At 64.1% G+C, this 56,829-nt stretch carries 48 protein-coding genes (1 of these 48 only partly in view); 20 read left to right on the top strand and 28 right to left on the bottom strand.

The annotated features are described in order from the left end of the window. Positions 1-304: 304 nt before the first annotated feature. Entirely contained in the window at positions 305-1,510 is a 1,206-nt protein-coding gene (locus tag ACHWUQ_RS13440) for a M20 aminoacylase family protein (RefSeq protein WP_394681441.1), read from the bottom strand. A gap of 259 nt (positions 1,511-1,769) precedes the next feature. On the opposite strand from ACHWUQ_RS13440, the gene ACHWUQ_RS13435 reads away from it, so the two are divergent. Further along, a complete protein-coding gene (locus ACHWUQ_RS13435) occupies positions 1,770-3,863 on the top strand; it encodes a molybdopterin-dependent oxidoreductase (protein WP_394681440.1) in 2,094 nt (697 codons plus the stop codon). After that, complete coding sequence (locus ACHWUQ_RS13430) at positions 3,860-4,969, top strand: M14 family metallopeptidase (protein ID WP_394681439.1); 1,110 nt, start codon at positions 3,860-3,862, stop codon at positions 4,967-4,969. The genes ACHWUQ_RS13435 and ACHWUQ_RS13430 overlap by 4 nt, the downstream gene beginning before the upstream one ends. Positions 4,970-4,972: 3 nt before the next feature. Here the strand turns inward: ACHWUQ_RS13430 and ACHWUQ_RS13425 are convergent, their stop codons facing one another. Together ACHWUQ_RS13425 and ACHWUQ_RS13420 are read right to left on the bottom strand one after the other, a co-directional pair. Next, positions 4,973-5,395: a hypothetical protein gene (locus tag ACHWUQ_RS13425; RefSeq protein WP_394681438.1), complete on the bottom strand. Its 423-nt coding sequence runs from the start codon at positions 5,393-5,395 to the stop codon at positions 4,973-4,975. Positions 5,396-5,398: 3 nt separating this feature from the next. Beyond that, positions 5,399-5,536, bottom strand: coding sequence for a hypothetical protein (locus ACHWUQ_RS13420; protein WP_394681437.1), 138 nt, complete (start codon positions 5,534-5,536; stop codon positions 5,399-5,401). Between the two features lie 125 nt (positions 5,537-5,661). Here ACHWUQ_RS13420 and ACHWUQ_RS13415 point away from each other — a divergent pair, with 125 nt between their 5' ends. Beyond that, entirely contained in the window at positions 5,662-6,927 is a 1,266-nt protein-coding gene (locus ACHWUQ_RS13415) for a class I SAM-dependent methyltransferase (RefSeq protein ID WP_312411582.1), read from the top strand. Positions 6,928-6,937: 10 nt separating this feature from the next. After that, positions 6,938-7,273, top strand: coding sequence for a DUF1840 domain-containing protein (locus ACHWUQ_RS13410; protein ID WP_116926167.1), 336 nt, complete (start codon positions 6,938-6,940; stop codon positions 7,271-7,273). 71 nt (positions 7,274-7,344) lie between these two features. On the opposite strand, the gene ACHWUQ_RS13405 is transcribed toward ACHWUQ_RS13410, so the two are convergent. The 3 genes from ACHWUQ_RS13405 to ACHWUQ_RS13395 form a co-directional block, all read right to left on the bottom strand. Continuing rightward, positions 7,345-8,331 (bottom strand): tripartite tricarboxylate transporter substrate-binding protein, encoded by a 987-nt coding sequence (locus ACHWUQ_RS13405; protein ID WP_312528145.1) that lies wholly within the window; start codon positions 8,329-8,331, stop codon positions 7,345-7,347. A gap of 335 nt (positions 8,332-8,666) precedes the next feature. After that, positions 8,667-9,551: a response regulator gene (locus ACHWUQ_RS13400; protein WP_394681436.1), complete on the bottom strand. Its 885-nt coding sequence runs from the start codon at positions 9,549-9,551 to the stop codon at positions 8,667-8,669. 2 nt (positions 9,552-9,553) lie between these two features. Further along, positions 9,554-12,934, bottom strand: coding sequence for an ATP-binding protein (locus ACHWUQ_RS13395; protein ID WP_394681435.1), 3,381 nt, complete (start codon positions 12,932-12,934; stop codon positions 9,554-9,556). A 260-nt stretch (positions 12,935-13,194) separates the two neighbouring features. Here ACHWUQ_RS13395 and urtA point away from each other — a divergent pair, with 260 nt between their 5' ends. The 7 genes from urtA (at position 13,195) to ACHWUQ_RS13360 (ending at position 19,976) form a co-directional block, all read left to right on the top strand. Further along, the gene (urtA, locus tag ACHWUQ_RS13390) at positions 13,195-14,442 is read left to right on the top strand and encodes an urea ABC transporter substrate-binding protein (RefSeq protein WP_239809710.1); all 1,248 of its coding nucleotides are present in this window, start codon (positions 13,195-13,197) and stop codon (positions 14,440-14,442) included. 199 nt (positions 14,443-14,641) lie between these two features. Beyond that, on the top strand, positions 14,642-15,556 hold the full coding sequence (gene urtB / locus ACHWUQ_RS13385) for an urea ABC transporter permease subunit UrtB (protein ID WP_239809709.1): 915 nt from the start codon (positions 14,642-14,644) through the stop codon (positions 15,554-15,556). A gap of 23 nt (positions 15,557-15,579) precedes the next feature. Next, positions 15,580-16,788 carry an urea ABC transporter permease subunit UrtC gene (urtC, locus tag ACHWUQ_RS13380; protein WP_394681434.1) on the top strand — a complete coding sequence of 403 codons (1,209 nt, stop codon included), beginning with the start codon at positions 15,580-15,582 and terminating at the stop codon, positions 16,786-16,788. A 14-nt stretch (positions 16,789-16,802) separates the two neighbouring features. After that, positions 16,803-17,546 (top strand): urea ABC transporter ATP-binding protein UrtD, encoded by a 744-nt coding sequence (urtD, locus tag ACHWUQ_RS13375; protein WP_394681433.1) that lies wholly within the window; start codon positions 16,803-16,805, stop codon positions 17,544-17,546. Positions 17,547-17,556: 10 nt separating this feature from the next. Continuing rightward, the gene (urtE, locus tag ACHWUQ_RS13370) at positions 17,557-18,246 is read left to right on the top strand and encodes an urea ABC transporter ATP-binding subunit UrtE (RefSeq protein ID WP_133855172.1); all 690 of its coding nucleotides are present in this window, start codon (positions 17,557-17,559) and stop codon (positions 18,244-18,246) included. Between the two features lie 75 nt (positions 18,247-18,321). Then, positions 18,322-19,545: a formamidase gene (gene fmdA, locus ACHWUQ_RS13365; RefSeq protein WP_133855171.1), complete on the top strand. Its 1,224-nt coding sequence runs from the start codon at positions 18,322-18,324 to the stop codon at positions 19,543-19,545. A 62-nt stretch (positions 19,546-19,607) separates the two neighbouring features. Next, positions 19,608-19,976 carry a zinc ribbon domain-containing protein gene (locus tag ACHWUQ_RS13360; protein ID WP_394681432.1) on the top strand — a complete coding sequence of 123 codons (369 nt, stop codon included), beginning with the start codon at positions 19,608-19,610 and terminating at the stop codon, positions 19,974-19,976. Between the two features lie 439 nt (positions 19,977-20,415). On the opposite strand, the gene ACHWUQ_RS13355 is transcribed toward ACHWUQ_RS13360, so the two are convergent. The 8 genes from ACHWUQ_RS13355 to ACHWUQ_RS13320 all read right to left on the bottom strand — a co-directional run bounded on the left by ACHWUQ_RS13355 (position 20,416) and on the right by ACHWUQ_RS13320 (position 31,433). Further along, complete coding sequence (locus ACHWUQ_RS13355) at positions 20,416-22,566, bottom strand: SEC-C domain-containing protein (RefSeq protein WP_394681431.1); 2,151 nt, start codon at positions 22,564-22,566, stop codon at positions 20,416-20,418. A gap of 351 nt (positions 22,567-22,917) precedes the next feature. Then, positions 22,918-24,177 (bottom strand): phenylacetate--CoA ligase family protein, encoded by a 1,260-nt coding sequence (locus tag ACHWUQ_RS13350; RefSeq protein ID WP_394681430.1) that lies wholly within the window; start codon positions 24,175-24,177, stop codon positions 22,918-22,920. A 109-nt stretch (positions 24,178-24,286) separates the two neighbouring features. Continuing rightward, complete coding sequence (locus tag ACHWUQ_RS13345) at positions 24,287-25,126, bottom strand: ABC transporter ATP-binding protein (RefSeq protein WP_021028666.1); 840 nt, start codon at positions 25,124-25,126, stop codon at positions 24,287-24,289. A 129-nt stretch (positions 25,127-25,255) separates the two neighbouring features. Further along, positions 25,256-26,569 carry an ABC transporter substrate-binding protein gene (locus ACHWUQ_RS13340; protein WP_239809696.1) on the bottom strand — a complete coding sequence of 438 codons (1,314 nt, stop codon included), beginning with the start codon at positions 26,567-26,569 and terminating at the stop codon, positions 25,256-25,258. A 77-nt stretch (positions 26,570-26,646) separates the two neighbouring features. Then, positions 26,647-27,711, bottom strand: a complete 1,065-nt coding sequence (locus ACHWUQ_RS13335; RefSeq protein WP_239809695.1) for a branched-chain amino acid ABC transporter permease — start codon at positions 27,709-27,711, stop codon at positions 26,647-26,649. Between the two features lie 15 nt (positions 27,712-27,726). Next, positions 27,727-28,656 carry a branched-chain amino acid ABC transporter permease gene (locus tag ACHWUQ_RS13330; protein WP_312528173.1) on the bottom strand — a complete coding sequence of 310 codons (930 nt, stop codon included), beginning with the start codon at positions 28,654-28,656 and terminating at the stop codon, positions 27,727-27,729. A 22-nt stretch (positions 28,657-28,678) separates the two neighbouring features. Continuing rightward, a complete protein-coding gene (locus tag ACHWUQ_RS13325) occupies positions 28,679-29,461 on the bottom strand; it encodes an ABC transporter ATP-binding protein (RefSeq protein ID WP_394681429.1) in 783 nt (260 codons plus the stop codon). Between the two features lie 25 nt (positions 29,462-29,486). Then, on the bottom strand, positions 29,487-31,433 hold the full coding sequence (locus tag ACHWUQ_RS13320) for an AMP-binding protein (RefSeq protein ID WP_312411540.1): 1,947 nt from the start codon (positions 31,431-31,433) through the stop codon (positions 29,487-29,489). A gap of 186 nt (positions 31,434-31,619) precedes the next feature. Between ACHWUQ_RS13320 and ACHWUQ_RS13315 the strand changes: the two genes are divergently transcribed. Further along, a complete protein-coding gene (locus tag ACHWUQ_RS13315) occupies positions 31,620-32,588 on the top strand; it encodes an alpha/beta hydrolase family protein (protein WP_394681428.1) in 969 nt (322 codons plus the stop codon). A gap of 159 nt (positions 32,589-32,747) precedes the next feature. On the opposite strand, the gene ACHWUQ_RS13310 is transcribed toward ACHWUQ_RS13315, so the two are convergent. Both ACHWUQ_RS13310 and ACHWUQ_RS13305 read right to left on the bottom strand, forming a co-directional pair. After that, the gene (locus tag ACHWUQ_RS13310) at positions 32,748-33,002 is read right to left on the bottom strand and encodes an acyl-CoA-binding protein (RefSeq protein WP_021028674.1); all 255 of its coding nucleotides are present in this window, start codon (positions 33,000-33,002) and stop codon (positions 32,748-32,750) included. A gap of 87 nt (positions 33,003-33,089) precedes the next feature. After that, positions 33,090-33,617, bottom strand: a complete 528-nt coding sequence (locus ACHWUQ_RS13305; RefSeq protein ID WP_394681427.1) for a DUF4822 domain-containing protein — start codon at positions 33,615-33,617, stop codon at positions 33,090-33,092. 152 nt (positions 33,618-33,769) lie between these two features. Here ACHWUQ_RS13305 and ACHWUQ_RS13300 point away from each other — a divergent pair, with 152 nt between their 5' ends. Next, on the top strand, positions 33,770-34,510 hold the full coding sequence (locus tag ACHWUQ_RS13300) for a Crp/Fnr family transcriptional regulator (protein WP_021028675.1): 741 nt from the start codon (positions 33,770-33,772) through the stop codon (positions 34,508-34,510). Between the two features lie 271 nt (positions 34,511-34,781). On the opposite strand, the gene ACHWUQ_RS13295 is transcribed toward ACHWUQ_RS13300, so the two are convergent. Beyond that, complete coding sequence (locus ACHWUQ_RS13295; RefSeq protein ID WP_312528179.1) at positions 34,782-35,009, bottom strand: hypothetical protein; 228 nt, start codon at positions 35,007-35,009, stop codon at positions 34,782-34,784. 332 nt (positions 35,010-35,341) lie between these two features. Between ACHWUQ_RS13295 and ACHWUQ_RS13290 the strand changes: the two genes are divergently transcribed. Then, positions 35,342-36,955, top strand: coding sequence for a pseudouridine synthase (locus ACHWUQ_RS13290; RefSeq protein WP_394681426.1), 1,614 nt, complete (start codon positions 35,342-35,344; stop codon positions 36,953-36,955). Between the two features lie 85 nt (positions 36,956-37,040). Here the strand turns inward: ACHWUQ_RS13290 and ACHWUQ_RS13285 are convergent, their stop codons facing one another. From ACHWUQ_RS13285 to ACHWUQ_RS13250, 8 genes are all read right to left on the bottom strand, one after another. Beyond that, on the bottom strand, positions 37,041-37,499 hold the full coding sequence (locus ACHWUQ_RS13285; RefSeq protein WP_239809688.1) for a hypothetical protein: 459 nt from the start codon (positions 37,497-37,499) through the stop codon (positions 37,041-37,043). Between the two features lie 9 nt (positions 37,500-37,508). Further along, the gene (locus ACHWUQ_RS13280; RefSeq protein ID WP_394681425.1) at positions 37,509-38,813 is read right to left on the bottom strand and encodes an amidase; all 1,305 of its coding nucleotides are present in this window, start codon (positions 38,811-38,813) and stop codon (positions 37,509-37,511) included. A gap of 103 nt (positions 38,814-38,916) precedes the next feature. Further along, positions 38,917-39,579: a hypothetical protein gene (locus tag ACHWUQ_RS13275; protein ID WP_394681424.1), complete on the bottom strand. Its 663-nt coding sequence runs from the start codon at positions 39,577-39,579 to the stop codon at positions 38,917-38,919. Then, positions 39,576-40,391 carry a hypothetical protein gene (locus ACHWUQ_RS13270; RefSeq protein WP_394681423.1) on the bottom strand — a complete coding sequence of 272 codons (816 nt, stop codon included), beginning with the start codon at positions 40,389-40,391 and terminating at the stop codon, positions 39,576-39,578. The genes ACHWUQ_RS13275 and ACHWUQ_RS13270 overlap by 4 nt, the downstream gene beginning before the upstream one ends. Continuing rightward, the gene (locus ACHWUQ_RS13265; RefSeq protein ID WP_394681422.1) at positions 40,388-40,879 is read right to left on the bottom strand and encodes a hypothetical protein; all 492 of its coding nucleotides are present in this window, start codon (positions 40,877-40,879) and stop codon (positions 40,388-40,390) included. The genes ACHWUQ_RS13270 and ACHWUQ_RS13265 overlap by 4 nt, the downstream gene beginning before the upstream one ends. Positions 40,880-40,891: 12 nt before the next feature. Beyond that, complete coding sequence (locus tag ACHWUQ_RS13260; protein ID WP_239809683.1) at positions 40,892-41,563, bottom strand: hypothetical protein; 672 nt, start codon at positions 41,561-41,563, stop codon at positions 40,892-40,894. Further along, a complete protein-coding gene (locus ACHWUQ_RS13255; RefSeq protein ID WP_239809682.1) occupies positions 41,563-42,183 on the bottom strand; it encodes a hypothetical protein in 621 nt (206 codons plus the stop codon). Before ACHWUQ_RS13255 ends, ACHWUQ_RS13260 begins: the two co-directional genes overlap by 1 nt. Positions 42,184-42,277: 94 nt before the next feature. Continuing rightward, the gene (locus ACHWUQ_RS13250) at positions 42,278-44,530 is read right to left on the bottom strand and encodes a hypothetical protein (protein ID WP_313332767.1); all 2,253 of its coding nucleotides are present in this window, start codon (positions 44,528-44,530) and stop codon (positions 42,278-42,280) included. Positions 44,531-44,835: 305 nt separating this feature from the next. On the opposite strand from ACHWUQ_RS13250, the gene htpG reads away from it, so the two are divergent. The 5 genes from htpG to ACHWUQ_RS13225 all read left to right on the top strand — a co-directional run bounded on the left by htpG (position 44,836) and on the right by ACHWUQ_RS13225 (position 53,458). Continuing rightward, the gene (gene htpG, locus ACHWUQ_RS13245; protein WP_312450635.1) at positions 44,836-46,785 is read left to right on the top strand and encodes a molecular chaperone HtpG; all 1,950 of its coding nucleotides are present in this window, start codon (positions 44,836-44,838) and stop codon (positions 46,783-46,785) included. A 488-nt stretch (positions 46,786-47,273) separates the two neighbouring features. Further along, positions 47,274-47,597: a hypothetical protein gene (locus ACHWUQ_RS13240; protein ID WP_394681421.1), complete on the top strand. Its 324-nt coding sequence runs from the start codon at positions 47,274-47,276 to the stop codon at positions 47,595-47,597. Positions 47,598-47,690: 93 nt separating this feature from the next. Continuing rightward, on the top strand, positions 47,691-51,911 hold the full coding sequence (locus tag ACHWUQ_RS13235) for a hypothetical protein (protein WP_394681459.1): 4,221 nt from the start codon (positions 47,691-47,693) through the stop codon (positions 51,909-51,911). Between the two features lie 173 nt (positions 51,912-52,084). Beyond that, the gene (xrtH, locus tag ACHWUQ_RS13230) at positions 52,085-52,636 is read left to right on the top strand and encodes an exosortase H (RefSeq protein ID WP_239809679.1); all 552 of its coding nucleotides are present in this window, start codon (positions 52,085-52,087) and stop codon (positions 52,634-52,636) included. Between the two features lie 93 nt (positions 52,637-52,729). Continuing rightward, on the top strand, positions 52,730-53,458 hold the full coding sequence (locus ACHWUQ_RS13225) for an exosortase H-associated membrane protein (protein ID WP_239809678.1): 729 nt from the start codon (positions 52,730-52,732) through the stop codon (positions 53,456-53,458). Between the two features lie 8 nt (positions 53,459-53,466). Here ACHWUQ_RS13225 and ACHWUQ_RS13220 read toward each other — a convergent pair whose 3' ends face one another. Then, positions 53,467-54,630 carry an MFS transporter gene (locus ACHWUQ_RS13220; RefSeq protein WP_394681458.1) on the bottom strand — a complete coding sequence of 388 codons (1,164 nt, stop codon included), beginning with the start codon at positions 54,628-54,630 and terminating at the stop codon, positions 53,467-53,469. A 265-nt stretch (positions 54,631-54,895) separates the two neighbouring features. Here ACHWUQ_RS13220 and ACHWUQ_RS13215 point away from each other — a divergent pair, with 265 nt between their 5' ends. Then, positions 54,896-55,402 carry a hypothetical protein gene (locus ACHWUQ_RS13215; RefSeq protein WP_394681420.1) on the top strand — a complete coding sequence of 169 codons (507 nt, stop codon included), beginning with the start codon at positions 54,896-54,898 and terminating at the stop codon, positions 55,400-55,402. Positions 55,403-55,408: 6 nt separating this feature from the next. Here the strand turns inward: ACHWUQ_RS13215 and ACHWUQ_RS13210 are convergent, their stop codons facing one another. Both ACHWUQ_RS13210 and ACHWUQ_RS13205 read right to left on the bottom strand, forming a co-directional pair. Further along, positions 55,409-56,461, bottom strand: coding sequence for a serine/threonine protein kinase (locus tag ACHWUQ_RS13210; protein WP_394681419.1), 1,053 nt, complete (start codon positions 56,459-56,461; stop codon positions 55,409-55,411). Positions 56,462-56,626: 165 nt separating this feature from the next. After that, positions 56,627-56,829 carry the 3' portion of an organic hydroperoxide resistance protein gene (locus ACHWUQ_RS13205; RefSeq protein WP_239809676.1) on the bottom strand. Its footprint extends 217 nt past the window's final position, so the window shows 203 of its 420 coding nt (coding positions 218-420); its start codon lies beyond the right edge, outside the window; it ends in the stop codon at positions 56,627-56,629.

Genomic DNA, 56,829 nt, shown 5'->3' with positions numbered 1-56,829 from the left:
CTGAGTTTTTGAGTTTTGGGCTGTTGGTCTTGCGGGGGCGCCGATATAGGGCCTGATCCTTCGTTGCGCAGGCTTGCCGTACAGGCGTACTGTCTGCGCCTGCGCGCCTCGCCTCAGGCCCTATCTCGGCGTTGGGGTGGTGGGGTGAGTATTGCGCTTGCTTCTTGGGCCCGCTCCGGCAGTCCGGGTGATTTCAGGGCTCGCCTTGGTTGATGGGACGGAGAGGAGTGGTTTCAGCTGCTTTCAATGCAAAAAGCGCCCGGGATGTCCTCGGGCGCTTTGCTTGGGTTGCTGATTTCGCTTCTTATTTCTTCGCTTGGGCGAGCCACTTGGTGGCCAGTTGTACCCAGTACGTTGCGCCCAGGGGGATCAGGTCGTCGTTGAAGTCGTAGCTGGGGTTGTGCAAGGTGCAGGGGCCGCCGCCGTGGCCTATGGCGCGGTGGTCGCCTTCGCCGTTGGCGATGAAGCAGTAGGCGCCGGGCTTGGCTTCGAGCATGAAGGAGAAGTCTTCGGCGCCCATCGTGGGTTCTTGCGCCTTCACTTTATCGGCGCCGATGATGTCGATCATCACCTGGCGGGCGAACTCGGCTTCGGGGACGCTGTTGACGGTGGCGGGGTAGTTGCGGTTGAAGTAGAACTCGCACTGCGCATTGTTCATCGCGCAGCAGCCTTCGGCCACCTGGCGCATGCGGGCTTCGATCAGGTCCAGCACTTCGGTGCGGAAGGTGCGCACCGTGCCTTGCAGCTCCACGCGGTCGGGGATCACGTTGTTGGCTTCGCCGCCGTGGATCATGGTCACGGAAATCACGCCGGTATCGAGCGGCTTCTTGTTGCGGGTGATGATGGTCTGGAACGCCGTCACGATCTGGCAGGCGATGGGCACCGGATCATTGCCCATGTGCGGCATCGCGCCGTGGCCGCCCTTGCCGGTGATGGTGATCTTGAAGTCGTTGCTGGAGGCCATCACCGGGCCGGGGCTGACGGCCATGTTGCCGGCGGCCATGCCGGGCCAGTTGTGCATGCCGAAGATGGCCTGCATCGGGAATTTCTCGAACAGGCCGTCCTTGATCATCTCGCGCGCGCCGCCACCGCCTTCTTCGGCAGGTTGGAAGATCAGGTAGACGGTGCCGTCAAAATCGCGGAACTTGGAGAAGTGCTTGGCTGCGGCCAGCAGCATCGCGGTGTGGCCGTCATGGCCGCAGGCGTGCATCTTGCCGGCATGGCGGCTGGCGTGTTCAAAGGTGTTGGACTCCTGCATCGGCAGCGCATCGATATCGGCGCGCAGGCCCACGGCCTGGCCGCTGGCGCCGCCATCCTTGCCGTGCACGATGCCGACCACGCCGGTGGTGCCCAGGCCGCGGTGGATAGGAATGCCCCATTCCGTCAGCTTGGCTGCCACCAGATCGGCCGTGCGCACTTCTTCGAAGCACAGCTCCGGGTGGGCATGGATGTCTTTGCGGATCTGGGCAATGCTGGCCGCTTCGGCCACGATGGAATCAATCAGCTTCATGGGAAATCCTGTTGGCTACATGGGGATGTATCTGTCTGGCCGGTGCCGCGAGGGGCCAAGGCGTTGGCGCGCGGCGTGCCAAGCCCTCTATGGTGCAGCAAAGCAGGACACCCCTGCGCTGAAATGTCCTGGGAATAACCCTGGGCCTGGGCCCCGCTCGGCCACGTGCTGCAGGAGACCCCGGCCCCTGCCAACTGGCGCTACCATGTGCAGCACTCCATTCCCCCGACTCTGCGCCGGCCTCGGCGCCGCCCTTGCCATGACTACCACTGCTGCCGCCACCACCGTTCTGGGCGCCTGCCCCCATGACTGCCCCGATACCTGCTCACTGGTCACCACCGTGGTCGATGGCGTGGCGACCAAGGTCAGTGGCAATCCGCTGCATGCGCACACCGGCGGCGTGCTCTGCGCCAAGGTCAGCAAATACACCGAGCGCAGCTACCATGCGGACCGGGTGCTGCAGCCGATGAAGCGGGTCGGCCCCAAGGGCAGCGGCCAGTTCCAGCCGGTGAGCTGGGACGAGGCGCTGGCCGATATCAGCCAGCGGCTGCACCGCATTGCGCAGACCGATCCGCAGGCCATCCTGCCCTACAGCTATGCCGGCACGATGGGCCTGGTGCAGGGCGAGAGCATGGACCGGCGCTTTTTCCACCAGCTGGGCGCGTCGCTGCTGGACCGCACCATCTGCGCCAGCGCGGGCTCGGAAGCCTTGCTGCACACCTATGGCGGCAAGCTGGGCATGCGGGTGCAGTTTTTTGCCGAGAGCCAGCTGATCCTCATCTGGGGCAGCAACAGCATTGGCAGCAACCTGCATTTCTGGCGCTATGCGATGGAGGCCAAGCGCAACGGCGCCAAGCTGGTCTGCATCGATCCGCGCAAGAGCGAGACCGCCGACAAATGCCATGAACACCTGCAGCTGCTGCCCGGCACCGATGCGGCGCTGGCGCTGGCCTTGATGCATGAGCTGATCCGCAACGACTGGCTCGACCACGACTACATTGCCCAGCACACCTTGGGCTGGGACGCGTTGAAGGCCCGCGCACTGCAGTGGTCGCCCGAGCGCGCCGCCCAGGTCTGCGGCATCGATGCCGCGCAGATCCGCAGCCTGGCGCGCGATTACGGCACCACCGAGCGGGCGGCGATCCGCCTGAACTACGGCATGCAGCGTGTGCGCGGCGGCGGCAATGCCGTGCGCGCGGTCGCCTGCCTGCCCGCACTCACCGGCGCCTGGCGCCACCGCGCTGGCGGCCTGCTGCTGTCCAGTTCGTCATCGGCACCGGCGCGCCGGGGGGCCCTGCAAATGCCGGCGCTGCTGGGCGCGCGCCAGCCCCGCACCGTCAACATGAGCACGATTGGCGATGCGCTGCTCCAGCCCGCCAGCGCCGGGTTCGGCCCGCAGATTGCTGCCCTGGTCTGCTACAACAGCAACCCGGTCGCGGTAGCCCCCGATTCGGCCAAGGTGGTCAAGGGCTTTGCCCGCGAGGACCTGTTCACCGTGGTGCTGGAGCACTTCATGACCGACACGGCCGACTATGCCGACTATGTGCTGCCCGCCACCAGCCAGCTGGAACACTGGGACATCCACACCAGCTACGGCCACACCGATGTGCTGCTCAACCGCCCGGCCATTGCGCCGCTGGGCCAGGCGCGCAGCAATGCGCAGATCTTCCGCGACCTGGCCGCGCAGATGGCGCGCTACGACAGCGCCTTTGCGGCGCCGCATTTTGCCGACAGCGACGAGGAGCTGTGCCGCCAGGCGGTGGACCCGACCCGCATCCCGTTCGAGCAGCTGCTGGCGCAGGGCTTTGTCGCACAGGACCTGCCCGACGCCCCGTTTGCCAACGGCGGCTTTGCCACGCCCTCGGGCAAGTGCGAGTTCCACAGCGCGGCGCTGGAGGCCATGGGCATCAACCCCTTGCCCGACCACCTGCCCAACCATGAGCTGCCCACCGCCAGCCATCCGCTGGCGATGATCTCGCCACCGGCGCGCAACTTTCTCAACTCCACCTTTGTCAATGTGCGCCAGCTGCGCAGTGCCGAAGAGCGCCCGATGCTGGAGATGCACCCCAGCGATGCGCAAAGCCGCCAGATTGAAGATGGCGATCTGGTGCGCGTCTTCAACGGCCGGGGCGAGCATGTCTGCCATGCCAGCATCAATGGCCGTGCCCGGCCCGGCGTCGTAGTGGGACTGGGGATCTGGTGGCGCAAGGATGGGCCCAATGGCACCAACGTCAACGAGCTGACCCACCAGCAGCTGACCGATATCGGACGCGCGCCGTCCTTTTACGACTGTGCGGTGCAGGTCGAGCGCATGGCCACCGCCGGCATGGGCCACGGAGGTATCGCCGCATGAGCGCTGTAGAACTAGCCTTTTCGCGCAGCTATGCGCAAGCCCGCCAGCAGTTTCTGGAGTCCGCCGCCGCCGCTGGCCTGGCGCTGCAGTCGCAGCCCCATCCGTTGACCGGGGTCGCAGGCGAAGCGCTGGCCATGGATGTGGCCCGGGATGGCGCGGCCGATGCCGACCAGCTGCTGATCCTCAGCAGCGCCTGCCATGGCATCGAGGGCTACTGCGGCAGCGGCGTGCAGGTCTATGCGCTGCGCGATGCCGAGTGGCTGGACAAGGTGCGCAGCGCCGGTGTGGCCGTGCTCTATGTGCATGCGCTCAACCCCCATGGCTTTTCCTACGGCCGGCGCGTGACCCAGGAGAACGTGGACCTGAACCGCAACTTTGTCGATTTCTCCCAACCGCTGCCGGGCAACCCGGCCTATGACCAGTTGCACGAGGTGATTGTGCCGGCCCAGTGGCCGCCGACGGCCCCGGTGCAGCAGGCGATGCAGGACTTCATCGATGCGCACGGCCTCAAGGCCTGGCAGGCGGCGGTGGCCCAGGGCCAGTACCGTTATCCGCAAGGCGTGTTCTTTGGCGGCCAGGCGCCGACCTGGAGCAACCAGACCCTGCGCCAGGTGCTGCGCCAGCACGGCCAGGCCGCGCGCCAGATCGCCTGGATCGATGTGCACACCGGGCTGGGCCCCAATGGCTATGGCGAGCGCATCTTCACCGGCCCGCCCGGTGATGCGGCCATGCTGGCGCGGGCGCGCCGCTGGTGGGATGGGGCAGGCGCGACGCCGGTCACGTCGCTGGACGATGGCAGCTCCTCATCGCCGCCTTTGACCGGTCTGCTCTGGAACAGCGTGGCGCAAGAATGCCCGCAGGCCACATTTACCGGCATGGCGTTGGAGTACGGTGTGCTGCCGGTGCACGCTACCTTGGATGCGCTGCGCGCCGACCACTGGCTGCACCAGCACCCCGAGGCACCGGCCGCCCAGCAGGCTGCCATCCACCAGCAGATGCGCGAAGCCTTCTATGACGAGAGCGTGGCCTGGAAAGCGCAGATCATCAGCCAGGCGCGCCAGGCGCTGTTCCAGACGGTGGATGGGCTCCGCAGCGAAGCGCGCTGACGTCTAAGCCCGCGCCCCCTGCAGCGCGACCTGCTGGCAGCCCCAGTGGTGCAGGCATTCGCGCAGCAGAATCAACAGCGCAGCCTGCGCCGGCGTCAGCTGCAGGCCGCTGTGGCTGCCGCCCATCATGTGGTGGGCATAGCGGTTGAAGAGCTGCTCGACGGCGTCGGTGGTCTGCAGCGGGGCTTGCGGATCCGGCAGCTGCGCGGCCAGTGCCGCCATGTCCGGCGCGCTGCACAGCAAAGCCAGCTGGGGGCCGGGCGCTGGCCAACTGCGGGTCAGCGGCATAATCTGGTCTTCCACCAACTCGATCACCTGTTCCACCTGGCCAGCGCCGGCGGACGCGCGGCTCAGGTACTGTGTTGCCAATTGGCCATAGCCCAACGGCAGATCGTGTCGGATAGGCGACGCCTGTTGCGCGGTCAAACGTCACACCTGGCAAGCACCGGGATCGGCCTGCAACACCACCCAGTCCTGGTTCGGGTAGCGGGCCTGCAAAGCAGGCAGATCCAGCAAGGCTGCGGGCTGCAAGCGATCGGAAGAGGGGACAGGCGGGGATGTGGGCATGGGCAGGGAGCAATGCTAGCGCGTCTGCTGCGCAGGTGCTGGCGGCATCCCTATAGATATGTTGTTAGTAGGTGTGTCAGACAACGGCTATTGACCTTGCGGACCGGCGCCACACAATAACCGCTATGAATATCCTGCATTCCAAGCTCGAAGAAAAGCTGGCGGGTTTGCCAGTGTCGGTTGCCATCTCCCTGCCGCAGGGCGGATGGATCGGTCCGCCGGACCAGGCGCAGGTACGCATTCGCTGCCACAACGCGGCGGCACTGGCCTCGCTGGCGGCTGGCGATGTCGGGGTGGTGGGTGCGGCCATCGTCGAGGGCCACGTGGATATCGAAGGCACGATGCGCGATGCGATGGCCGCTGCGGTGGCGCTGATGCCCTCGGACCCGGTGGCGGCGCGTTCCACCTGGTGGAGCCGGCTGTTGGCGCGCTCGCGTTCGGCGGCGCTCCATACCTTGACCAAGGATTCCGAGCAGATCCAGTTCCACTACGACGTCTCGGACGATTTCTACGGTCTGTGGCTGGATCCGCGCCGCGTCTACTCTTGTGCCTACTATGCCGAGCCTGGCTACAGCCTGGCCCAGGCACAGGAGGCCAAGCTGGACCTGATCTGCCGCAAGCTGCGGCTGCAGCCAGGCGAGCGCTTTCTGGATGTGGGAGCGGGCTGGGGCGGCCTGCTGCTGTGGGCTGCCGAGCACTATGGCATCGAGGGCACCGGCATCACCTTGTCCAAAAACCAGCATGCCTATGTCAACCAGCTGATCGAACAAAAAGGCCTGCAGGGCCGGGTCAAGATGCTGCTGACCGACTACCGCCAGCTGCGCGTGGACCAGCCTTTTGACAAGCTCGCCTCGGTGGGCATGTTCGAGCATGTGGGCCGCGCCCATATGCACGAGTACTTCACGGTGCTCAAGCGCCTGGTCAAACCCGGTGGCCTGCTGATGAACCACGGCATCACCGCTGGCGGCACCGACAACGAGCAGCTGGGCGCCGGCATGGGCGATTTCATCGAGAAATACATCTTCCCCGGCGGCGAGCTGATCCATGTCAGCGCCGTGCTCGAAGAGATGGCCCACGCGGGCTGGGAGATGGTGGACACCGACAACCTGCGCCCGCATTACGCCAAGACCTTGTGGGCCTGGTCCGATGCCCTGGAGGCGCAGCTGGACGAGGCGCTGGCGATCCTCGCGCAAAAGGGCGACTCCGCGCAGGCCGCCAAGACCCTGCGCGCCTACCGCCTCTACCTGGCCGGCTGCGCCACGGGGTTTGAGCATGGCTGGGTGGCGCTGCACCAGATGCTGGCTGTCATGCCCGATAGGTCGATGACGACAGGCACCATGCCTGGTGCACAATCACAATACCCGTTCACCCGGGACTATATGTATCGATAAGGAGAGCGCCGTGCTATTCAAATTCAAATCACAGGCCACTGCAGACATGATCATGCTGGAGCCTGATGCCCGCAAGGTGCTGCAGATCATCGGCAAGGACGCCTCGCCACGCGGCATCATCACCACGGACCAGATTCCCCAGGCGATTGCCGCATTGCAGGCCGCCGTGGCTGCCGAAGACGAACGCGCCCAGGCTGCGAAGACGCAGGACCTGGACCAGGACCCCGAAGACGCCGACGGCCAGGATGTGAAGGCCAGCGTCGGCCTCAAGCAGCGGGCGGTGCCCTTCATCGAGATGCTGCGCCGCAGTGCGGCCGAGCAGGCCGATGTGGTCTGGGGCGGCTGACCGCCCAGCAAGCGTCTGATCCAACGAAAAAAAGACTGCCGAGGCAGTCTTTTTGCTTGGGCGATGGCTGATCAGTCGGCGAAGGTGCCGGCCGCCTTGATGATCGGCGTCCACTTGGCGATCTCGGCCTGCACAAAGGCCTTGTGGCCTTCGGGCGTGATGCGCTGGTCGTTGGCCACGACGGCGCTCAGGTTCTCCGACTTCTTGATGAACTCGGGGTCCTTCAAGGCCACCTTCAGCGCGTCGTTGACCTTCTTCAGGATGTCGGGTGGCGTGCCCTTGGGGGCGTAGAGGCCGTGCCAGATCGTCACTTCAAAGCCCTTGAGGCCTTCTTCCTGCAGGGTCGGCAGGTCCTTCAGCGATGGCGTGGTCAGGCGCTTGCTGGTGGTCACGGCATAGGCCTTGACCTTCTTGCCTTCGATCTGGCCGGTGGTGTTCGTGGTCTGGTCGCACAGCACATCGACCTGGTTGCCCATCAGGTCGGCAATTGCCGGTGCGGCGCCCTTGTACGGCACGGCGGTCAGCGGGATCTTCAGGGTGCTTTGCAGCAGCAGGCCGCACAGGTGCGAGGCGGAACCAATACCTGCATTGGCCAGGTTGACCTTGTCCTTTTCCTTGTTCAGATAGGCAGCCAGTTCCTTGTAGTTGTTCGGTGCCAGGGTGGGCTTGCCGATCAGGGTCATCGGCACGTCGTTGATGATGCCCAGGTACTCGAAGTCCTTGGTCACATCGAAAGACAGCTTGCGGTACAGGATGGGGGCCGTGGCCACGCCGATGTGGTTCAGCAGCAGGGTGTAGCCGTCGGCCTTGGCACGTGCGGCCTTGGCCATGCCGATGGTGCTGCCCGCGCCGTCGGCGTTGTCGATGACCACGGTCACGCCATTGAGGGGCTTGCGCAGTGCTTCGGCCAGGTCGCGTGCCACGCGGTCCGTCGGGCCGCCCGCCGTGAAGGGCACGACGATGGTGATGGGCTTGTTGGGGTAGGAGGCGTCGGCATAGGCGCCGGTCGCGGTGGCGGCCGCCAGGGCCAGCGCAGTCCATTGCATCATCTTGTTCATAACGGCTTGTCTCTCTTGAAGGGAAAAAGAGTGCCATCCTACCGAGATCAGGCAGGGGTTTTTTCTAAGGTAAACCCTTGTTTTTCCTGAGTGTTTATCGTTTTCGGTCAGGCGCTTTTCCCGGAACTTAAAGCCAAATGGCCGCCGGGGTCAACGATGGTTTGCGATAGATGCTATCAATATTGATAGTTGAAATGTCGTTAGCCGTCGGCGAAATGTCGTGCAGCCAGAGGCAGTGATGGACATTTATTTGCGCTGGCGCAAGCGGCAGGCGCCTTTGGGCGCCACGCCAGACCGCTGCAATATCCGTAGCTTTTCTATGGCTTACACGAAGCTTACGCGGCCAGGGAGCCGCTGGCGATGGCCGCTGCCGCTGCCCGGGTCTCCACGCCCAGCTTCTCAAACACATGCTCCAGGTGCTTGTTCACCGTGCGCGGGCTCATGCCCAGGATCTGTGCAATGTCCCGGTTGGTCTTGCCCTTGGCCAGCCAGCCCAGCACCTCGGTCTCGCGCGGGGTCAGCGACGCATCCTGCAGGCGCTGGGTGCTGGCACACAGGTTGTCGGTGCCCACGCGCAGCACCAGCATGCGCTCGCCAATGCCCACCTCGCCCACCGGCTGAGCCAGCAGGCTGCTGCCGCCCAGCGGGTGCCGGGCCGTCGTATCCCAGGCCGATTGCAGCCAGGCCGTTGCCGCCGCTGTGCTGGCGCCAAAGGCCTGCTCCAGCCACAGTGCCGCCTGCGGCGAGCGCCAGGCGATGCGGCCCTGGCGGTCCAGCACCACCACCCCCATGCCCGCCACATCCACCGCCGCCTGGGCCATGCGGCCCACATGGGCGTTGTGCATATGGCGGGCCAGCCGCGCCAGCACCTCGGGCAGCTTCAGCGGTTTGACGACATAGTCCACGCCGCCGCAGGCAAAGCCTTCGACGATATGGTCGGTCTCGGACAGCCCGGTCATGAAGATCACCGGCACATGGGCCCAGGCCGGGTTGGCCTTGATCCTGCGGCACAGCGAGAAGCCGGTCTCGCCGGGCATCACGCAGTCCAGCAGCACTGCATCGGGCGTCGCGATCTCCAGGCGTTCCAGCGCCTCGGCCGCATTGCGGGCCACCAGCACCGTGTAGTCCTGCTGGCTCAGCGCTTCGCAGAGGAAGCCGAGGGTCTCGATGGCATCGTCGACCACCAGGACGACGCCGGCATGGGGTGTGTGATGAGGCATGGCTAGGTATCGGGCGAGGACGCGGCGAGGCTTTCCAGGATGAACGGGAAATCGAAACGCTGGGCAGCGGCATCAAGCGCCTGCAGCGCATCGCGGCAATCGGGATGGCTGGCCTGGGCTGCCGCCAGCAGCTTGCGCAGGCCGGCGCCATCGCCAAAGCGTGCCAGCCGCGTGATGTCCGATTGCAGCTCGGGCGGCAGCGGGCCAGGCTGCGGGGCGGAGGCCAGTGCCGCCGGGGGAGGGGATACGGCCTTGTCCTCCAGCCACTCCAGCTTCAGCAGCCAGGCCAGGCTGTCCATCAGCTCGGACTCCAGCACCGGCTTGCCGACAAAGGCCTGGCAGCCGGCACGCTCGAGCTGCTCGGGCTGGTTCTCGAACAGGTCGGCCGAGACGATGATGATCGGCAGATGGGCGGCGCTGTACTGCTGGCGCACCAGCGCAGCGGTCTGCCAGCCGCTCAGGTCATCCATGCTCAGGTCCAGCAGGATGGCATCGGGCGGCGCATCGCGGATGATCTCCAGACACTCATGGCCGCTGGCCGCTTCGAGCACGGTAAAGCCCAGCGGAATCAGCACCCCGGCGATCAGCTGGCGGTGGATGGGCTGGTCATCGACGACCAGCAGCGTTCTGCGCGGGCCCTGGTAGCCGCCGATGAAGGGGCGGGCCTGGGGTTGGCCGGCCAGCGCGCGGGGCGGGGTGTGGACCTCGCTCAGGTACAGGCGCACCGAGAAGGTGCTGCCCTGGCCAGGCGTGCTCTGCAGGCTCAGCTCGCCGCCCATCAGCAAGGTCAGCATGCGGGTGATGGTCAGGCCCAGACCGGTGCCGGTGCTCGCGGCCCGGCGCCCGGCACTGCCCCGTTCAAACGGCATGAAGATGCGCTCATGGTCCTGCGGCGCAATGCCGATGCCGGTGTCGCAAATATCAAAGCGCACCACATCGCTGTGGCAGTTGACCTGCAGGCGCACGCTGCCGCTGTCGGTAAAGCGGATCGCATTGCCCAGCAGGTTGATCAGAATCTGGCGCAGGCGCTTGGCATCGGCGCGCACCCACGGTGGCATGCGGCCCTGGGTCTGCAGCGCAAACTGCAGGCCCTTGGCCTCGGCCTGGGGCCGCACCATGCGGTTGACCGCTTCGAGAAACTCGGGGAACTGCAGCGGCGCCGGGTCCAGCCGCAGGCGTCCAGCCTCGATGCGCGCCAGATCCAGCAGCTCATCGATCAGCGAGTGCATGTGCTCGCCACTGTGCAGCATGGTGGTGATGCTTTCATGCGCGGGGCCGGGCAGGTCACTGCGCCGCAGCAGCAGCTGGGCATAGCCGAGGATGCTGGTCAGCGGCGTGCGCAGCTCATGGGCCATGCCGGCCACATAGCGCGATTTGGCCTGGTTGGCCGCCTCGGCATGCTCCTTGGCGGCCTGCAGCTGGGCATCGGTGCGCTGGTGGGCCTCGATCTCTTGCAGCAGCATCTGCGTCTGGCGTTCCGACTCCTCGCGCGCCATGCGCCGGCTGTCCTTGGCCAGCACCAGCCACCAGGCATAGAGTGCACACAGCAGCGCCAGCAGCGAGAACGCCCGCACAAAGGCCCAGCGCAAATCGGTCTGCCCCGGCGGCAGGCTTTGCTGCATGTAGACGATGAACAAGGCCAGCGCCATGGGGCTGGTCAGCAGCAGCACCGTGCCGGCATAGGATGCCAGCCGAAAGTTGATGCTGCGCTGGATACGCTGGGGTAGCAGGCTTTCGTAGAGGCTGCGCCACTGCACCTGGGCCCGCGCGGTGCTGGGTTTGCAGCGGTCATGGCAGCGCGAATCGAGCGAGCAGCACAGCGAGCAGATGGGCGCGCCATAGGCGGGGCAGGCGGCCATGTCGGCGCGCTCGAACTGGTTCTGGCACACGGCGCATTGCAGCTCGGGCGCCTCGAACAGCGCGGGCGGGCGGGCGATATACCAGCGCCCGCGCGTGGCCCAGGCCAGCAAGGGCGACACCAGCAGCGCAATCACCAGCGCAATATAGGGCGCAAAGGCGCTGGCCAGCTCACCCAGCAGCCCGCTGTAGGCAATGCCGGCGGCCAGCGCGGCAATGCCCATCGCGCCCAGCCCGACGGGGTTGAGGTCATGCAGGTAGGCGCGCCGGAACTCGGTGCCCGGCGGGCTCAGCCCCAGCGGCTTGTTGATGACCAGATCGGCCACCAGCGCGCCGACCCAGGCGACGGCGATATTGCTGTAGATGCCCAGCACCTTCTCCAGCGCGCTGAACACGCCCAGGGTCATGATCAGCATCGCGATCATCACGTTGAACACCAGCCACACGACACGGCCAGGGTGGCTGCGGGTGATGCGCGAGAACACATTGGACCAGGCCAGCGAGCCGGCATAGGCATTGGTCACATTGATCTTGATCTGCGCCATGATGACGAAGATGAGGGTGACCCAGAGGGCGATGCCCGGGTCCTGGACCATCTTGCCAAACGCGCTGAGGTAGAGGTGGGTGGGGTCCGAGGCCTCGGCCACCGTGGAGCCAAACTGCAGCGCCACATAGGCCAGGTAGGCGCCGCCCAGCATGCGCGCGGCGCCCATCAGGATCCAGCCCGGCCCGCCCATCAGCACGCAAAACCACCAGCGTCCCCGGTTGGCGGCCGTCTTGCGCGGCATGAAGCGCAGGTAATCGACCTGCTCACCCACCTGCACGATCAGCGCGAATATCACCGTGCTGGCCGAGCCGAAATACAGCCAGTTGAAATCGGCGCTGCCCGAGGTCAGGCCCGACAGGCCCGGCAGCTCATGCACCAGCTGCGGCTGGGTGAAGGCCAGCCACAGATAGGGCGTCAGCAGCATCAGCGCCCACAGCGGCTGGGTCCAGGCCTGCAGCTTGGAGATGAAGGTCACGCCATACAGCACCATCGGTATCACCACCAGCGCGCACAGCACATAGCAGACCACCAGCGGCCAGCCCAGCGCCATCTGCACGGCCAGCGCCATGATGGCCGCCTCCAGCGCAAAAAAGATAAAGGTGAAGGTGGCATAGACCAGCGAGGTGATGGTCGAGCCCAGGTAGCCAAAGCCGGCGCCCCGGGTGAGCAGGTCCATGTCCAGCCCATAGCGCGCCGCGCAGACCGAGATGGGCCAGGCGGTCAGAAAGATCACGATGCCCATCACCGCAATGGCCCAGGCCGCGTTGCTGAAGCCATAGGCCAGGGTGATGGTCGCGCCAATGGCCTCCAGCGCCAGAAATGACAGCCCGCCCATCGCCGTGTTCAGCAGCTGCCATTCGCTCCAGCGCCGCGCCTTCTGCGGCGTAAAGCGCAGCGCGTAGTCCTCCATGGTCTCGTCGGCCACCCAGGCGTTGTATTCGCGGCGGATCGGGAAGATCTTTTGGGAGGGCTTGGTCATCACAGGCAGCGCACAGGCGCTGTGGGCAAGGGATCAGCGGACTAAGCAATATTCAGGCCACGGCAAGGCTGGTGCGGTTGTCGAAGTGCGGGGTCGTTGGGGCTAGCAGGCGTTTGACTGAGGCAGCAAGGCTAGCTGTTTGTGCGTACGCAGCGGCTACGTCAAATGACGTATGGGTGTTTCGGGGCCGCACTTTTAGAGTGATCAACAGGTTTCAACCCGTTACCGGTTCAACGCCTGAACCACTTGAGGAGAAAAGCATGTCTCAGGAATTCCAACAGTCGCTCCGCCGCCGCCGTCTCTTGCAAGGCCTGGGTGCCATCAGCATCGCGGGTCTGCCCATGCTGTCCCGCGCCCAAACGCCGCCTACTGCGCAGGTCAACACCAGCAAGCTCGCGGTGACCGACACCGAAGTGGTGGTGGGGCAACTGCACTCGTCGACCGGCACGATGGCGATCTCCGAGACCGGCTCCATCCAGGCCGAGCAGCTGGCCATCGACCAGATCAACGCGATGGGCGGTGTGCTGGGACGCAAGATCCGCGTGATCAAGGAGGACGGCGCCTCCGACTGGCCCACCTTTGCCGAAAAGGCCAAGAAGCTGCTCATCAGCGACCATGTGGCGACCGTGTTCGGCTGCTGGACCTCGGCCTCCCGCAAGGCCGTGCTGCCCGTCTTCGAAAAGGAAAACGGCCTGCTCTACTACCCCACCTTCTACGAAGGCCTGGAGCAGAGCAAGAACGTCATCTACACCGGCCAGGAAGCGACCCAGCAGATTCTGTACAGCCTCGACTGGGCCAAGAAGGAAAAGAACGCCTCCAAGGTGTTCCTGGTGGGCTCGGACTACATCTGGCCGCGCACCTCGATGAAGATTGCGCGCAAGCACATCGAGACCTTCCAGAAGGGCAAGGTCGTCGGCGAGGAGTACTACCCGCTGAGCAACACCAACTTCAACTCGCTGATCAACAAGATCAAGGTGGCCAAGCCCGATCTGATCTTTGCAGCTGTCGTGGGTGGCTCCAACGTGGCCTTCTACAAGCAGCTCAAGGCGGCGGGCATCACCGGTGACAAGCAGTTCCTGGTGACCCTGTCGGTGACCGAGGACGAAATGCTCGGCATTGGCGGCGAGAACTTTGCCGGCTTCTACTCGAGCATGAAGTACTTCCAGACGCTGGACAACCCCAACAACAAGAAGTTTGTCGAGGCCTTCAAGGCCAAGTACGGTCCCAAGTCGGTCATCGGCGATGTGACCCAGGCCGGCTACCTGGGCCCCTGGCTGTGGAAGGCCGCTGTCGAGAAGGCCGGCAGCTTCGATGTGGACAAGGTCGTGGCCGCATCGCCGGGCATCGAGCTGAACACCGCCCCCGAAGGCTACGTGAAGATCGACGCCAACCACCACCTCTGGAGCAAGTCGCGCATCGCGCAGGGCCTGCCGGACGGGACCTTCAAGGTGGTGTCCGAGTCGCCCGAGCTGATCAAGCCTGATCCCTTCCCCAAGGGCTACCAATAAACGTGGCCAACACAGCCCTTGATACGTCGTTGCTCGGCCTTGTCGTACTTTTTGTACTGCCTGCGGCCTCGCGCCTCGTCTCAACCGCAAACCTTCGGTTTGCTGGGCTGTGTTTGCCACTTACAAGCAAGGAGCGGGCCCCGAGGCATTGCCCTTGAGGCCCGCGATGCCGCCGACCACCACCCGACAAGAGAGCGCCATGACTTTTTCTGAAATGATGAATATCGGGCTGATGCAGGGCTTCGCAGGCCTCAGCCTGTTTGCAGTATTGCTGCTGATGGGCCTGGGCCTGGCGATTATTTTTGGCCAGATGGGTGTCATCAACATGGCGCATGGCGAGTTCATGACGATCGGCGCCTACACCGTGTTCATGGCCTCCACCCTGGTGGAAGCCCATGCGCCGGCATGGATGCCGTACTACTTTCCGCTGTCGATCGTGGCGGCCTTTGTGTTCGCGTTTGTGCTGGGCTGGCTGGCCGAGTGGGCATTGATCCGCCACCTGTACAAGCGCCCGCTCGATACCTTGCTGGCCACCTGGGGCCTGAGTCTGGGACTGCAGCAGGTGTTCCGCTCGGTGATCGGCCCCAAAGAGGTGAGCCCTACCTTGCCTGACTGGCTGATGGGCTCCTGGTCGCCCAGCGAGGGGCTGGACATTCCGATCAATGGCCTGTTTGTGCTGGCGCTGGCGCTGCTGGTGACCGCCGGCGTGCTGATTGCGCTGTACCGCAGCCGTTGGGGCCTGCGGGTGCGGGCCACGGTCAGCAACCGGGTGATGGCCAATGCCATCGGCATCAACACCAAGAAGACCGACCGCCTGACCTTTGCGATTGGCTGCGGGGTGGCGGGCATTGCCGGCGCCGCCTTCACCACCATCGGCTCGACGGGCCCTACCTCCGGTTCGCTCTACATCGTGGATTCGTTCCTGGTCGTCACCTTTGGCGGTGCCGCCAGCCTGCTGGGCACCGTGGCATCGGCCTTTGGCATTGCCCAGGTGCAGTCCATCACGGAGTTCTTCCTCAGTGGCTCCATGGCCAAGGTGCTGACCTTGTCCTTCATCGTCGTGGTCTTGATGCTGCGGCCCCAAGGTCTGTTTGCCAGCAAGGTGCGCCGCTAAAGCCGGTGCAAAGGATGACAACCATGAAAGATATGCGTGTGTGGCTGGAGCGAACCGGCCTGGGACATGTGGCGCTGCTGGCCGTGGTGCTGCTGGTGGTGTTCCCGCTGGCGCTCGATGCCTTCCGCCTGAACCTGGTGGGCAAGTACCTCTGCTACGCCTTTGTGGCCGTGGGCCTGGTCATGCTCTGGGGCTGGGGCGGTGTGCTGAGCCTGGGACAGGGCGTGTTCTTTGGCCTGGGCGGTTATGCGATGGCGATGTTCCTCAAGCTGGAGGCCTCCGACAAGGCCAGCACCAGCATCCAGTCCACACCGGGCATCCCCGACTTCATGGACTGGAACCAGCTCACCGCACTGCCGCTGTGGTGGACGCCGTTCGAGCACCTGCCCTTTGCGCTGTTTGCCGTGGTGGCTGCGCCCGCGCTGCTGGCCTTCATCATCGGTTTTGCCATGTTCCGCCGCCGGGTGGGCGATGTCTACTTTGCGATCATCACCCAGGCCGTGGCGCTGATTCTCACCGTGCTGATCATCGGCCAGCAGGGCTACACCGGCGGCGTCAACGGCATGACCGACCTGCGCACCCTGCTGGGCTGGGACATCCGCACCGACAGCGCCAAGTACATCCTCTACTACGTCTGCTGCGGCCTGCTGCTGCTGTCGGTGGTGGCCTGTCTGTGGATCCAGAAAAGCAAGCTCGGCACCCTGCTGCTGGCGATGCGCGACAAGGAAGACCGCGTGCGCTTCTCCGGCTACGACGTGTCGATGTTCAAGGTCTTCGTGTTCTGCCTGGCCGCTGCAATCTCGGGCATTGGCGGCGCGATGTTTGCACTGCAGGTGGGCTTCATGTCCCCGTCCATCGTCGGCATTGTTCCGTCGATCGAGATGGTGATCTTTGCCGCCGTCGGTGGCCGCATGAGCCTGGTCGGTGCCGTCTACGGCGCGCTGCTGGTCAACTTTGGCAAGACCTATTTCTCCGAGACCTTCCCCGATCTGTGGATGTTCTGCATGGCCGGCCTCTTCATCGTGGTGACCATGTTCTTCCCCAACGGCCTGGCGGGCCTGTATGCGAGCAAGCTCAAGCCCATGCTGGCGCGGCGTGCTGCCAAGCCCGCCAGCCCACCCAGCCCGACCAGCCCAGTGGCCACCAGCACGGCTACCAAGCCCGTTACCACCACCGCCACCAGCAAGGCGCAGGAGCCGGTCAGCGGCAAGCCTGCGGCCGAAGGCGTCTGAACCAGGAGTGCGCAATGAGCAATACCGACTTTGCACTGGCGGTGGAGGGTTTGACAGTCTCCTTTGACGGCTTCAAGGCCATCGAGGACCTGACCCTCTATGTCGACAAGAACGAGCTGCGCGTGATCATCGGCCCCAACGGCGCCGGCAAGACCACCTTGCTGGACCTGATCTGCGGCAAGACCAAGGCCAGCAGCGGCAGCATCAAGTTCCAGAACCAGGAGCTGACGGGCATGGACGAGTACCTGCGCGTGCGCAAGGGCATCGGCCGCAAGTTCCAGACCCCGTCGATCTACGAGAACCTGTCGGTTTTCAAGAACCTGGAGGTCTCCTATCCCGAGGGGCGCTCGGTGTTTGGCGCGCTGCGCTTCAAGTGCACCGAGGCCGTGCGGCAGCGCGTGCAGGCGGTGGCGCAGGAGATCGGCCTGGACCATGTGCTGGAGATGGAATCGGGCCTGCTGTCGCACGGGCAAAAGCAGTGGCTGGAGATTGGCATGCTGCTGATGCAGGACCCGGAACTGCTGATGCTCGACGAGCCGATTGCCGGCATGAGCGCGCGCGAGCGCGAGCTGACGGCCGATCTGCTCAAGCGCATCTGCGTGGGCCGCTCGGTGATCGTGATCGAGCACGACATGGAGTTTGTGGCCCGCATTGCGCACAAGGTCACCGTCATGCACCAGGGCAAGATTCTGGCTGAAGGCTCGATGGAGGCCGTGCAGTCCGATCCCAAAGTCATCGATGTCTACCTGGGCCACTGAGGAGCCGCACATGCTGAAAGTCAACGATATCCACGTGGCCTACGGACAGAGCGAGGCGCTGCACGGCATCTCGTTCGAAGGCCGGCCCAACGAGACCCTGGCCATCATGGGCCGCAACGGCATGGGCAAGACCACGTTGTTCAAGGCGCTGATGGGCGTGCTGCCGCTCAAGAGCGGCGCGGTGCAGGTGGCCGGGCAGGATGTGTCGCGCGACGAGAGCTATCTGCGCGTGGCCAAGGGCATTGCCTATGTGCCCCAGGGCCGCATGATCTTCCCGACCCTGAGCGTCGAGGAGAACATCGAGACCGGTCTGGAGAACGCCCGCGACCGCAAGATTCCCGACGAGATCTATGCGCTGTTCCCGGTGCTCTGGGATATGCGCCGGCGCAAGGGCGGCAACCTCTCGGGCGGGCAGCAGCAGCAGCTGGCCATTGCCCGCGCGCTGGTCACCAACCCCAAGGTGCTGCTGCTCGATGAGCCCACCGAAGGCATCCAGCCGTCCATCATCAAGGACATCGCCAAGGCGCTCAACGAGATCCGCAAGATGCGCGAAATCACGATCGTGGTCTCCGAGCAGGTGCTGCATTTTGCGATGGATGTGGCCGACCGGCTCTTTGTCATCGAGGGCGGCCGCATCGTGCACGAGACCGACCGCGCCAACACCAACGAGGCCCACATCAAGTCCTATCTGTCGGTTTAGGTCCTTGCGCGCCGGGCGGCTTGCGCTGCCGGCCCGCATTTTTCTGTTTCATTGACTGCATCACAGGAGCTGCACATGCCCGAAACCCTGATCAAGGTTGATCTGTCCCAACCGGCCCCCTCCAACGAGAAGGTGCACAACCGCTGGCATCCCGATATTCCGATGGCCTGCTGGGTCAACCCCGGCGATGACTTTGTGCTGGAGACCTACGACTGGACGGGGGGCTTCATCCAGAACAACGACAGCGCCGACGATGTGCGCGATGTGGACCTGACCACGGTGCACTACCTGTCGGGCCCGGTGGGCGTCAAAGGCGCCGAGCCGGGTGACCTGCTGGTCGTGGACCTGCTCGACATCGGCGCCAAGGACGAGAGCCAGTGGGGCTTCAACGGCTTTTTCTCGCAGAAGAACGGCGGCGGGTTCCTGACCGACCATTTTCCGTCCGCGCAAAAATCGATCTGGGATTTCCAGGGCATGTTCACCACGTCGCGCCACATCCCCGGCGTGCGCTATGCCGGCCTGATCCACCCGGGCCTGATCGGCACCTTGCCCGACCCCAAGATGCTCGAGACCTGGAATGCGCGCGAGCAGGCACTGATCGACACCAACCCCGACGGCAACCTGGCCAACCCGCCGTTCATGGCGACGGCGCACATGGGCCAGCTCAAGGGCGAGGCACGCGACAAGGCCGCTGCCAGCGGCGCGCGCACCGTGCCTCCGCGTGAGCATGGCGGCAACTGCGACATCAAGGACCTCTCGCGCGGCTCCAAGATCTTCTTCCCGGTCTATGTCGATGGCGCGGGCCTGTCGGTGGGCGATCTGCACTTCAGCCAGGGCGATGGCGAAATCACCTTCTGCGGCGCGATCGAGATGGCCGGCTGGGTGCACATGAAGGTGTCCATCATCAAGGGCGGCATGGCCAAGTACGGCATCAAGAACCCCATCTTCAAGCCCAGCCCCATCGTGCCGACCTACAACGACTATGTGATCTTTGAAGGCATCAGCGTTGACGAATCGGGCAAGCAGTACTACCTGGATGTGAACGTGGCCTACAAGCAGGCCTGCCTCAACGCCATCGAGTACCTGAAGAAGTTCGGCTACTCCGGCGCCCAGGCCTATTCCATCCTCGGCACCGCCCCGGTGCAGGGCCATATCAGCGGCGTGGTGGACGTGCCCAACGCCTGCGCCACCCTGTGGCTGCCCACGCAGATCTTTGACTTCGACATCAACCCGAGCGCGGCAGGGCCGGTGAAGTACCTGGACGGCAGCATCGATATGCCGATCTCGTACGACAAGTAAGACGCTGGCTTGCGCGGGCCGCTGTGCCGGCCCGCTTTTATTCTTTTGTGCAGGAGACTTTGATGCCCACCTATGACTACGCCTGCCAGCACTGTGGCGAGTTCGACGCGCTGCGCCGCCTGTCCGACCGCAACCTGGCCTGCGCTTGCCCCCGCTGCGGCGCGGCCTCCGAGCGCGTCATCACCCAGGCCCCGCGCCTGGCCTGCACCTCCCCCCAGCAGCGCCGCGCAGCCGAGGTCAACGAACGCGCCCGCCATGCGCCGCGCATGTCGCGGGATAACGACCCTGCGGCGGGCAGCTATGGGCGGCTGCGGCATCCCAGTGGATGTGGGTGTTGCAGTGGGGGTGCCAAAACGGGCGCGGCTGCTGCAGCGGCGCAACCGGCGCTGAAAAGCCAGGTGGGGAATCGGCCTTGGATGATTAGCCATTGAGGGGGCTGTTGCGGTTGTTGTGAGTACAAGCCTGGGTCATTGCTGCAGGCTTGTGCTGGTTGCAACCAAACGCCGTCAATTACTAACCCACGCGCTTTATGGGGGCGCTAGTAATGCGGCTCTCTATGCTCGAGCCTTCGGAAGGCTCGGCTAGCGCGTCCATGAAACTAGTCCTAACGGATGCAAGATGAGGATTGCAAGGATGGCTACACAGGGTTGGAGCTAGCGAATGGAGGTGAGGAAACTAACCCGTCATTTTGGCGGGTTACGGGCAGGACCGATCAAGCATGGAAGCCGCCTTCCAAGACCTGCCAAGCTCGGAAGCATCACGCTGAGCCGCTCTAAGGGCGAGAAGGGCACTTTGTTGCGTATGTTTTCGCATGCCGCCCTATTCCACTACCGCGATCTGTTCCTGCTCTCCTATCAAAAACGGAATTACTTAGGGCATGCAACACTTCTTGTATTTGATATTGCTGCCGCAATGGCATGGTTCGTTCCGACCAAGTTTCATTTGGCGTGCGTCCCGCACCAGCCTCGGTAACACGTCACGTACGAGAACAGGAGCCTTCATGTCTGCTGTCAATCGCGCCATTTCATCTGATGCTTTCCAAGGGAAGTCCAGTGAGATTCCGAATTGAACGTCGCCTTCCGGCCCGACGGAAACGCCGAACCACCGAGGCGCTCGTTGCGCATACTTTCGCTTTGTACAGTACTCTTCCAGCGTGGCTACTGCTTCGATTGATGGCTTTGGGTTGCAGTGGAAGGTGATACCTGATGGATCTGTGCTCGACACAAGCGTTACGTCGTGTCGTTTCCCGTCAACCCGTGCTTTTCGAGTGATGGTTTCAAGCAATGTGTGTACATCTCTGCATGTATCCTCAGCCATCGAAAGTAAATGGAACCCTAGCTCTAAGGTTGCGGGGTCTGACCGATCCTCAATCTCCTTTATGAGACTCTCATAGCGTGTTCCGCGCATCTTCGTAAGGATGCCTGCCGGTGTATCACCACCCAGTTGGCTATCCCTTCTAACGAGCATTGCAGCGTCAAGGTCACGAGCGAGCGAGTCATCAAGCATGACGAGGTCGTGCTTCTTGTCCAACCACAAGTTTTGCTTCAGGTGGTAACCGAGAACAGTTAGCTCATGGCCACTCATCAACTTATCCTCGACGTTGACCCGCAACTTAACGTAACTCAGTAATCTCAGCGGGCTCGCCAGCATCTCCGCCAGCGTATCCAACAGAAACACATCCATCACAAAGGGTGGTCGGATGACATCTGTGGCTTTAAATTTAAGCGACTGCTTTACCTGGAATGCCAACGCTGGGTAGTGCTCCGACACCAAGCTGACCAAGAAGACCTCCTTGATGTTCTGCGGCAAGGTGACCTCGTCTCCCGCCTCGTTAACGAGCCGACAACCACCTGCTAGCATCTCGGTTGCGCAAGACCATCCTTGGTCATACGAGTCTTGGATAGCCGCAGTGAAGTCGGCTTTTAGCTGAAGATCGTTCCCCTTGCGAGAAGCGATCGTGAGTTTCTTCGCCTTTGCTTGCACGATGATGAGCCGATCTCCGTAGGTGACCAGAACATCAGCTTCTCCCACAACATCCTTGCCGCGATAAAGATTTACATTTGCGTGGACGTGCTTACTGCCAAATACGGTAGACAAGCGGCGTTTGGCAAACTGCTCGGTAAATGCGCCGCGATGCTTAGCAGCTGTCGGTCGGTAGGCCTTGTCGTCCCACATCCAGAAGAACGGCGATTCATACAGAGCTTCAAGTATGGCGTAATGAGAAAACAAGAGCACAGTCCCACGACCGGTAGGAATCAGTGGTCGAGCGGCCACCTCGTTGAAATCACTGGCCTCCTTGAAAGCAGAATTGTTTCCCGAAAAAGTGAACGCGTGGAAGAACGAGTCGACCGCTGCTTTGTCAACGCCGCTGTGGAGTGTCACTTCATCCCGCGAGAATTCGAACGCGGGTAGCCAAGTGACTGGTGGTTTATAAGCACCATGTGACTTCGTGACTAGCAGCGTGCCCTTCTTATCCATCAGGTTGCACATCGTCTTTGCAATAGTGCGTGCCTGACAGACAGTAAACCCTTTGTTCTTGAGTATCCATTCATCATCGGCTCCGTACTTCTCGGGCGTCAGGTCCCTGTACTGGAAGGCATATGCTGATTCGGTTCCGTAGAAAATCGGCTCACGCATTCCTGGGCCGTGCCACGGGTTTGGAGGAGGCGACCCAGCCTTAACTGCCTCTAACATCGTTGCGAACATTGGGTAAGAAATTGCGTTGTGCAGTTCTTCCATCAAGACACCAGTGCGCTTGATGTAGCCCTGTATAACTTCCGGACTTGGCTCTGCAAGATCCATAACCTTCTTCACCATTAGGCCGATGAGAGTCGTCAACTCTGTGCGAATGAGGCGCCCCTTACTGAACAGCCCATCCATGTCAGCTGGTTTCAGCTCCCCTTTGATAAGGATGAAGTTGTCGCGATAGCAGATTTGCGCGACCGCATGAACAAACCCTGGTGACGAAGCGAGCCCCGCAAGTTCCTCAAGAATCTGCGCTTCTTCGCGTGGTTTTTTCATACTTTTCTCCTGCTGGGTGTGCTGAGGGGCTGGAAGGCCACCGTGTCAAACGCCTAGTGTCGCCCCCCCGGCATTACCCCTCGCCTGCCAAATTGCTGTTGGGGTGAACGTTCGGCGATATTCAAATTCAAGATCGCATCAGCAGCATTGGAAGGTCACTCTGTCAGTCTGCCGTGCCGGAGCAACAAAGATAGATCAGAACATTTGCAACTACCAGCCGATCCAGGCGGTGATTACAAGCCTTATTCACCGCAAGTCTTGCGGTGAATAAGTCAGGTAAATCCCGTAAGGGGACGAGAGGAAGTCTCTCTCAATGGCTTCTACCTCCCCTCTCATTGCCGAATAGCCCACTCAGTCATAACTCCGCGCATCCTCAATCACCTTGCCATCATTGGGCAGCTCGCCCGGGCGCAGCAGCGCGATATCGGCGCGCAGCTTGGTGACCTCGCGCACGGCGTCGGCGATCTGTTCGGCCAGGCCCGCTCCCAGCTCGGTGGTTTCCACCTGCAGGGTCATCTGGTCCTGGGCCATCGCACCGCTGACGACCAGGCGCGCCTTTTGCACCTGGGGGAAGCGTTTGACGACCTCGGCAATCTGGCCGGGGTGCACAAACATGCCGCGCACCTTGGTGGTTTGGTCGGCGCGGCCCATCCAGCCCTTGATGCGGGTGTTGGTGCGGCCGCTGGGGCATTGGCCGGGGAGGATGGCGGACAGGTCGCCGGTGCCAAAGCGGATCAGCGGGTAGTCGGTGTTGAGCGTGGTAACGACCAGCTCGCCGACCTCGCCTTCGGCCACCGGGTCGCCGGTGCCGGGGCGCACGATCTCGACAATCACGTTCTCGTCCAGCACCAGGCCTTCGCGGGCCTCGGTCTCGTAGGCGATCAGGCCCAGGTCGGCGGTGGCATAGCACTGGTAGGCGGCGACACCCCGGGCGCTGAACCAGTCGCGCAGCGACGGCGGGCAGGCTTCGCCGGAGACGAGCGCCTTGGTCAGCGATGCAATGCGCTGGCCCTGGGCTTCGGCCTTCTCCAGGATGATCTTCAAAAAGCTCGGCGTGCCGATGTAGCCATGCGGGTGCAGGTCGGCCATGGCTTGCACCTGCTGCTCGGTCTGGCCGGTGCCGGCGGGGAACACGGTGGCACCCAGCGCCTGGGCGCCCAATTCCATCATCGAGCCGGCGGGCACAAAGTGGTAGCTGAAGCTGTTGTGCACCAGCTCGCCGGCGCGAAAGCCGGCAGCATAGATGGCGCGGGCCATGCGCCAGTAGTCGGGGCGCTGGCCTTCGGGTTCATAGATGGGGCCGGGGCTGGCAAACATGCGCGGCATGGCGCGGCCAAACGGCGCAGTGTTGAAGCCGCCAAAGATGGCACGGCCCGGGTGCTGGGCGCGTTCGGCCTTCTGGCGCTCCAGCAGCTCATGCTTGCGGGTGACGGGCAACTGCGCCAGCGCGGCGCGGCTGGTGATGCGGGCGGCATCGACGCCTTGCAGGATGCTGGCAAAGGCGGGGGAGTGTTGCTGGGCGTGCCGAATCTGGGCGGGCAGGCGGGCCATCAGATCGGCTTCGCGGGCAGCGGGGGCGCGGGACTCCAGATCGTCGTAGTGCTGGCTCATGCGGTTTCTCCGGGACGTGTGATCGGTATTTTTGGGGGCGAATCTGCCGCAGACGCCGGCATCGGGGCATCAGCCGGCGCGGTAGTCGGATCGTTGAGGGGGGCGGGGTTCAGGCCAGCCAGCGTTTTCTGCGCTTGTAGCTCTTGACGTCCTTGAAGCTCTTGCGCTCGCCGCCGCCCATGCCCAGGTAGAACTCCTTGACGTCCTCGTTGTTGGCGAGGTCCTTGGCGGCGCCGTCCATCATGATGCGGCCGCTCTCCATGATGTAGCCGTAGTCGGCGTACTTCAGCGCCATGTTGGTGTTCTGCTCGGCCAGCACGAAGGTGACCTTTTCCTTCTGGTTCAGGTCCTGCACGATGTTGAAGACTTCTTCGACGATCTGCGGGGCCAGGCCCATCGAGGGCTCATCGAGCAGCACCAGGCGCGGGTTGCTCATCAGCGCGCGGCCAATGGCGCACATCTGCTGCTCGCCGCCCGAGGTGTAGGCCGCCTGGCTGGTGCGGCGCGTCTTGAGGCGGGGGAAATAGTTGTAGACCTTGTCCAGGTTGGCGGCAATCTCGCCCTTGCTGGTGCGGGTGTAGCTGCCGGTCAGCAGGTTTTCTTCGATGGTCAGGTGGGCAAAGCAGTGCCGGCCTTCCATCACCTGCACGACGCCGCGCTTGACCAGGTCCGACGGGGTCAGCGCCTCGATGCGCTCGCCTTCGAGCTCGATGCTGCCCTTGGTGACTTCGCCGCGCTCGCCCTTGAGCAGGTTGGAGATGGCGCGCAAGGTGGTGGTCTTGCCAGCGCCATTGCCGCCCAGGATGGCGACGATCGATTCGCGCGGCACCGAGAGCGAAACGCCTTTGAGCACCAGGATCACATGGTTGTAGATCACCTCGATGCCGTTGACGACCAGAAGCGGCGCTGCTGCGGATGGGGTGGAAGCTGTTTGCGGGGAATCGGTCATGCCGTCACCTGATCTCTCAACAAAATGGAGGGCGGGCGGCCCCCGGGGAGCGGGCGCCTTCCGCACGGAAGGGCGCCAGGGGCCTGCCACGAAAGGCCCCGGGCCACCAGGCCCGGGGACCATGCAGCCTTAGCTGCAGGAACGTGGCGTCACGTTCTTTTCCTTGGCGTACTTGTCGGCGTACTCCTTGACCAGCGGGTCGATCAGGCTCTTGTCCGATTGGTACCAGTCCGAGGTGACGTTGAACTTGCTGCCGTCCCAGGTGGCGATACGGGCCCAGTCGGCACCCAGGTGGTTGTCACAGCTGGTCTTGAAGGGGCGGATGATCTTGCCAAAGCCCAGCTCGTTGAGGCGCTCCTGGGTCATGTTCATGTTCTCCAGGCCCCAGCGCACCTGCTCGGAGGTCATGACCTTGCCCTTGCCGTACTTCTCTTGCGCGGTGCGGATGGCTTCGACCTGCAGCATCGCGATCACCATGCCGCGGGTGTGCGCCAGTTGGCCCAGTTCCTTGGGGTCGGACGCGGTGCCCTGGCCCTTGTCGTACAGCGAGGCCTTGACGTCGTCATGCACCTTGTCGCGCTCGGCGGTGTTGTGGATGGTGACCGTGTTGTAGCCCTTGGCGCCGGCGCCGATGTCCTTGACGTCATGGTCGGAGCCGCCCCACCAGATGGCGTACATCTTCTCGCGGGGGTAGCCGGTGGCCTGGGCTTCGCGCACGGCGGTCGGGGTCATCACGCCGGCCGACCACAGCAGCACATAGTCAGGGCGGTTCTGGCGGATCTGCAGCCAGGTGGATTTCTGCTCCACGCCGGGGGCGGTCACAGGCAGCAGCATCAGGTCAAAGCCTTCCTTGGCAGCGCGCTTTTGCAGCAGTGGGATGGGCTCCTTGCCATAGGGCGAGTCGTGGTAGACCAGCGCGATCTTCTTGCCCTTGAGGTTGCCCTTTTCCTTCTTCAGGATGTCCTGCACGATGGAATCGGCCGCGGTCCAGTAGTTGCCCAGCAGCGGGAAGTTCCACTCGAAGACCTTGCCATCGGCCGATTGCGACAGGCCGTAGCCGGGGGTGATGACGGGCATTTTGTCGCCTGCGGCCTTGTCGGTCACCGCGAAGGTGATGCCGGTCGATTGCGTGTCAAAGCCGGCAGCGCCGCCGTCGCGGCCCTTGAGGCGCTCATAGCATTCCACGCCCTTGGCGGTGTCGTAGGCGGTCTCGCACTCTTCGAACTTGATCTTCACGCCGTTGATGCCGCCCTTGGCATTGACGAGCTTGAGGTAGTCCTGCTTGCCGTCACCCCATGGGATGCCCAGCGGCGCGAACTGGCCGGTGCGGTAGACCAGCAGCGGAACGAATTGCTCCTGGGCTTGTGCGGCTGGGGCAGCCATCATTGCGCCCAGACCCAGGGCTGCCGTAGCAGCGGCGATCACAGCTTTCTTGAAAGACATGGTTCTATCTCCTTAGGGTTGTTGGGGCTGGTGACCCCCACTTGCGAACACTCTGCGTTGCTCTCGGTAAAAAACACTCAATGCGGGAACGGCCACAGACGCAGCTTCTGGCGGGCCGTGGCCCACAGCTTGGCCAATCCATGGGGCTCGACAATCAGGAAAAACACGATCAGCGCGCCAAACACCATGTGCTCCAGGTAGGTGGCGGTGGCGGTCGAGATCGGCAGGCCCAGCCAGTGCGGCACCTGGGTCAGGAAGATGGGCAGCAGCACAAAGAAGGCGGCGCCAAAGATGCTGCCAACGATGGAGCCCAGGCCACCAATGATGATCATGAACAGCAGCTGGAAGGAGCGGTCCAGGCTGAAGGCGGCGGGCTCCCAGGCACCCAGGTGGACGAAGCCCCAGAGCGCACCGGCAATGCCGACGATGAAGCTGCTGACCGCAAAGGCCGAGAGCTTGGCGTACATCGGGCGGATGCCGATCACGCTGGCGGCCACGTCCATGTCGCGCATGGCCATCCATTCGCGGCCCACGGCGCTGCGCACCAGGTTCTTGGCCATCAGGCCGAGCACGCAGAGGATCACCAGGCAGAACAGGTACTTTTGCACCGGGGTTTCGATCGCCATGCCAAACACCGAGAGCTTGCCAGCGCTGACCGAGCCGGACGAGGAGTAGTTCGTCACCCAGGCGGCACGGCTGGTGAGCCAGTCGACGAAGAACTGCGCTGCCAGCGTCGCGACGGCCAGGTACAGGCCGCGAATGCGCAAACTGGGCAGGCCGAACAGCACGCCGATCAGCATCGACACGAGGCCGCCACCGATCAGCGACAGGATCAGCGGCATGCCTTCAAAACGCACATGGAAGTTGTAGGCGGCATAGGCGCCTGCGGCCATGAAGGCGCCAGTGCCCAGCGAGATCTGGCCGCAGTAGCCCACCAGAATGTTGAGTCCGATGGCGCCCAGCGACATGATCAGGAACGGAATCAGCACCGCCTTGAAGGTGTAGTCGCTGAAACCGAAGGGCACCAGCACAAAGGCCACCAGCAGCAGGGCCAGCATGGCCCACTTGTCCTGCAGCACCGGGAAGATCTGCTGATCGGCCGCGTAGCTGGTCTTGAACTGGCCATTTTCACGATAAAACATAGGTCAGGTCTCCGTTTACACGCGGTCAATGATCTTGTCACCAAACAAACCTTGGGGACGGAACAGCAGGAAGCACAGCGCCAGGCCGTAGGCGAACCAGGTCTCGATACCGCCGCCCACCGTGGGGCCCAGGTAGACCTCGGAGAGCTTCTCGCCCACGCCGATGATCAGACCGCCGACGATGGCGCCGGGCACCGAGGTGAGGCCGCCCAGAATCACGACGGGCAAGGCCTTCAGGGCGACCAGCGACAGCGAGTACTGCACACCCAGCTTGGAGCCCCAGATGATGCCGACCACCAGCGCCACGCAGCCGGCCACCGACCAGACGATGACCCAGATGCGCGAGAGCGGAATGCCGATGGACTGGGCGGCCTGGTGGTCGTCCGCCACGGCACGCAGCGCGCGGCCGGTCTTGGTCTTTTGGAAGAACACGCTCAGCACCAGCACCAGCACGGCGGCGATGCCGGCGGCATACAGGTCTTCCTGGCTGATCAGCACGCCGCCCTGGAACAGACTTTCCATGACGAACATGGGGTCCTTGGGCATGCCCACATTGATGCTGTAGACCGCCGAGCCAAAGATCATCGGGCCCAGGCCATCGAGGAAGTAGGCGATGCCCAGCGTGGCCATCAGCAGCGCGATCGGTTCCTGGTTGACGAGGTAGCGCAGCGCAAAACGCTCGATCGCCCAGGCCACGCCGACCATGATGACCATGGCAACGGCGAGCGCCAGCGCAATGCTGAGCACGCCGGGCTCGATGCCCAGCCACTTCGGGATCCATTCCGAAAAGCGGGCCATCGCCAGTGCGGCAAACAGCACCATCGCGCCCATCGCGAAGTTGAAGACGCCCGAGGCCTTGAAGATCAGCACAAAGCCCAGCGCGATCAGCGCATAGAGCATGCCCACCATCAGGCCACCAAACAAAGTTTCAAGAAAAAATGCCATTGCGGTCCCCTGGGGTCTGTGCTCAGTGGCCCGCGCCCAGATAGGCGCGGATCACATCTTCGTTATTGCGGACTTCTTCGGGCGTGCCATCACCGATCTTCTTGCCGTAATCGAGCACCACCACGCGGTCGGAGATGTCCATCACCACGCCCATGTCGTGCTCGATCAGCACGATGGTGGTGCCGAACTCGTCGTTCACATCGAGGATGAAGCGGCACATGTCCTGCTTTTCCTCGACGTTCATGCCGGCCATCGGCTCATCGAGCAGCAGCACCTTGGGCTCCATCGCCAACGCGCGGCCCAGGTCGACCCGCTTTTGCAGGCCGTAGGGCAGCTGGCCCACGGGCGTTTTGCGGTAGGCCTGGATCTCCAGAAAGTCGATGATGTGCTCGACAAACTCGCGCTGCTGGATCTCCTCGCGCTGGGCCGGGCCCAGGCGCAGCGCCTGCATCAGCAGGTTGCTTTTGATCTGCAGGTTGCGGCCGGTCATGATGTTGTCGATCACGCTCATGCCCTTGAACAGCGCCAGGTTCTGGAAGGTGCGGGCCACACCCATTTCCGCCACCTGGCGGCTGTTCATGTGCGCAAAGGTCTGGCCGCGAAAGCTGATCGCGCCTTCGGAGGGCGTGTAGACGCCGTTGATGCAGTTGAGCATGGAGCTCTTGCCCGCGCCGTTGGGGCCGATGATGGAGCGGATCTCATGCTCTTTGACGTTGAAGGAGATATCCGTCAGCGCCTTGACGCCGCCAAAGCGCAGGCTGATGTTCTTGATGTCCAGAATGACGTCACCGATTTTTTTGCTCATGGGTGGCTTTCTCTTGGCTGGGCGCTCAGGCAACCGACTTCAGCGGTGCAAAGGTCTTGGCGTCGGCGATCTTCAAGGTGGCGCTGACGCTGCCGGTACGGCCGTCTTCGAACTTCACCTGGGTCTCGATGAACTGCTCGCTACGCCCGGCGTAGAGCGCATCGACCAGCACGCCGTACTTGTCGGCGATGAAGCCTCGGCGCACCTTGTTGGTCCGGGTCAGCTCGCCGTCATCGGCATCGAGCTCCTTGTGCAGGACCAGGAAGCGCGTCACCTGGCTGCCGGCCAGCATTGCATCGGTGGCCAGGTCGGCATTGACCTTCTCGACGCAGTTCTGGATCAAGGTGTAGACCTGCGGCTTTTGCGCCAGGTCGGTGTAGCCGGCGTAAGGCAGGTTCTGGCGCTCGGCCCAGTTGCCCACGGCCTCGAAGTCGATGTTGATCATCGCGCAGACCTTCTCGCGCCCATCACCCAGCGCCACGGCCTCCTTGATGAAGGGGAAGAACTTGAGCTTGTTCTCGACATACTTGGGCGCAAACATCGCGCCGTCGTTGCTGCCGCCCTTCAAGCGGCCCACGTCCTTGACGCGGTCGATGATTTTGAGCTGGCCGCTCTTGTCCATGAAGCCGGCATCGCTGGTGTGGTACCAGCCGTCCTCGCTCAGCACCTCGGCGGTCGCCTTGGGGTTTTTGTAGTACTCCTTCAGGAGGCCGGGCGATTTGACCAGGATCTCGCCGTTCTCGGCCATCTTGATCTCGACGCCGCGAATCGGATTGCCGACGGTATCGGCAAACACCTGGTTGTCGGGCTGGATGCAGACGAACACGGCGGTCTCGGTCGAGCCGTAGAGCTGCTTGAGGTTGATGCCGATGGAGCGGAAGAAGCTGAACAAATCGGGGCCGATCGCCTCACCGGCCGTATAGGCCACGCGCACGCGGCTGAAGCCCATGTTGTTGCGCAGCGGGCCAAACACCATCAGGTCGCCCAGCTTGTAGCTGATCTTGTCGAGCAGGCTCACCGGCTTGCCATCGCGCAGCGCCGGGCCCACGCGCTTGGCCACCGCCATGAAGTGGTGGAACATCTTGCGCTTGAGAAGGCCCGCGTCCTCCATGCGGATCATCACGCTGGTGAGGATGCCTTCAAACACGCGCGGTGGTGCAAAGTAGTAGGTGGGGCCGACTTCCTTGAGGTCGATCTGCACGGTGGCGTTGGACTCGGGGCAGTTCACCACATAGCCGCAGGCCAGCCATTGCGAGTAGCTGAAGATGTTCTGCCCGATCCAGGCCGGGGGCAAGTAGGCCAGCACTTCCTCGCCATGGCCGAGCTTCTCAAACTCGGCGCCGGCCGAGGCGCTTTCCAGCAGCGAGCGGTGGGTGTGCACCACGCCCTTGGGGTTGCCGGTGGTGCCGGAGGTGAAGAACATCGCCGCCACATCGCCGTTGTTCGTGGCCTCGACCTGTTGCTGGAACCAGCCGGGGTGGGCCGCCACAAAGCCCGCGCCGCTGGCGATCAGGCTGTCGAGCGAGGCCAGGCCGGGCTCTTCGTAGTTGCGCAGGCCCCGGGGGTCGTCGTAGTAGATGTGGCTGATCTGCGGGCAGTGCTCGCGCAGCTCCAGCAGCTTGTCGACCTGCTCCTGGTCTTCGACCAGGCAAAAGCGCACTTCGGCATTGTTCAGCGGGAAAACGCATTCGGCCGCGACCGCATCCTGGTAGAGCGGCACAGGGATGGCGCCTATCGACTGGGCAGCCAGCATGCTGGCATAGAGGCGGGGGCGGTTGGCACCCATCAGCACCAGGTGCTCGCCGCGCGCCAGGCCCGCTTGCGACAAGCCTGCGGCGATCTTGGCGACCATCTCGGCCAACGCGGACCAGCTGTAGCTCTGCCAAATGCCGTATTCCTTTTCACGCAATGCTGCGGCCTGGGGCCGCTGGGCAGCATGCTGCAGCAATAGCTTGGGAAATGTCGTTGACATGGTTGTCTCCTATGCCGTTTTTCGTAGATCACAAGTGCCATGCCTTGCGTCCTGTTGAAACCGAATGTAGATTCAGCTTTGACGTTGTTTTGTCTTTATGACGACAATCTTCGGGAAAACGCTGTAGGTACTTTCCTGCGGCAGGCAAATATTCCAGCGCTTGGGCTGGATGGAGGGAGATACCGAATGGGAAGTTGTCGATCTGCGCTGCTGGCAGCGCTGTTGGCGGGCTGCGCTTGGGCAGCACACAGTGCGGGCCTGCAGCGGCTGACCGTGGCCGGCGAGCCGCCGCTGCAAGCCATGCTCTGGACGCCTTGCGCCCAGCCGCCTGCGCCGTTGAAGCGCGGGCCTTTTGAGGTCATGGCTACCGAGGATTGCCCGGTCGCTGCCAGCGGCAAGCTGCCTTGGGTCGTCATCTCGCATGGCTATGCGGGCAGCGCGCTCAGCCACTGGAACATGGCCGCCGCTTTGGCCGATGGCGGCATCGCCGTGCTGAGCCTGAACCACAGCCTGGATTCGGCCCTGAACCTGGCCCAAGGCGGCAGCTTTGCAGCGCTGGAGGCACGGCCCGCCGATGTGCGCCGCGCTATCGATGGGGTGCTGGCAGACAGCCGCTGGAGCGCCGTGCTGGATGCGCAGCGCATCGGCTTTCTGGGCTTTTCACGCGGGGCCTATACCGGCCTGGTGTTGGCCGGTGCCAAGCCGGATTTTGCGCAGCTGGCAGGCCATTGCCCGGAGCCGCAATCGCCCCTGTGCCAAGCGATTGCGCTAGGGCAGGTGCCTGCGCTGAAGCCCCAGCCGGAGCCGCGCATCCAGGCCATGGTGCTGGCCGATCCGCTGGCGGCTTTTGGTGCCAGCAGCGGTTTGGAAAAGCTGAAACTGCCGCTGCAGCTGTGGGCCTCAGAACAAGGTGGGGAGGGGGTGCCTGCCGGCGCTGTGCAGGCGCTGGCCCAATGGCTGCCTGCGGGCAAGGCTGGCAAGCCGCCTGTGCATGGGGTGGCGGGGGCTGCGCACTTTGCGTTTTTGGCGCCCTGCAGTGCGCAGCTGGCCGCTGCGGCGCCGGAGATCTGCAGCGACCCGGCGGGCTTTGAGCGCAGCGCTTTTCAAAAGCGCTGGGCGGCTGAGGTGCTGGCGTTTTTCCGCCAGCAGCTCTGAGCATTTTCCGGAGGGACTAAGACGGCCCAGCAAACCGAAGGTTTGCGGTTGAGACTAGGCGCCCCCGACGAGGCGCCAAGCCGCAGACAGTACTTTAGTACGGCAAGGCTTGGCGCGGCCGGTGAGGCAACGAAGTATCAAGGGTCGTGTTAGTCCCTCTTAGAGCAGCTCTTGGATCATGTCGATGTATTGCTGCTTGGCATCGTCCTGCGCCATGCCTTTGCATTGGTTCCAGGCGTTCCATTTGGCCGAGGCGACAAAGTCGGTAAAGCCGGGCTTGGGCTCGTTGTTGTCGCCATGGGCGCCTTGCTTGTACAGACCATAGAGCTTCAGCAGGGTCTGGTTGTCGGGGCGCTCGCTCATGTTCAGGGCGGCTTCCTTGGCGGCTTCAAAGGCGGTGTTCAGATCGGACATGGGGACCTCTTGGTGTGTGGTTGGGTGCGGAGTACAGGGCTGCCAGTTTAGCTTGCGATGGAGTGCTGCGGCGGGGCGTCGCAGCGCCTACTTGGGGCCCATGCCCGCGCTGGGCTGCACCTGGAAGGCGCCGGTATAGGGCGTGTGCACGACATGGATGGTGACCAAGGGCTGGCCCTCGCGCATGTCCTTGGGTACCTGGCGCGAGTAGGTGAATTCGGTGGGGTGGATCACCTCCATCTTGCGGCGCAGCTGCGTGCCGTTGTCCGACACCGTGTGCTGGTACTGGCGGTCGCCGGTAAAGAAGAACCAGCCGGCGCCGCCTTGCTGGCTGCGCGAGCGGCCGGTGGCAGGGTCAAAGTACTCGTAGCGGTTGCTGCAGGCATCCCACAGCGAAATGCCGACAACACCCGGGTAGCGTTCTACCTGATTGGTGCTGCGGTCATCGCCTTCATAGACGGCGGTGGTGAGCCAGGTTTTAGCGGCCAGCACCTGGGCATCGGGCGATGCCGCAGCGCAAGCTGGGGCAGCGAGCGCATACCCAGGGGCCAAGAGTGCGGCGGCCAGCGCCATGGCTGCGATGGTGGGGGAGTGGGATTGGTTCAGATCGGACATGGCAGATGGGATAGTCATTGAGCGATGAACGCTCCAGTCTAGCGGGCCGCCTGTTGCGCAGAACCTACTTGCTGCGCAGGTGACAAGTGCAGGGCCCACCCTGGTAGCGTCCCTCTTTGCAGCCCGTGCCGGCTCGGGCATTCTTGGCCGCCATGAGCCCGCATGCCTCTCTCTACCAACGCCGCCGTGCCCCGCATGCTGCGGAAGTGGCCGATATCCCGTGGATCCCTGTTCTGCAACCTGCCGAGCGCGACTATGCTGTGCGCCAGCTGATGGTGACCGAGGCCGAGCCGGGCGAGTATGTCTGCCGCGTCGGCAAGCCGGTGACCTACTGGTTTGGTGTCATCGAAGGCCTGCTCAAGATGAGCGCCGAAGACAGCGAGGGCCGCACGATGACCTTTGCAGGCCTGCCACGCACCGGCTGGTTTGGCGAGGGCACCGCCCTCAAGCGCGAGATCTACCGCTATGACATCCAGGCGCTGCGCAAAAGCTCCGTCTGCGGCATTCCGGTCGATGCCTTCCACTGGCTGCTGGATCATTCGCTGGGATTCAACCGCTTTGTGATGCACCAGCTCAACGAGCGGCTAGCGCAGTTCATCAGCGCCCGCGAGATTGACCGCCTGAACCGCCCCGAAGAACGGGTCGCCCGCACCTTGGCCGCGCTGTTCAACCCGGTGCTCTGTCCCGGTGTCAGCGATGTGCTGCGCATCACGCAGCAGGAGTTGGCCTACCTGGTCGGCCTGTCACGCCAGCGGGTGAACGAAGCCCTGGCCGCGTTGCAGCACCAGGGCTTTATCCGTATTGAATACGGTGGCCTGCGCGTGCTCGATCTGCAAGCGCTGCGCGGGCAGGGCTGGCTGGTCAAGCCGCAGCGGGCGGATTTCGATCTGTAGCCAATAGAACCTGTTTAAAGTCTCCTCGCGCCGCGACAGTGTCTTTGCGGGATGGGATGCTAGGCGCAGTGCGCAGTCAATAGCCAGCTATTGGCAAGCGCTGCAACGCCGCAGACCGCCCGCAAAGCCCCTGTCCCTACGGGTTGGAGTGAAATCGGGCGATTTCTGCGCGCTGGCCCTTGCTTGCACCCCGGTGCAAGCTGCGGACCAGCCCTTCGAACGCATCCCGATTGCACTCCAACGCGGCTGCGTAGAGACTTTGAACAGGTTCTTAGGGCTTGGTGGCCGGTGCGGCTGGCGCGTCGGGCGTTGCCCCTGCTGGTGGCGGTGCGGGCATTGAGCCACCTGGCGTGGTGTTGTCCGGCGTAGCGCGTGGCATCGGCGCGTTGGAGGCACCCTTGTCGCAACCGCTCAAGGCTGCAGCGCCGAGAACCAGGGCAGCAGCGGGCAGCCAGTAGAGCGCAGGGCGTGGTGTGTGTTGGGTGGTTGTGGACTTCATGGATATCTCCTAAGAATGAATAAGTCCATGCTACGCCTCAATAATTGCTGTTATGGCGCGTGCTTGCACTGCTCACATCTATACGCATTCCGATGCATATCGCGCCAGGCCGCATGGGCAGAGGCTTGGCGGGCTGTGGGGGCGAGCGGTCACATGGACAAGAGGCGGCGCATGGCCAGCGCGCAGGCATTGACGTAAGGAAGGGATCAAGTTGTAAGCGCTGCTGAAAAAATAAGCAGCGTGCGTTGCCTCTCTTTGTGCACAGACTTATCCACAGCCGCCATAGCCGTGCGCCTCGCTTGGAATGGCAAGACACGCGACAATAGCGGGCTATGTCAAATCCCCGCCCTCCAGCTGATTCTCCTGCCGCCGACGATGGCGAAGGCCGCAAAAAACTCACCCTGACCCGCAAACCCGCGCCCGCTCCCGTCGCGCGTGGCCGTGACGGAGGGCCGGGTGCGGACCGTCCGCGTTCCGCTGGTGGCCCTCGCCCTACAGGGCCCCGTTCTGGCGGCGACAGCCGATTCAGCGACCGAGGAGGCAGGGACGGGCGTGATGGCCGCGATGGTCGTGACGCGCGCGACAGCCGTGGTGAGCGTGGCAGCCGGGATAGTTGGCCGGGCCGCGATCGGCCGGGCCTCGATAGGCCGGGCCTCGATAGGTCGGGCCGCGATAGCCGCGATGGCGGTTTTGGCCGTGGTGAGGCACGCGGCGGTGGCTTTGGCCAGGAACGCCGTTTTGGCGACCGCGCTGATGGTGGCCGCCGTGACGATGCACGCCCTTATGCAGGTCGCCCGGATGCTGGCCGCCCCTACGCCGGGCGCCCCTATGCCGGGCGCGGTGACTTTGTCTCCGTAGGTGCCGGATCGCGCGACCCACGCCAGGATGACCGTCGCAATGACGGCCCACGTAGCTTTGGCCCGCGCCAGGATGACCGCCGCAACGAAGGCCCCCGTGGCTTTGGCCCCCGCTCGGAAGGCCCCCGCGAGGGCGGACCCCGCTCCTTTGGCGCAGGCCCACGCCAGGATGGCTTCCGCTCCGAGCGTCTACGCGACGAAGCACCACGCCGGGATGCCCCGCGCCGGGATGCCCCGCGCCGCGAGATGCCATCCAACGTCTGGCGCGCCGATGGGCCCCAGCGCACGATGCAGACCGCCAAGGCCCAGGCCCAGAATGAGCAGCTGAAGGCCGAAGGCCAGGTGCGCGTGAACAAGCGCATGTCCGATCTGGGTCTGTGCTCGCGCCGCGAGGGCGATGCCTGGATCGAGAACGGCTGGGTGCTGGTCAACGGCGAAGTCGCGACGATGGGCCAGCTGGTGGAGCTGACCGACAAGATCGAGATCCGGCGCGAGGCGCAGGATTTGCAGGCCCAGCAGGTGACGATCCTGATCAACAAGCCGATGGGCTATGTCAGCGGCCAGGCCGAAGACGGCCATGAGCCGGCGGTGGTGCTGGTCAACCCGCCCAACCACTGGCGCGAGGACCACAGCAAGACGCGCTTCAACTTCAGCCAGCTCAAGGGCCTGGCCCCTTGCGGCCGTCTGGACATCGACTCGGTCGGCCTCCTGGTGATGACCCAGGACGGACGCATTGCCAAGCACATCATTGGTGAGGATTCCGACGTCGAGAAGGAATACCTGGTGCGCGTGACCTATGGCGCTGTCGAGCAGGATGTGCAACGGCACTTCCCCGAAGACAAGCTGGCGCTGCTGCGGCACGGCCTGTCCCTGGATGGCGAAGCCCTGCTGCCCGCTGGTGTGGAATGGCAAAACCCCGAGCAGCTGCGCTTTGTGCTGCGCGAAGGCAAGAAGCGCCAGATCCGCCGCATGTGCGAGGCCGTCGGCCTGTTTGTGGTCGGCTTGAAGCGCATCCGCATCGGCAACGTGGTGCTGGGCAATCTGCCGGTGGGGCAGTGGCGCTATCTGGGCGAGAACGAGCAGTTCTAAGCCGATTATCACGATTATCAGCCGCTCTCGTGACGAGGGCGCTGGCTTGGAAAAGCCCTCTTTGGCCCGACGGGTCAGAGGGGGCTTAGTTTTTGGCGATTGGCGGTTTGTGCGGGCGGGCCGGGGCAATGCCCCGGGCCATGCGTGCATTGCGCACCGCTGCCAGGCTCAGGCCCAGCTGCGCGGCCACATCGGCATCCGATGCGGTGCCCAGCAGCATCACCTCGTTAGGTTGCCAGCTGTGCTGGCTTTGCTTGCCCCGGCTGCTGTCCTGCGGTGCTATGCCCAGCGCCCCACGCTTGGCCACCACGCTGGCCTTGCTGATGCCCCACTGGGCGGCCAGGCTGGCATCGCTGTGCTGGCCCAGTGCGGCCAGCATCTCCGCTGTCCATTCGACATGGCCAAAGGCGGCAATCCCCAGGCTGTTGCGCTTGAGGTTCACCGTCTTGGCGCTGGTGCCCCAGCGCTCGGCCAGCACCGCATCCTTGTCTGTGCCCAAGGCGGCCAGCATCTCATCGGTCCATTGCAGGCTTGCGCGTCCCATAGCGCGTCCTTAGCGCTGGGCCAGCGCCTGCTCGGCGGCGGCGGCCAGTGCCAGCAGGTTCGCATCCTGCATGCGCGCGCCCACCAGCATCAGCCCCACCGGCAGGCTGCCGGCCACACGCGGCAGCGGCAGCGAGATGGCGGGCAGGTCGTAGAAGTTGAAGATCGAGGTGTTGCGCAGAATCAGCGCATTGGCGGCGAAGAAGGCGCTGTCGTCTTCCAGCAGTGGCGCAATGCGCGGCGCGGTGATGGCGACGGTGGGCAGCAGCAGCAGGTCGACCTCCTGCATGGCGGCGTCCATCCTGGCGGTCCATTGCTGGCGCTGTTGCAGCAGCTGGATGTAGTAGGGCGCCGTCAGCGCGCGGCCCTTGTCCATGCGCGAGAGCACGCGCGGGTCAAAGGCGTCGCGCGAATCCACCAGCGCCTGCTGGTGGATCGCGGCGGCCTCGGCCGCAATCAAGGTGCCCTCGCTTTGCAGCTGCGCGGGGGCGGCCATCAACGCTTGCCAGGGCAGCTTGCGGATGCTGGCGCCGTGGGCCTGCAAGCTGGCGATGGCCTGTTCGGTCTGGGCCAGCACCTCGGCGCTGCAATCGGTCCAGGGCAGGCCCTGGGGCAGGCCGATGCGCAGGCCCTGCAGGCTGCGCGGGGGCAGGGCTTGGGGGATGACACCGGCCATGATGGCATCGGCGGCCGCGCAATCGGCCACCGTCCGGGCCAAGGGGCCCAGCGCATCGAGGGTGTAGGACAGCGGAAAAGCCCCGTCGCGCGTGACCCGCGCCTGTGTGGGCTTGAAGCCGGTGACGCCATTGAAGGCGGCGGGGATGCGCACCGAGCCGCCGGTGTCCGAGCCAATGGCGATGTCGACCAGGCCCCGGCCGACGCTGACCCCGGCGCCCGACGAGGAGCCGCCGGGGATGTGCAGCACATCGGCGGCATTGCCCGGGGTGCCGAAGTGGGGGTTGATGCCCACGCCCGAGAAGGCGAACTCCGTCATGTTCGTCTTGCCGACGATCACCGCACCGGCAGCGCGCAGGCGCTGCACCACCGGCGCGTCTTGTGCGGCCGGAGCGCTGTCGCGGCGCATTTTCGCGCCAGCGGTCGTGACCTGGCCGGCCACATCCAGCAGGTCCTTGATGGAGACGAGCTTGCCGTCCAGCGGGCCCAGCGACAGGCCGCGCGCTGCGCGCTGGTCTGCGGCCTGCGCCGCTTCCTGTGCGGCGTCCGGGTAGAGCTGGGTGAAGATGCGCTGCGCTTCGTCACCCAGCGAGGTCAGGGTCTGCAGGCTGTGGGCAAGGCGTTCGGCGCTGGTGGGCATGGCGGAATCATTCAAAAATCAGAAGGGATTGCCATCGTAACCAATAACCAGGCGCTGGTCCGCCTGGCGCAGCAGGGATGCCTGCCGCCCGCCTGTCCGGACCTCACGGCACGGCGGCGGTAAAGCTCAGCTGCCCGCTGTAGTTGCCCGCCGTGCGGCTGACGGCGCTGTTGTAGGCAAAGGTCCAGTTGGCCGTGCGGATGGTCACCAGGCTGTTGACCGTACCGGTGCCGCCGCCGGTCACATTGACGCTGGTGCCGGTGCCGCTGGCTGGAATGGTGGGCGCCGGCAGCGCCGAATCGCTGCTGGTGACGCTGACCACATTCATCGGAATCGTGTTGGCGCCGCTGGTCAGTGCCGTGGTCACGGTCGCGAACACGCTGACCTGGCCGCCATTGCTGCGCACCTCGACCGGCAGCACATTGCCGCTGGCGGCGACTGCAAACGTCGGGGCGGCACCGTTCCAATTGACCGGTGTGTTGTTGCCATTGGCGGGCGTGGTGGGCACCGCCGGGATGCTGGGGCTCAAGCTGAAGCCGACCTGCGATGTGGTGCCGCCCGGTGTGGGCCAGGCACCGTCACCGACGCGGAAAAACAGGAACTTGTCGATCTGGATGGAAAAGTTCAGCGCGACCGCTGGCGTGGTGCGCGGCAGGTTGCCGGTGCCCGACGTGGCACTGCCCGCCTGCGCAACCGCAGACACAGCCGCGAGCGCCAGCGCCAGTAGCGGGCGCATCCGTGTCCGTGGGCCGCGCAGTGGGTTCATGGGAACTCCGCATTCAGCTTGAAGCTGCCCTTGTCCCAGTCCAGCATCCCGCTCGCCTTGATGGGGTAACGGGGCTGAATGGCAGGCTGGCCATCTTCTGCCTTGGGGACCAGCGCCAGATGCCGGGTCTGGCCGGGCATGATCGGCGTGCCTTCAACGGCCAGCATGAAGTCGCGGCCTTGCGCATCCTTGGCGTCCACCGTGCCTTCGAGCCGGCCATGGGCATCGCCGGAGTTGCGCACGGTCAGCGCAGGGCTGCGCTTGCCGGCGATCTCGCGCATGCCGATCTGCTGCACTTCGAGCTTGGGCTCGGCGCCGCCGAGCATCACATAGACGGCCACGGCGATGCGGCCGGTGACCGGCAGGCTCAGGTGGGCGCCCCCGCTCTGGATGATGGTCTGCTGGGCCGGCTCCACCCCTTCGACGGCGATCATGAAGCGGCATTCGCCGCGCGGCGCATCGGCCGGTGGCGTGACCTGGAAGCGAAAGGCCTGCTTGGTCTGCGCCGGTACTTTGACGGTGCGGCGCTCCAGCGCCACCCAGGGGCGGCAGCTGCCGGGCAGCAGCTCGTCGTGGTAGCTGATCTGGCCCTCGGCCGAGTAGCTCCAGTCCAGGGTGCGTACCGACAGCGCAGTAGCGGCTGCGCCCAGGTTGTGCAGATCGATGGACTGGCCCAGGCGCTCGCCGCTCTTGGCCGTGAGCTCAAAGCGCGAGGGGGAGACCGCCATCTCGAACGGGGCCGCCTGGGCCAGGCAGGTGGCCAGGGGCAAGGCCAGCGACAGGGAACGTTGGAAGAAGCGGATCAGGGTCATGGCTGGGTCTCTATCTCAAAGTAGGATTCAAAGCGCAGGCTGCCACCCCGGCCTATTTGCAACTGGCGCTGGTCCAGGCGCAGCTGCAAATCAAAGCTTTCGGTGATCCAGGGCGCACGCACGGTGCCGGTCCAGACCAGCACCCGGTCGCCGGGGCGGCCCATGCCGCCTTGGAACAGCCCGCTGCTGCGCCACTGCACCTGCATGCCCATGGGTGAGCGCAGGCCGGCCACCGCCAAGGGGATGACGTAGTAGATGCGTGCCTGCCTGCCCATATACGCGGCGGTGGCCAGCCGGTATTCCACGCGTCCGAAAGGCAGGCTGATGGTGTGGGGGTCCAGCATCTGCGCGTTGCGGAAATCTGCATGGATTTGCGCACGCGGGGAGCTGGAGTCGTCCAGCCGGGTGGGCTGGGCGTGCGCACTCTGGCCCCAGGCGCCGGCCATGCCCAACAGTGCAGCACAACAGCGAAGGCGAAAGCTGGGCATGGACCTGTTTCCTTATTCCATCGACGCGGTGAAATACACCGTGCCCAGGTAGGTGCCTGCCGGGTAGAAGGTGTCATTGGCATAGCGGAAGGTCAAGCGCGTGGCACTCAGGTTCCGGGACTGGTAGGTCCAGGTGCCCAGACAGAGAACGATGATCGGGATCGAGCAGACGTTGGCATTGGCATTGAAGTTGGCCAGCTGCTGGTTGTTGGCACCGCTGAACTGGCCGTTCTGGATATCACCAGCGGCCGAGCCACTGCTGTTGCTGACCGTCCAGCTGATCTTGCTGAACGGGATGATGGTGCTGCCGCAGGAGCTGCTCTGGCAGATCAGCCCGGTGCCGGAATCCACCCGCAACGTGACGGGCCGGGCCACTTCCGAAGAGACGATCGGGCGCACCGGTGTGACCGAGATATCGATCGCGGGTGATCCGGTCACGGCCGTGGGCGTGAGGCCGGCATTGTTGCCCGTGACATTGAACTGCACCGTGTCGGTCCCTGCAGCGGACCCCACCTGCAGCGACAGCGCGTAGTTGCTGGTGCTTGCGTTGTCGCTGACCGTGATGATGACGGCGTTGGCGGGCCCGATGATGCCGCAGGCGAGCAGCACCAGCCCCGCGCCGAGCGGTGCGCATGCGGTCCGCAGGGCAGCATGCGCGGTGGTGGTTGCATCGCGCTGGGGCATCAGACGCCTGTGGCCGTGTAGGTGACCGAGCCGGTGTAGGTGCCGGCGCTCCAGGCGGTGGCCGTGCCGGTCAGTGCATAGGTCCAGGTGCCGCTCAACAGGGTGTTGGGCGTGAGCGTGGTGGATGCGCACGCGCCCAGGTTGGCGCCCGGATGGGGCACCGGCGTGGCGCCTGCGGCCACCACGGTGAAGTTGGCGTTGGGCGGGCCGCCGGCAGCGGGGCTCCAGGCTCCCACGGCGCAATTGATGTTGGCCGTGCCGGCATTGGTCCAGGCAGACACCGCCAGCACATTGCCCGTGGGGGTGACCGCCACGGTCGGGGCGGTGCCATCCCAGGGGACCTGCACGTTGTTGGCGGTGGCCGTGGGCGTGGTGCCGGGCGTGGGCGGGATGGTCAGCGCCGCATTCCAGCTGACGGTGTCCTGCAGGGCATTGCTGGATCCGACCTTGAGCAGGATCAGCTTGGGGATGACCACGCTCAGGTTGACCTTGGCGGTGGCCGTCACGGTGCCGGTGCCGGCCGAGGAAAAGCCATATTGGCTCTCCGCCAGTGCATGGCCGGTGCAGGCCAGGGCGAGGGCAGTGCCCAGCGCAAGTGCATTCAGTTTTGGGTGTTTCATGGTTGTCGTCTTTCAAGGAGCAAGCGCCGCAGCGCCGGGAGTCGGCCGCCACGATGCACGGCGTGCAAGCGGAGGCCCGGGTTCCGCTGCATGGCTAGTCCTCCACCTTGGTGATGGGGATCTCGGCGTGGGCTTCGCCACGCAGCGGAACATCGACACTCAGTACCGCTCCATCGGCAGCACCCCAGGGCAGGGGCACGCTGTCGAGCGTGATGCTGAGTTGATGGCGGCCTATGCCGACCATCGGGAACAGGAAACGGCCTTGCGCATCGGTGGTGGTGCGGTAGCGCCCGTCGAGCACCACCTCGATGCCCTGCGCGCCCGGCTCGTCCGGCTGGATGCGTCCATCCTTGTTGGCGTCATAGAACACCCGGCCGCCGACGCTGCCGCTGCCATTGCCGGGCGTGCCTGCGGCCACCGGAAAGGGCCGGCCGGTGCCCCCTTCCCAGCGCAGATAGACATAGGCGGTCTTGTCGTTGCTGCGGTAGATTTGCGGGCTGGTCCAGTCCAGCACCTGCGTGGTGACCAGGCGCGCCTGGTTCAGCAGCACGCCCATGCCCATGCTCCAGCCATGGCCCCATTGCTTTTCCGCCAGCAGGTTGCCCGACAGGCCCCGGCTGGTGAAGAGGCCGCCGCTTTGCGAGGTGTAGCGCAGGTTGCCGGAAAAGCTCAGGCTGTTGCTGGCCCAGTAACGGCCTTGCAGGCCGGCCGTCGGGTAGTGCTGGACGCGGCCGTTGCTGCGGTCATCGGCCCAGCCGAGGGTGGTGACCAGCTCGGGGCGCATGGTCTCGCGCTGGGCGCGGATCCAGTCCTGTTCCCACTGCAGCTCGCGCCCGGTGGCGGTGCCATCGCCCAGCACGATCTGCTCATTGCTGCGCAGGCTCAGGCTCAGGCGCGAGCGCGGCAGATCGCCAAAGCGGGTCTGGTAGTAGCCATAGGCGTAGAGGCTGCGCATCCTGCCCTTCAGGCCACCGCCCTGGCCGTCTCCCGCATAGCGGGTCTGGTACAGGTTGAGGTTGCCGCCCAGCGCGGTTCTGCGGTCCATCTGGTAGTGCAGGTTGCCGCTCAGCCCCACGCGGGTCTGGCCCTGCTGGGCCGGCCAGTTGCTGGCGCGCATGCGTTCGGCATCGAGCCCGGCCCCCCAGCTCAGGCGGCTGGTGTTGTGGTCCAGGCGCCAGTAAGCGCCCTGGGTGCCGGAGGGCAGCAGGTAGTCGCCAAAATGCAGGTTGGGCCGGGTCACATAGGCGCCCCAGGTATGGCGGTAGCGGCCCAGCTTGGTGTCTGCCTCCAGGTACAGGCCTTGCGCGCTGCCGGAAGGCGCTTGTGCCGAATCGCTGCGGGTGGTGCTGCCCAGCGCGGTAAGCCGGCCGCGCAGCGCGCCATCCTGCTGCGTGGGCGAGCCATAACCGAGCGCGGCGGCCCAGCTGCTCACCCTTTTGCTGCCGCTGCCCGGCTCGTTCCACAGGCCATAGTCCACGGCGGCCACGTTGTGCGCCTGGTTCAGCTGCGCGGCGGCATACCAGGCACCGCCCAGGCGCTGGGTGGCACCCACCCAGGCCACGCTGCCCTGGCTTTTCTCGAAACCGGGGTAGGGCCCTCCCAGCAGGTCGCCGCGCTGGCCCATGCCGGCGCTGATGTCGAAATCTGCTCCACCGATGCGGGTGGACAGGCCGCGCAAGGTGCTGGTGCCCAGCATCAGGCGGTAGTTCTGGCCCAGTCCTCGGGTGAGCTCGCTGTAGCTGTCGCCTATCGTTGTGTCCATGCGGATGCCGGGTGTCACCGGCATATCCAGGTTCTGGACCGTGATGCGCTGGCTGCTGGACCTGCGGGCATAACCGAGCGCGCCAATGCCGTTCCAGGCATCCTGGCCGCCATGCATGCTGCGCACATCGGCCTGCAGCATCCATTCGCCGTGGTTGAGGGTCTGCTGGCGGTACAGGATGCGCTGTCCCAGCTCGGTGCCACGCTGCTGGCCCTGGCTGCCGTGGTCGGACTGGCCCAGCCCCAGGCGGCTCTCCAGCGCCCAGCTGCGCAGGCCCAGCGGCAGGGTGCTGGGGTCCACGTCTGGGGCTTCTCCGGCCCGCAGGGCTGTCAGTTCATCGGCGCTCATGAAGTGGTCCTCGTAAGCGGCCGGTGCGGCCTCGATGACGGCCCGCAGCCGTGCCTGCTCTGCCTGTGCGGGGCTCAGTGACTCGACCCGGCTGCTGGCGCCTGCCTGGTCCTGCGCCAGTGCTGCGGCCGCTTGCAGACCGATTCCCAGCACCCATGCCCCCTGAGCCGCCCACCCTGCCAGCGCCTGGTGGAAACCAGTACTGCTGAAGAAGGGAGACCGCTCAATCACATTCATTTGTAATTAGGAGTTAACTACCGTTGCATTGATTTTGCGTGGCTGCTACCAATCAATTGTCAAAATTTGATACATAACGTTAAGTGTGTCAGAGGAGATCACAAAGTTGAAGGGCGCTCTTTGTAAAGATAATTGAAGCTAGCCTCTGCGGTTCATCGTCATCATTTATGAGCGGTCCATGTCATAAATCTATCGTTGATATTGATCAAGTGGATAAGCAATTCCAAAAGCACCGCCCGACCTTGAAGCGGCGCGGCCTGCACCCATATAGGCCCTTGTTCTGTGTTGATGAAGATTGACCTCCCATGACCAAAAAAACCCATTCCTTTCAGGCCGAAGTGGCCCAACTGCTCCACCTGGTGACGCATTCGCTGTATTCGAACCAGGAGATTTTTTTGCGCGAGCTGATCTCCAACGCGTCGGATGCATGCGACAAGCTGCGTTTTGAAGCGCTCAATGACAGCGGTCTGTACGGTGACCAGCCGGATCTGGAAGTGCGCGTGTCCTATGACACCAAGGCCAAGACCTTGACCATCACCGACACCGGTATAGGCATGACGACGCAGGAGGCCATCGACAACCTGGGCACGATCGCCAAGAGCGGCACCAAGGCCTTCATGGACAAGCTCAGCGGTGACCAGAAGGCCGATTCGCAGCTGATCGGGCAGTTCGGCGTGGGCTTCTACTCCGGCTTCATCGTCGCCGACAAGATCACCGTGGAGTCGCGCCGCGCAGGCGCCCAGGCGACGGAAGGCGTGCGCTGGACCAGCGGCGGCATGGGCGACTTCGAGGTCGAGCAGATCGAGCGTGCCCAGCGCGGCACCAGCATCATCTTGCACCTGCGCGAAGACGCGCAGGACTTCCTCAACGGCTACAAGCTCAAGGAAGTGATCGCCAAGTATTCCGACCACATCAGCCTGCCCATCCTGATGGAGAAGGAAGAGTGGAAAGAGGGCGAGAACGGCCAACCCGGTGAGATGGTCAAGACGGGCGAGTGGGAAACCGTCAACAAGGCCAGCGCGCTGTGGACCCGCGCAAAGAAGGACATCACGCCTGAGCAGTACCAGGATTTCTACAAGGCCATCAGCCATGACTATGAAGATCCGCTGACCTGGAGCCACAACCGCGTCGAAGGCAATACCGAGTACACGCAGCTGCTCTACATCCCCGCCAAGGCCCCGTTCGATCTGTACCAGCAGGGCAAGCATGCGGGCATCAAGCTGTACGTCAAGCGCGTGTTCATCATGGACGATGCCCAGGCGCTGATGCCCCAGTACCTGCGCTTTGTCAAAGGTGTGATCGACTCGGCGGACCTGCCGCTGAATGTGAGCCGTGAGCTGCTGCAGGAAAGCCGCGATGTGCGCCTGATCCGTGATGGCTCGGTCAAGCGGGTGCTGTCGATGCTCGAAGACCTGGCCCGCCATGACAAGCCCCAGGCGGCTGCCGAAGGCAGTGACGGCGTGGTGGACGTGGTCAGCGAAGACGACAAGGCCAAGGAAGGCAAGTACAGCCGCTTCTACAGCGAGTTTGGCGCCGTGCTCAAGGAAGGTCTGGGTGAGGACTTTGGCAACAAGGACCGCATCGCCAAGCTGCTGCGCTTTGCATCGACCACGCACGAAGGCCTGAACACCTCGTTTGCCGACTACAAGGCGCGCATGAAGGAGGGCCAGGAGGCCATCTACTACATCACCGCCGATACGCTGGCCGCTGCCAAGAGCAGCCCGCAGCTGGAAGTCTTCAAGAAAAAGGGCATCGAGGTGCTGCTGATGACCGACCGGGTCGACGAGTGGGCGCTGAACTTCCTGCAGGACTTTGACGGCACGCCGCTGCAATCGGTGGCCAAGGGCGCTGTTGACTTGGGCAAGCTGCAGAACGAGGAAGAGAAAAAGGCTGCCGAGGAAGCGGCCGAAGCTTTCAAGCCCGTGCTGGCCAAGCTCAAGGATGCGCTCAAGGACCGTGCCGAGGATGTGCGTGCAACCAGCCGTCTGGTGGATTCGCCCGCCTGCCTGGTGGTCTCGGACAGCGGCATGAGCCTGCAGCTGGCCCGCTTGCTCAAGCAGGCTGGCCAGGCCGCCCCCGAGAGCAAGCCGGTGCTCGAGGTCAATCCAGAGCACCCGCTGGTCCAGAAGCTCGATGGCTCGGTGCACTTCCATGACCTGGCCCAGATCCTGTTTGACCAGGCCGTGCTGGCCGAGGGTGGTCTGCCGGACGACCCGGCCGCCTATGTCAAACGGGTGAACGCACTGCTGGCATAACGCAGCGGCCCTCCCAGAAAATCCCCGCCGGGTAAAAAACCCGGCGGGGATTTTTGTTTTTCTGCCGCTGGAACGCCGATAAATCCTTGCGCCGGGAAGAGGGTTATCGCACGGCACAGCGGCGATAACAAGACCGGTCTATGCCGGAGGGACCGGTATTTATAACGAAAGGGAAGTGCTTACTTTCGATGGCGGATTATTCTGCAATACCCTGATAAATCACAATTTAGAATTGTTAACATATCGAAACACCATTATTTCGGTGGTGGACAGAGGCCGCGCCCGGCTGCGCCGATGATGTGTCTAATTGTTTCAATATGCCGGTGCAGCCGGCCCCTGCGGCGGAAAAGGCGGCTGCAGCAAGAAGACCTCAGAAGCCCTCTCGTTGACACAGGGAGGAGGGGGACAGCCCCGCGCTGCGTGGCTTTCCTTCGCTGCGCAGCCTCTTCAGATTGGTTATTTGTCAAATAAATCAGTCCATTGGAGGTATGCCATTGCGGATGCGCGCAGCCGCTGCGGAGCATCGCGGGGCGCTGCACGCCTCTGCGGTGCTGTTGTATCCCGATGCTGGCTGGGGGCGGCAGGCTTCCCGGGTGGCGGCGCCCGTTCATAAATGCTATGGGCAGCTCTGCATTGTTTTGTTGCATCATTTTTATATGGCTAATAAATTTATTGAAAGTTTATTGGATATATACGCCGGATGCCAGTGCTACATTCGCAGCCCTTGTTGTCAGGTACAGCAGGTTATTAAGGATCCGTTACTACCACTGGCTGTTATCTCGGCGCTCGCCGGGAAAATCTTTGGTAAGTAGCAAAAATCTTTTATTTCACTGAACACGCAAGCCGTTATCTCTGTTTTTTGAGGAGAGGGCGGAGCTTTGCCTTTTTTAAGCAGGACGTTGAAAGTGTTACTCCCGTATCGATCTCCGCCGCTACGCACCACGGTGCGTGGCAGCGTTGCCCTGGCCTTGTTGTCGGGTCTGATGCCGGCCGTGGTGGCCGCCCAGTCGACCCAGTACGACATCTTTGTGAACCACGACGCCTTTGTTGCGCAGACCGGCGCCGTTGCCGAGAGCGGATCGGTCGATGGGCCGGTGGGCGCGGACTTTGTCTACCGCGCCAAGGTCAAGCTCAATGGCGGCACCGGCGAGGTATCCAACGTCCTGTTGCTGCAGCAACTGCCAGCGGGCGCCATTTTTCAGGGCATCGTCGCGCCTGCTGGCGTGCAGTGTGACGAGCCCCTGCCCAAGGCGGGCGACACCATCCAGGCCGGCTCTGCACTGAGCTGCCATCTTCCGCTGGTAACGGCGGCCGATTTCGTCGCGGTGGACTTCCGCGTCAAGCTGCCCGCCGCTGGCACCGACTGGACGGCGCAGGCCTCTGCCTCCAGTCCCAACAACGTGGATCCGGATGCGGGTGAACAGGCCCCGAACCACAGCCGCATCGAACGCACGATCACCACCTATGAGCGTGCTGATCTGGCCGTACAGATCCTGGCACCTGTGAATGGCGCCACGCATACGCAGGGCGACAAGGTCGACTACCAGCTCCAGGTGCGCAACGCGGACTCGCCCTATGCCTTTGCACTCAAGGCGGGCGAAAAGGCGACCGTGCGTTTTCCACAGCCCGAGGGAACCGAGTTCCAGGGCAGCCCTGGCGGCAATGGCTGGGCCTGCCAGCTGGTGGAGGACACCAGCGCCAACCAGCCCGTACCGGTATGGAGCTGCAGCTACACCGTGCCCGCCGGCCAGTCCGTCGGCCGTGGCCAGGATTTGCCGCTGCTGAGCGTGCCTGTGCTGGTCAAGGCCAGCGGCGGCCAGGTGGCCAGTGCGGTGTCGGTGGCGGGTGAAACCGCCACGGGCCAGCTGTTTCTGGATGCCGACCCTGACAACAACACCGATGATGTGCAGATCCAGGTGCAGCCCAATGTGAACCTGGACATGGCACTGACCAAGGTCGTGAATCCGAAGGTGGTGGACAAGAAGGCCACCGCACCTGTGCCGGTGGTCTACACGCTCAGCGCCAAGCGGGTCGCTGGCGAGCTGGTGCCGCAGGACATCGAGGTGACGGACACGCTGCCCGCCGGCGTCAGCTTCGTCTCTGCCAGCGGTACCGGATGGGACTGCAGCAACAATGCGCAGGTCGTTCGCTGCCGCTACAGCGGTGCATTTACACCGACCCTGCCCCAGATCACGGTCCATGCCACCGTCGATACGGCTTCCGTGGCCGCCGAAAGCGTGGTCAACAACGCCGCCCAGGTCTCGGCCAGCAATGAATCGCCTGCCAATGTAGGCGACAACAACAAGGCGCAGGCCAGCGTGCTGGTCAGCAACCAGGTGGACCTGGCCGTGAGCAAAAGCACCACGGCGTCGGTGATTGCCTCCGGCCAGCCGTACCAGTACGCGGTCAAGATCAAGAACAATGGCCCGCTGGATGTGCTGGAGGGCCAGACGATCACGGTGACGGACCAATTGGACGGGCAGTTGCAGTTCGCCGGGGTGCCCGCAGGCTCGCCGTGGACGTGCAGCCCCGAAAGCACGACGGCCACTGAACTGGGCCGGCTGCTGACCTGCACCTTCACGGGAGGCATCGCCGCAGGCAAGACCTCGGAGTTGCTGCTCAATGTGGTCGCGCACATCGATCCGGGCCAGGGCAAGTTTGCCACCATCAAAAATGGCGCCCAGGTGACCGGCGTGGACGGGCGGGGCAGCGCCGCCATCGGCCATATTGCCGACAGCAACAGCGTGAACCTGTCGGAGGCCAAGGCCGATCTGTCGATCAGCAAGTCGGCTGCGGTCACCGGCGCATCGGCGGCGTCCGGTGCCGAGGTCGTCTACCGCTTGCGCGTCAAGAACGATGTGCCCGCTGACGCCGGCAATGTGGACCTGCAGATGGCCAGGACCGTCAAGGTCACGGACACCGTGGGCAACCTGCTGACCTCCTACAGCGCAGGCGTGCTGGGGGTACAACCCTATGCCAACGGACGCTATCTGACGGCCGAAGTCACCATGCCCGGCGGCAATGGCGCGGAGTCGGATGCCTGTTCGATCTCGGGCGACAACAACCAGAAGTCCGCCACCGTGACCTGCAACTTCCGCAACCTGCCCGCCGATCCGGCAGCGGAATACCTGGTCGTCATTAAGGCGCGCCAGTATGTGGACCCCAAGGACGATGCCACGCAGACCAACACCATCATCAATGTGGCGGATGTGAGCTCGCCCGATACGGCAGAGTTCAACACCGGCAACAACCGCTCCCAGGCCTCGGTGGAGCTGGAAGCCCTGACCGATCTGACCGTGACCAAGCAGGCTGCGCCCGAGAGCGCTGCCGCCGGCCAGGCGATCACCTACACCTTGACCGCCAAGAACAGCGGCCCCTCGCAGGCGCGCAAGGTCAGCGTGACCGATCAGTTGCCGCTGAACACGATCTGGGTGGGCGTTGCGCCCAGTATTGCCGGGGGCAGCTGCAGCTTGAGCGGCGGCGCCACGTTTGCAGCAGGCTTGGAGATCACCGAAGCCAACCGCACGCTGACCTGTACCTGGACTGACGCCGTGGCTGAGAAGGCGCAAAAGACCGTGACCTACCAGCTGCGCTCGCGTGCCAAGGACTACCCGGCTCAGCTGGACAACCGCGTGGTGGTGGCGTCGGTCACGCCGGAGACGGATCTGAGCAACAACAGCGCCAACGAAACGGTGCCGCTGAACACGCCCCAGGTCGATGTGCTGGTGAACATGCGCCACACCAATGACGGCATTCCGCTGGACACCGGCAAGACCCAGTACACGATCACGGTCACCAATAGTGGTGCCTCGCAGTCGTACGCAACCGGCGTGCAGATGGTGGACCAGTTCCCGGCAGCCGGATCGACGGCCGACTTCCGCTTTGTCTCGCTCGACAGCGTGCAGCTGGCCAATGGCGATACCCGCTTCAGTACCGACAGCTGTAGCGTGCCGGCATCCGGCGCGCTGGCGGGCAGCCTGGTCTGTGATTTCCCCTGGCTGGCGCCTGGCGAGTCCGTGGCGATCAAGTTCACGATGGAGCCAGCCTCGCTGCTCGATGGCCGCGCCGTCGGTACCATCAACCACCGCGCCAGCGTGAAGGCCGATGTGGAAGTGCTGGAGGGCATGGATGTCAGCAAGAACAACCAGACCACGGACCGCACGTCAACCTATGACCCGGCCCAGGTCTCGCCCGGTGACCTGGACAAGCTGCGCTATGTGGACCTGTCGCTGACCAAGACCGCGGCGGCGGGCGATGCGGTGGATGTCGGCGATCTGATTGCCTACACCTTGACGGTGAAAAACGAGGAAGACCCGGCCGCCAACCCGCGCAATGACCTGGTGGATGGCCATGCCGTCGTCAGCGATGTGCTGCCCGAAGGCCTGGCGCTGGAAGGCGCAGCGCCTGATGGCTGCAGCTATACCGAGGCGACGCGCAGCCTGCGCTGCGAGATCACATCGCTCAATGCCGGGCAGACACGGGACTTCCGCTTCACGGCCAAGCTGCTGTCGCGCCCGCAGGCGCAGACCAGCGTGGTCAACAGCGCCAGCCTCTCCAGCCCGGGTGATACGGATGAGTCCAACAACGACAGCCGCACCGAGACGCCACTGGCGCTGGTGGATCTGGCCCTGCGCAAGACGGTCGACAAGGCCCAGGCCGCTGCAGGCGATGCATTGACTTACACCTTGACGGTTGTCAACAACGGCCCGGCAGCAAGCCGTGAAGCCAGCGTGACCGATGTCTTGCCCCAAGGCCTGGTCTTTGTGCAGGCGTCGCCCGCCTGCCGCTTCGACGCCGATAGCCGCACACTCCGTTGTGCGCTGGAGCCGCTGGCTGCCGGTGCGTCCGTGGCATTGACGGTCGAGACGACCGTGGATGCGGCGCTGCAAGGCCCGGCCAGCCTGGTCAACACGGCTGCCGTGGACCTGGCCGGTGATTCCGATCCAAGCAACAACGAAAGTACTGCGGCAACGACCATCCCTGGCAAGGACAGCGGCGGCAACGAAGGCAAGCCCGAGGGCAAGCCCGCCGTGCCCGTGCCCACCCTGGCACCGGCTGGCCTGTTGCTGATGGCGCTGGCGATGGCTGCGCTGGCAGCGCTGCGGCTGGGACGCCGCAGCCGTTAAGCGCGCATCCCGGATGCACCTCCGCCCCCAAGCCGCGCATCGCCATGCGCGGCTTTTTTACGTGGGGGATTTGCCGCATGAACACCAGTTGTTGACAGAGGCATTTCCCCCGTTCAGAACTTTAACGGCTATATTTGCTCCTACGTCCACTTCGACGACAGCAGGCACTCACCATGGTTCGCTTCTTTTTTGTATTTCTGGGGCTGCAGCTCTCCTTGTTCGGTCTCAACATGCTGAGCTGGGTGCAAAAGCACCTGGTCGAGCCGTGGACAGCCATGCTGGCGCAGATCTGCGCTTTTTTGGTGACCTGGTTTGACAAGTCGGCAGTGGCAGAAGGCAAGGTGCTGTGGAACCATGCCACCAACTTTGGCGTGTCCATCGAGGCCGGCTGCAACGGCATCGAGGCCTGCATTGTGTTGTTTGCCGCCATCATGGCCTTTCCATCCAGCTGGCGCCACAAGCTCATCGGCCTGGTGCTGGGTTTCATCGCGGTCCAGGCCGTCAATATCGTGCGCGTGATCAGCCTGTTCTACCTCGGCCAGTGGAACATGTCGGCTTTCAACTTCGCCCATGAGTACCTGTGGCAGGCGCTGATCATGCTGGACGTGCTGGTGGTCTGGCTGGTCTGGGTGCGTGCAGGCCAGCGCGCCAAGCGGGCCGAGGATGGCTCGGACGCGCCACCCCCTTCAGGCTCGGGAGCGGGCCCGGCGCTGGCCGCGGCCTGACCTGCACCGGCCAGCAGTGTGCGCACTGCTGGCTTTTTTCCATTCACCGCACTAGAAATACATGGCCCCCAGGGCCGAGACCGAGGAAGAGGGATGAAGCGCTTGAACCCGATACAGCGATTTGCGCTGCTGGCCTTCGCCGGCATCATCGTGCTGACCACGTTGTGGGTGCAACTGTCTCCCTGGATGGGCTACCCGGTGGCGGTGATCTCCAAGGAAGGCATGCAGGACCTGGCATCGGGCTGGGTCAAGCAGGTGCACATCGCGCCGGGCAAGATCGAGGTCGACACCTCGGTCGGCGTCGCCAATGCCAACACCGGTGGCCGCTGGGCCGAGATCTCGGTCGATGGCGACCCGGGCCGCTATGCCTACGGCTTTCCGATCTTCTTGGCGCTGTTGCTGGCCGCCTGGCGCAAGGGGCGTGTCTGGCGTGCGGTTCTCGGTTATGTGATCTTGCTGCCGTTCCAGGCCTTCAGCATCTCCACCAGCCTGCTGATGCAGGTGGTACTGGCCACCAACCTGGACCTGCGGCTGCTGAAGATTTCGCAGACCCAGCTGGATCTGCTGGCCTATGGCTACCAGTTGGGCAGCCTGGTGCTGCCGACCCTGGTGCCGTTTTTGCTGTGGCTGTGGCTGGACCGGCAGTTTGTCAACGAAGTGCTGGTCGAGGCCTGGAAGAAGAACATCCAGCCCAAGCTGGTGCCGCGCCCCACCGTGGTGCGCCCACCGCCACCACCGCCGCCAGAGCAGGTGATCCGCCCGGCAGAGAGCGGGCCCGAGATCTCGCACGAGATCAGCATCACCTTGCCACCGCGCAAATAAGCGAGCTCCTATTGCCGGGGGGCTGGCACTTGCGTGCGCCAGGTGGCCAGCGCCAGCGCCGTGGCCAGCAGCGCAAACACCGCGCAGAATGCCAGCAGCGCGCGTGACAGGCCCACCTGGTCGGACAGCCAGCCAATCCCCAGAATGGGCAAGATTGTGCCCACATAGCCGGTGACCAGGTAGGTGGCCAGCAGGCCGGCCCGGTTGTCGGCCCGTGCCACCTTGTTGACCACCGAGATGCCGCCCAGGTTGCACAGGCCATGGCCGAGTGCGGCAGTCAGCACGCAGAGCAGAAACACGCCGGCCGAGCTGGCAAACACGTTGACGATCAGCAGCAGGTTGCACAGCGCCAGCGATGCGTAGCCGGTGATCAGCACCTTGCGGGTGACAAAGCCCTTGGCGGCATACTGCGTGGCGGCCGACAGCAGCAGGATCAGGCCGATCGATGGCCCGCTGATCGCCGGCCCATGCCAGGGCAGCATGCTTTGCATGAAGCTGGGGGCGAGCGATGCGAACAGGCTGAACATGCCAAAGGCGCAGAACGCCCCCATTGAGGCCAGGCCATAGCGGCGCAGCGCAGCGCGCTCCGGGAAGGTCAGGCGCGGCATCAGCTGCCGCAGGCCAAAACGGGTGCTGGCAGGCGCGGGCTGCAAGTGGGCCGGCAGCTGCACCTGAAACAGCGAATAAATCGCCAAGGCGCTCAGCAGCAGCGATGGCAGATAGGCGCTGCGCAGCGGAAAGGGCGCCCATTGCGCCACCAGGCCACCGACGATGGGCCCCAAGCCAAAACCAAAGGCAATCGTCAGACTGGTGGTGGCAGCGGCGCGCTGCGTGTCACCGCTGGTATTGAGCTGGGTCAGGCCCAGCGAGGCCGAGGTCGTGATCATGCCCGAGGCCAGGCCAATGATGATGCGGCTCAGGCCAAACACCTGCATGTTCCAGGCCAGTGCCGACAGCAGCACGCCGCCGCTCATCAGAATCACCCCCGCCCGCAGCACCTTGAAAAAGCCATAGCGCGTCGTGATCGCGCCCAGCAGCATCAGGCTGGTGAGCGCTGCGGCCATATACAGCACAAACACCTGGGTGATGGCGCTGGGCGGCAGCTGCCACTGCGCCTGGTACAGCGGGTAGAGCGGGCTGGCCAGCGCCGTGCCCATGACGCCGACGCACATCGAGAAGCACACCCAGAAATAGGGCGGCCAGGGGTATTTCATTGCAGGACTTGGATCTGGGCTGCGGTGGCTGCAGCAGGCCAGCGGCGGGTAGCGGCTGGCCGGCAAGGACGGTGGGCTGGATTGTAGGCAGCGGGGCCGCGCATGTCGCTAGGCGGCGCAGGTGCCCATGGCCTGGCGTAGGACATAGGCAGACAAAGTCCATGGCAATGCCCTTGTAGCGCGGGACCGTGGGGCAAGGCTGGTAAAAATAGCCATGATCCGAATGTCCACGCTGTACTTTTCGCCCTCCCGCCACTGCCGCGCTGCGGCTGCCGCTGCCATCGCGGTGGCCTGCGTGGCTGCGCTGTCCGCCTGCTCACCGTATGTAGGTGTGGGCGTGCCGGTGGGGCCGTTTTCGGTCGGCGTCGGTGTGGGCAGTGGCGGTGTCAGCGCCGGGGTGGGCACGGGTGTGGGCCCCGTCGGTGTGGGTGTGGGGGTCAACCAGCGCGGCCAGGTCACGGGCAATGCGGGTGTCGGCGTGGGCACCTCCGTCGGTGGTGCGAATGTGGGCGTGGGGGTGGGCACCGGCACGGTGCTGTATGACCCCGCTGCGCCCGTGGCGCCTGCATCGGCCCCCGCAACGGCACCGGACTATGCCCGGTCCGCACAGCCCGGCATGGTCGTACCAGGGGTGGTCAACCCACCCGCGGGTGAGCACGATGCCAACCTGCAGTGGCGCGGCGCCGATGGGCAGCTGCTGCCCGACTGCCGGCTGAACAACCGCTGTTAACCGGTTCTACACATACAGCGGCGGCTCGTCCATCGCGATGAGCTGGGCCTGCAGCAGCTGCGTCTGCTCCTGCCAGTAGGCCTCGCTGCCAAACCAGGGGAAATGGATCGGGAAGCTCGGGTCGTCAAAACGCCGGGCCAGCCAGGCGCTGTAGTGGATCAGGCGCAGGGTGCGCAGCGGCTCGATCAGTACCAGCTCGCGCCGGTCAAATGGGCGGAACTGCTCATAGCCTTCCACCAGGGTCGACAGCTGCGCGCTTTGCTGACGGCGGTCGCCTGACAGCAGCATCCACAGATCCTGCACAGCGGGGCCGCTGCGCGTGTCATCCAGATCGACAAAATGCGGGCCGCCGCCCTGGTTCTCCGGCGGCACCCACAGCACATTGCCCGGGTGGCAGTCGCCATGCAGGCGCAGGCTGCGAAAGCTGCCTGCGGCAAAGTGGCCGGTCGCGCTGCCCGGGTCGATGATCTCGCAGATCTTGTCGGTGGCGCGGCGGCAGGCATCGCTCCAGGCGCTGCGCTGTCCGGGTGGGATGGCGCCGTGCGCCATCAGCCAGTCATGGGGTTCGCGGGCAAAGTCCTGGGCGTTGATGCTGGGGCGGTGCGCAAAGGGCTGGGCCTCGCCCACGGTGTGGATGCGGGCCAGAAAGCGGCCGACCCATTCGAGCACTTCCCAATCGTCCAGATCGGGCTGGCGCCCGCCCCGCCACGGCGAGACCGAGAAACGAAAACCGCCATGCTGCAGCAGGCTGTGGCCGCCCAGTTGCAGCGGTGCCACTACCGGCACTTCGGCATCGGCCAGCTGCTGGGAGAAATGGTGTTCCTCGGCAATGGCCGCATCGCTCCAGCGGCCGGGGCGGTAGAACTTGCAGACCACCTTGCTGCCGTCTTCCAGCCAGACCTGGTAGACCCGGTTCTCATACGAGGACAGCGGATTGAGGCGGCCATCGCCCCACAGGCCGACCGATGCCAGCGCATCGAGCACCAGATCGGGGGTCAGTGCGGCATAGGCATGTTCCTGTTGCGGGCTGCTGGGCGGGTAGTCATCGTTGTCGTGCATCCTGCCATTGTGCGCCTATCTTGTGTCGCCCGTTTTGACCGAAGGGGCGCAAAAAAAGCCGGGCATGCAAGGCATGCACCGGCTGTACTGGAGAGGGTCAATCGTTGCGCTGTGCGGCTTAGAACGTCTTTACGATCTCTACACGAGGAGATCGTAAACACGTTCTTACACCACCACGGTCAGGGTCTTGTCGATATTGCCGCGGGTGGCATTGGAGTAAGGGCAGACCAGGTCGGCGTCATGCACCAGCTTTTCAGCGGCGGCCTTGTCCATGCCGGGCAGGTTGACCGTCAGGCGGGCTGCAATGCCGTAGGCGTTCGGGATGGGGCCCAGGTCCACTTCGGCGTCGATCGACAGGCCATCGGGCA

It is taken from the genome of uncultured Comamonas sp. (assembly GCF_964277875.1).
Lineage (GTDB): Bacteria > Pseudomonadota > Gammaproteobacteria > Burkholderiales > Burkholderiaceae_C > Comamonas > Comamonas sediminis.
The sequence above is the reverse complement of the archived record's forward strand: the minus strand, read 5'-3'. Positions and strand labels throughout refer to the sequence as shown.

Bases quoted from the DNA above. Each gene is read 5' to 3' on its own strand.
- ACHWUQ_RS13440 (WP_394681441.1), bottom strand. From the start codon at position 1,510: ATGAAGCTGATTGATTCCATCGTGGCCGAAGCGGCCAGCATTGCCCAG.
- ACHWUQ_RS13435 (WP_394681440.1), top strand. From the start codon at position 1,770: ATGACTACCACTGCTGCCGCCACCACCGTTCTGGGCGCCTGCCCCCAT.
- ACHWUQ_RS13430 (WP_394681439.1), top strand. From the start codon at position 3,860: ATGAGCGCTGTAGAACTAGCCTTTTCGCGCAGCTATGCGCAAGCCCGC.
- ACHWUQ_RS13420 (WP_394681437.1), bottom strand. From the start codon at position 5,536: ATGCCCACATCCCCGCCTGTCCCCTCTTCCGATCGCTTGCAGCCCGCA.
- ACHWUQ_RS13415 (WP_312411582.1), top strand. From the start codon at position 5,662: ATGAATATCCTGCATTCCAAGCTCGAAGAAAAGCTGGCGGGTTTGCCA.
- ACHWUQ_RS13405 (WP_312528145.1), bottom strand. From the start codon at position 8,331: ATGAACAAGATGATGCAATGGACTGCGCTGGCCCTGGCGGCCGCCACC.
- ACHWUQ_RS13400 (WP_394681436.1), bottom strand. From the start codon at position 9,551: ATGCCTCATCACACACCCCATGCCGGCGTCGTCCTGGTGGTCGACGAT.
- ACHWUQ_RS13395 (WP_394681435.1), bottom strand. From the start codon at position 12,934: ATGACCAAGCCCTCCCAAAAGATCTTCCCGATCCGCCGCGAATACAAC.
- urtA (WP_239809710.1), top strand. From the start codon at position 13,195: ATGTCTCAGGAATTCCAACAGTCGCTCCGCCGCCGCCGTCTCTTGCAA.
- urtB (WP_239809709.1), top strand. From the start codon at position 14,642: ATGACTTTTTCTGAAATGATGAATATCGGGCTGATGCAGGGCTTCGCA.
- urtC (WP_394681434.1), top strand. From the start codon at position 15,580: ATGAAAGATATGCGTGTGTGGCTGGAGCGAACCGGCCTGGGACATGTG.
- urtD (WP_394681433.1), top strand. From the start codon at position 16,803: ATGAGCAATACCGACTTTGCACTGGCGGTGGAGGGTTTGACAGTCTCC.
- urtE (WP_133855172.1), top strand. From the start codon at position 17,557: ATGCTGAAAGTCAACGATATCCACGTGGCCTACGGACAGAGCGAGGCG.
- fmdA (WP_133855171.1), top strand. From the start codon at position 18,322: ATGCCCGAAACCCTGATCAAGGTTGATCTGTCCCAACCGGCCCCCTCC.
- ACHWUQ_RS13360 (WP_394681432.1), top strand. From the start codon at position 19,608: ATGCCCACCTATGACTACGCCTGCCAGCACTGTGGCGAGTTCGACGCG.
- ACHWUQ_RS13355 (WP_394681431.1), bottom strand. From the start codon at position 22,566: ATGAAAAAACCACGCGAAGAAGCGCAGATTCTTGAGGAACTTGCGGGG.
- ACHWUQ_RS13350 (WP_394681430.1), bottom strand. From the start codon at position 24,177: ATGAGCCAGCACTACGACGATCTGGAGTCCCGCGCCCCCGCTGCCCGC.
- ACHWUQ_RS13345 (WP_021028666.1), bottom strand. From the start codon at position 25,126: ATGACCGATTCCCCGCAAACAGCTTCCACCCCATCCGCAGCAGCGCCG.
- ACHWUQ_RS13340 (WP_239809696.1), bottom strand. From the start codon at position 26,569: ATGTCTTTCAAGAAAGCTGTGATCGCCGCTGCTACGGCAGCCCTGGGT.
- ACHWUQ_RS13335 (WP_239809695.1), bottom strand. From the start codon at position 27,711: ATGTTTTATCGTGAAAATGGCCAGTTCAAGACCAGCTACGCGGCCGAT.
- ACHWUQ_RS13330 (WP_312528173.1), bottom strand. From the start codon at position 28,656: ATGGCATTTTTTCTTGAAACTTTGTTTGGTGGCCTGATGGTGGGCATG.
- ACHWUQ_RS13325 (WP_394681429.1), bottom strand. From the start codon at position 29,461: ATGAGCAAAAAAATCGGTGACGTCATTCTGGACATCAAGAACATCAGC.
- ACHWUQ_RS13320 (WP_312411540.1), bottom strand. From the start codon at position 31,433: ATGTCAACGACATTTCCCAAGCTATTGCTGCAGCATGCTGCCCAGCGG.
- ACHWUQ_RS13315 (WP_394681428.1), top strand. From the start codon at position 31,620: ATGGGAAGTTGTCGATCTGCGCTGCTGGCAGCGCTGTTGGCGGGCTGC.
- ACHWUQ_RS13310 (WP_021028674.1), bottom strand. From the start codon at position 33,002: ATGTCCGATCTGAACACCGCCTTTGAAGCCGCCAAGGAAGCCGCCCTG.
- ACHWUQ_RS13305 (WP_394681427.1), bottom strand. From the start codon at position 33,617: ATGTCCGATCTGAACCAATCCCACTCCCCCACCATCGCAGCCATGGCG.
- ACHWUQ_RS13300 (WP_021028675.1), top strand. From the start codon at position 33,770: ATGAGCCCGCATGCCTCTCTCTACCAACGCCGCCGTGCCCCGCATGCT.
- ACHWUQ_RS13295 (WP_312528179.1), bottom strand. From the start codon at position 35,009: ATGAAGTCCACAACCACCCAACACACACCACGCCCTGCGCTCTACTGG.
- ACHWUQ_RS13290 (WP_394681426.1), top strand. From the start codon at position 35,342: ATGTCAAATCCCCGCCCTCCAGCTGATTCTCCTGCCGCCGACGATGGC.
- ACHWUQ_RS13285 (WP_239809688.1), bottom strand. From the start codon at position 37,499: ATGGGACGCGCAAGCCTGCAATGGACCGATGAGATGCTGGCCGCCTTG.
- ACHWUQ_RS13280 (WP_394681425.1), bottom strand. From the start codon at position 38,813: ATGCCCACCAGCGCCGAACGCCTTGCCCACAGCCTGCAGACCCTGACC.
- ACHWUQ_RS13275 (WP_394681424.1), bottom strand. From the start codon at position 39,579: ATGAACCCACTGCGCGGCCCACGGACACGGATGCGCCCGCTACTGGCG.
- ACHWUQ_RS13270 (WP_394681423.1), bottom strand. From the start codon at position 40,391: ATGACCCTGATCCGCTTCTTCCAACGTTCCCTGTCGCTGGCCTTGCCC.
- ACHWUQ_RS13265 (WP_394681422.1), bottom strand. From the start codon at position 40,879: ATGCCCAGCTTTCGCCTTCGCTGTTGTGCTGCACTGTTGGGCATGGCC.
- ACHWUQ_RS13260 (WP_239809683.1), bottom strand. From the start codon at position 41,563: ATGCCCCAGCGCGATGCAACCACCACCGCGCATGCTGCCCTGCGGACC.
- ACHWUQ_RS13255 (WP_239809682.1), bottom strand. From the start codon at position 42,183: ATGAAACACCCAAAACTGAATGCACTTGCGCTGGGCACTGCCCTCGCC.
- ACHWUQ_RS13250 (WP_313332767.1), bottom strand. From the start codon at position 44,530: ATGAATGTGATTGAGCGGTCTCCCTTCTTCAGCAGTACTGGTTTCCAC.
- htpG (WP_312450635.1), top strand. From the start codon at position 44,836: ATGACCAAAAAAACCCATTCCTTTCAGGCCGAAGTGGCCCAACTGCTC.
- ACHWUQ_RS13240 (WP_394681421.1), top strand. From the start codon at position 47,274: ATGCCATTGCGGATGCGCGCAGCCGCTGCGGAGCATCGCGGGGCGCTG.
- xrtH (WP_239809679.1), top strand. From the start codon at position 52,085: ATGGTTCGCTTCTTTTTTGTATTTCTGGGGCTGCAGCTCTCCTTGTTC.
- ACHWUQ_RS13225 (WP_239809678.1), top strand. From the start codon at position 52,730: ATGAAGCGCTTGAACCCGATACAGCGATTTGCGCTGCTGGCCTTCGCC.
- ACHWUQ_RS13220 (WP_394681458.1), bottom strand. From the start codon at position 54,630: ATGTGCGTCGGCGTCATGGGCACGGCGCTGGCCAGCCCGCTCTACCCG.
- ACHWUQ_RS13215 (WP_394681420.1), top strand. From the start codon at position 54,896: ATGTCCACGCTGTACTTTTCGCCCTCCCGCCACTGCCGCGCTGCGGCT.
- ACHWUQ_RS13210 (WP_394681419.1), bottom strand. From the start codon at position 56,461: ATGCACGACAACGATGACTACCCGCCCAGCAGCCCGCAACAGGAACAT.